Origin of the sequence: Gulosibacter massiliensis (assembly GCF_900626105.1) — a bacterium.
Taxonomy (GTDB): Bacteria; Actinomycetota; Actinomycetes; order Actinomycetales; family Microbacteriaceae; genus Gulosibacter; species Gulosibacter sediminis.
On the sequence record NZ_UYZX01000001.1, the window covers coordinates 228,799 to 284,793 of the forward strand.

The window sequence follows — 55,995 nt, forward strand, 5'->3', positions numbered from 1 at the left end:
GACGGCATGCCGGTGACCACGCCGCGCGAGGAGCGCATCAGCGACGACTAACGTCGACCCAGCTCGGTTCGAGCTCGGTCGGTGAAGCCTCGCCCGAGGTGATCGAGGCGAGGCGGGTGAGGAACTGCTCGCGGGCATCCTGCTGGTCGGGTACCGCGAGCCGAAGAGTCGCGCTGGCGGGTCCGTAGTCGGTGCCGAGCACTTCGACTCCCGCGGCCCGCAGCTCGTTTTCCCAGCGGCCTACCTGCGCGATGGGCGCGTCGACGGCGTAGCGGGCGAGCCGTTCGCGCGTCAGAAACTTGGCCGACGCGAGCGTTTGCGAGACGGTGTCGGAGTAGGCACGAACGAGGCCACCGGCTCCGAGCAATACGCCGCCGAAGTAGCGCACCACGACGATGATGATGTCGGAGAGATCGGGGCTCGGCGCGCCCGGCCGCACAAACTTCGTCAGGGCATCGAGCATGGGCACGCCCGCCGTGCCGCTCGGCTCGCCGTCATCGTTCGAACGCTGGATGCGGCGCTCCGGACCGAGCGTGAACGCGGTGCAGTGGTGGCGGGCGAGCCGGTGTTCGGCGCGAACGAGCTCGATGTAGTCGCGGGCCTCGGACTCGGTCGAGACGCGCTCGGCATAGCCGAGAAAGCGGGATCGTTTGATCTCGAGTTCGTGCTCGGCGCTTGCCGCCAGCACACCGTATCGAGAGTCATCCGCCACGTTGCGTAGCTTAATCGCTCGGATCAGGCCTTCAGCGGTGCCCGCGCGTGCCTGGATGCGCTCCGCGGCTCGTGTCGGTGGCCCGACGTAGGGTTGAAGGCATGGAACCCACACGCAGCGTGCGCCCGTTCGAAGTGGTGAGCGAGTATCAGCCGGCCGGCGATCAGCCGCAGGCAATTTCCGAACTCACGAGTCGCATTAACGCCGGCGAGACCGACGTCGTGCTGCTCGGCGCCACTGGTACCGGTAAATCCGCCACTACGGCCTGGCTCATCGAACAGGTGCAGCGGCCGACGCTCGTGATGGCGCACAACAAGACGCTGGCGGCACAACTTGCGAACGAGTTTCGCCAGCTGCTGCCCAACAATGCGGTCGAGTATTTCGTCTCGTACTACGACTACTACCAGCCCGAGGCCTACGTACCGCAGACTGACACCTTCATCGAGAAGGACAGCTCGATCAACGATGAGGTTGAGCGCCTGCGCCACTCGGCGACGAACTCGCTGCTGTCGCGGCGCGACGTGGTCGTGGTGTCGACCGTGTCGTGCATCTACGGTCTCGGCAAGCCCGAGGAGTACTACAGCCAGATGGCGGCGCTGCACGTCGGCGATGTGATCGCGCGCGACGACCTCATTCGCCGCTTCATTTCGATGCAGTACACGCGCAATGACGTGGCCTTTCAGCGCGGCACGTTCCGTGTGCGCGGCGACACGATCGAGATCATCCCGGTTTACGAAGAGCTCGCGGTGCGCATTGAGATGTTTGGTGACGAGGTCGACGCGATCTCGATGCTCAACCCGCTCACCGGCAACGTGGTGCGACAGACCGACTCGGTGAGCATTTTCCCTGGCTCGCACTATGCGGCGAGCGAGAACGTGATGCACCGGGCGATGGATGGCATTCGTGACGAGCTGAAGTGGCGACTCGACGAACTCAACTCGCAGAACAAGCTGCTCGAGGCCCAGCGCCTCGAGATGCGCACGTCGTTCGACCTTGAGATGATGGAGCAGATCGGCTTCACCTCGGGCATCGAGAACTATTCGTTGCACATCGACGGTCGGCAGCCTGGCGAGCCACCGCACTGCCTGCTTGACTACTTCCCCGACGACTTCCTGCTCGTCATCGACGAGTCGCACGTCACGGTGCCGCAGATCGGCGCGATGTATGAGGGCGATGCCTCGCGCAAGCGCACCCTCGTCGACTACGGTTTTCGCCTGCCCTCCGCGCTCGACAACCGGCCGCTGCGCTGGGACGAATTTAAGGAGCGCGTCGGCCAGACGGTTTACCTCTCGGCCACGCCGGGCAAATACGAGCTCGCGCAGGCCGACGGCGTCGTCGAGCAGATCATTCGCCCCACCGGCCTCATCGACCCGAAGATCGTCGTCAAGCCGAGCGAGGGGCAGATCGACGACCTGCTCGAGACGATCCGCGAGCGCATCGAGCGCAACGAGCGCGTGCTCGTCACGACGCTGACGAAGCGGATGGCCGAGGAACTCACCGACTTCCTCGGTGAGCACGGGGTGCGGGTGCGGTACCTCCACTCCGACGTCGACACCCTGAAGCGCGTCGAGCTGCTCAGCGAGCTGCGCGCGGGCGTCTACGACGTGCTCGTCGGCATCAACCTGCTGCGCGAGGGCCTCGACCTGCCCGAGGTCTCGCTCGTCGCGATCCTCGACGCAGACAAGGAGGGCTTCCTGCGCTCGGCGACCTCGCTCATCCAGACAATCGGCCGCGCGGCCCGAAACGTGTCGGGCGAGGTGCACATGTACGCCGACAAGGAGACCGAGGCGATGCGCTTCGCGATCGAAGAGACCGAGCGGCGGCGCGAGCGACAGATCGCCTACAACACTGAGCACGGCATCGACCCGCAACCGCTGCGGAAGAAGATCAACGACATCACCGCGGTGCTCATGCGCGAGGGACAAGACACGCAGGAGCTCCTCGGCGATCGCGCGACCGACCCGCGCCGCAAGGCGCCGCCGAACCTGCGCCACGAGGGCATCGCCGCCGAGGGGGCCGACCAACTTGAACAGATGATCGCCGACCTCAACGAGCAGATGCTCGCGGCCGCCGGCGAACTCAAGTTCGAGCTCGCGGCGCGGCTGCGCGACGAGCTCGCGGAGCTCAAGAAAGACCTGCGCAACATGGAACGGGCCGGGCACGCATAGTGGCGCAGATGCACGCTCCTTTCAGTCAGCTTGATACCTCCGCGCTTGCCGGCCGCGCGGGATCAGTGCGGGAGGCGTTTCGATCTGCGCGGGCAACGGCCATCTTCGTGCTGGTGTTCGGCGCCATCATCGGCGCGATTACCCTCTTTGCGGTCATCAGCGGTCTCACGCAGCTCATCACCGGCATCGACCGAACGGATGCGGCGACGCCGACGTCGGCCCGGCTCACCGCCGTGCCGGGTCTGATCTTCGCGCTCGTGATGTTTGGGGTCGCGGTGTTCTTCATCGTCCGCTTCTTTCGCGACGCCTTCCGCAAGCAGCGCGTGGCGGCGCTGGCACGGGCGAACGGGCTCGAATTCGTAGGCTACCGTTCCGGCGCGCACCTGCGCGGCGTGGGCTTCCAGGCACCCGGTGACGCTCGCTGGCACTCGCACGTGGTTCGCGGCGTCGCCCAGGGGCACCCGTTCGAGCTCGGCGACTTCGAGGTTACCGAAGAACAGCGTTCCGCCAAGGGCCGCAAGCGCACCGTCACGGTCACGCGCTTCGCCTACCTCGCAGCCGGCATGCCGCTAAGAATCCCACACACGTTCTTCGACGCGACACAGAACGGCAAGTGGCGAAGGTGGACCGGCACCCTCGTGCGCTGGGATCTCGAGGGGCACTTCCCGACGCAGTTTCGCACGTTCACTGAGCGCGGTCGTGAGCGCGAGATGCTCGAGGTGATCTCGCCCGACATCATGCAGGTGTTCTCCGTCCACGGGCTCGGCCACGACATTGAGCTCAACGGCGCTCAGCTCATTCTCATGCACCCCGGCGCGAGTGTCGCGAAGCGGGCCCAGCTCGATGAGCTGCTGCTGCGGGGTAGTGCGATCACCGCAGAACTCGATTCGCGCATTCCTGCGTGGCATAGGGGATAATTGGGCAGATGAGCGAGCAGACGAGCAAACGACTTCGCGAGCGGCGAGCCGCACGCCCGCAGGTTCGCCCCACCGCCGAGGGCTGGATTCAGCCGATGGGCGCCGATGGCCGACCCCAGCTGCAGTTCGCCGCCAAGCAGCGGCGCACGCAACCCCCGGTGCACCTCGCCGACCTGTCGATGGCCGAGCGCCAGGAGCGCCTCAAGGAGTTCGGGCACCCGGCGTTCCGCGCGAAGCAGCTGTCGACGCACTACTTTCAGCACCACACGGCGAGCGCCGACGAGATGACCGACCTGCCCGCCGCATCCCGCGAGCAGCTCGTCGCCGACACGATGCCGCCGCTGCTCGCCGAGGTGCGGCGCCTGCGCACCGACAACGGCGACACCATCAAGTTCCTGTGGAAGTGCTTCGACGGCGTGCTCGTCGAGTCGGTGCTCATGCGCTACCCAGGCCGCATCACGCTCTGTGTCTCGTCGCAGGCCGGCTGCGGCATGAACTGTCCCTTCTGCGCGACCGGCCAGAACGGGCTGACGCGCAACCTGTCAACGGCCGAGATTGTCGACCAGATTGTGCAGGCGAACCGCGCGATTGCAGCGGGCGAACTCGGAGGCACCCGCTCCGACGGCGTGCCGGAGCGCGTGCACAACATCGTGTTCATGGGCATGGGCGAGCCGCTCGCGAACTACAAGCGCATCATGAACGCCGTGCACCGCATGGTCGACCCGACACCCGAGGGCCTCGGCATGTCGGCGCGCGGCATCACTGTCTCAACGGTCGGCCTCGTGCCGGCGATCCGCAAGCTCAGCGATGAGGAGCTGCCGCTGACGTTTGCCCTGTCGCTGCACGCCCCTGACGACGAACTGCGCGACGACCTCATTCCGGTGAACAGCCGTTGGAAGGTCGATGAGGCGCTCGACGCCGCTCGCGAGTACTTCGACAAGACCGGCCGCCGGGTGTCGATCGAGTACGCGCTCATCAAGGACATGAACGACCACGGCTGGCGCGCCGACCTGCTTGCCGACAAACTCAACGAACGCGGGCGCGGCTGGGTGCACGTCAACCCGATTCCCCTTAACCCGACACCTGGTTCGATCTGGACGTCGTCCGAGCCCGAGGTCGCTGCCGAATTCGTCGAGCGACTGCGAGCAAAGGGAATTCCCACCACCATGCGCGACACCCGCGGCAAGGAGATCGACGGAGCCTGCGGTCAGCTCGCGGCGGCGAACGACTAGGCACTGCGCCGCCAGCGAATCCAGCGAACCATGTCGCTGGCGCGACGTACTCTTGTCGGGTGCCGAAATTATCTGCGAAGACTAGCCAGCTCACCTCGCTGCGCGTGCAGCACGCACGCGTGCACAACCTCAAAAACGTCGATGTTGAGGTGCCGAGAGACAGCCTGGTCGTGTTTACCGGGCTCTCGGGCTCGGGCAAGTCGTCGCTCGCCTTCGACACGATCTTTGCCGAGGGGCAGCGCCGCTACGTCGAGTCGCTCTCGTCGTACGCGCGCATGTTTCTCGGGCAGGTCGATCGCCCCGACGTCGATTTCATTGAGGGCCTGAGCCCGGCCGTCTCGATCGACCAGAAGTCGACGAACCGCAACCCGCGCTCGACGGTCGGCACGATCACCGAGATCTACGACTACATGCGCCTGCTGTGGGCGCGCATCGGCATCGCCCACTGCCCCGAGTGCGGCGAGCGCATCCAAGCCTCGACCGTGCAGCAGATCGCCGACACCCTCATGGAGGTGCCGGCCGGCACCCGCTATCAAGTCCTTGCGCCCGTCGTACAGCAGAAGAAGGGCGAGTTCGTCGACCTGCTGCAGTCGCTCTCGCAGCAGGGCTTTGTGCGCGCGATGGTCGATGGCGAGCGGGTGCAGCTCGCGAGCCCGCCGACGCTGAAGAAGTCGTACAAGCACGATATTTCGGTGATCGTCGACCGCCTCGTCGCGAGTGATGATTTGCTCGGTCGGCTCACCGACTCGCTCGAAACCGCGCTACGGCTGGCGCAGGGTCGAGTGACGATCCAGTACGTCGATGCCGAGGGCGACGACGCTGAAGAGTCGTTCTCTGAGAACCTCGCGTGCCCGAACGGCCACGCCCTCGCGCTGTCCGAGATCGAGCCGCGCACGTTCTCGTTTAACGCGCCGTTCGGCGCATGCCCCGCCTGCGATGGCCTCGGTATTCGCATGGCCGTCGACGAAGACCTGATGATTGGTGACCCCGACGCCTCGATCGTCGAGGGTGCGATTTTGCCGTGGTCGTCGCAGGGTAAGTCGCTTTACCAGTACTACGAGCGACTGCTGTTCGGCGTTGCCGAAGAGCTCGGTTTCGACCTCAACACGCCGTGGCGCAAGCTTCCGAAGGACGTGCAGCAGACGCTGCTGCACGGCAAGGATTTCAAGGTACGGGTGAAGTACCGCAACCGCTTCGGTCGTCAGGTCACGTACTCTTCGGGCTTCGAGGGCGTCATCCCCTACATCGAACGGCAGTTCGCCGAGGCCGAGTCCGACGCGAAGCGGGACCGCTGGTCGCAGTACCTGCGTGAGGTGCCCTGCCCAGCGTGCGACGGCGCGCGCCTGCGCCCCGAGGTGCTCGCGGTCACGATCGCCGGCAAGTCCATCGCCGACGCGACGTTCATGTCGCTCGACAATGCGCTCGACTTCTTCACCAACCTCGACCTCTCGGAGCGCGAGGCGAAGGTCGGCGCCCAGGTGCTGCGCGAACTTCGCTCTCGCCTCGAGTTCCTCACCGAAGTGGGGCTCACCTACCTCAACCTCGCGCGCTCGGCCGGCAGCCTCTCGGGGGGCGAGGCCCAGCGCATCCGCCTCGCCACGCAGATCGGTGCCGGCCTCACGGGCGTGCTCTACGTGCTCGACGAGCCGTCGATCGGCCTGCACCAGCGCGACAACCGCCGCCTGATCGAGACGCTCGAAAAGCTGCGCGACCTCGGAAACACGCTCATCGTCGTCGAACACGACGAAGACACGATTCGTACGGCCGACTGGATCGTCGATATCGGGCCCGGCGCGGGGGAGTACGGCGGCGAGGTCGTGCACTCGGGCAGCTACGAGGGGCTCATTTCGAACCGCCAGTCGATCACCGGCGACTACCTTGCCGGCCGCCGCGAGATCACGACGCCGTCGAAGCGCCGCAAGCTCGACAAGAAGCGGAAGCTCACGGTTGTGGGCGCGCGGGCCAACAACCTGCAGAACGTCACGGTCGATTTCCCGCTCGGTGTGCTCACGGCAGTGACCGGCATCTCGGGCTCGGGCAAGTCGTCGCTCGTCAACGACGTGCTCGAGAAAGTCCTCGCGAACAAGCTCAACGGCGCCCGCCAGGTGCCGGGCAAGCACACGCGAGTCAACGGCGTCGACCAACTCGACAAGGTCGTGCACGTCGACCAGGCACCGATCGGTCGCACGCCGCGCTCGAACCCGGCCACCTACACGGGGGTGTTCGACCGCATCCGCAATCTCTTCGCCGAGACGCCGGAGGCGAAGGTGCGCGGCTACCAGGCCGGTCGGTTCTCGTTCAACGTCAAGGGCGGCCGCTGCGAGGCCTGCCACGGCGACGGCACGCTGAAGATCGAGATGAACTTCCTCCCCGACGTCTACGTGCAGTGCGAGACCTGCCACGGCAAGCGGTACAACCGCGAGACGCTGCAGGTGCTCTACAAGGGCAAGAACATCGCCGAAGTCCTCGAGATGCCCATCTCGGAGGCGGCGGAGTTCTTCGCGCCGATCAGCGCGATCCACCGCTACCTGCAGACCCTCGTCAATGTGGGGCTCGGCTACGTTCGCCTCGGCCAGGCGGCGACGACGCTCTCGGGCGGAGAGGCGCAGCGCGTGAAGCTCGCGACGGAACTGCAGAAGCGCTCGAACGGCCGCACCGTGTATGTGCTCGACGAGCCCACGACGGGTCTGCACTTCGAGGACGTCCGCAAGCTGCTCATGGTGCTCCAGAGCCTCGTCGACAAGGGCAACACGGTCATCGTGATCGAGCACAACCTCGACGTCATCAAGAGCGCCGATTGGGTCATCGACATGGGACCCGAGGGCGGAGCCGGCGGCGGCACAGTCGTGGCCGAAGGCACGCCAGAGAAGGTGGCAACGGTCGGGGCGAGCGCGACAGGCGAGTTCCTCGCCGACATCCTCGGTATCGCCCGACGCTCGTGAGCACCTACCTCGAGTGGCGGCCGAAGCCGGCGGACATTCCCGACAAACCGGGCGTGTACCGCTGGCTCGACGCCTCGGGCCGCATCCTCTACGTCGGCAAAGCAAAGCGGCTGAGGCAGCGACTCGCGAATTATTTCGCGGCGCTCGAGACGCTGCCCGAGCGAACGCGGCGCATGGTCACGACGGCCTCGACGGTGCGGTGGACCGTCGTCCAGAACGAGATCGAAGCGCTGCAGCTCGAGTACAGCCTCATTCAGGAGTACTCGCCGCCATTCAATGTGCGGTTGAAGGACGACAAATCGTACCCGTTCATGGCGATCACGCTCGCCGACGAGGCCCCGCGCGTCATGGTGACCCGCAACACCCACATCAAGGGCGCCCGGTACTTCGGGCCGTACCCGAAGGTCTGGGCGGTGAACGAGGCCATCGACCTCATGATTCGGGTGCTGCCGATTCGCACGTGCAACGACACGAACTACCGCCGGGCGATGCAAACCGGCAAGCCATGCTTTGCAGGCCAGATCGGCCGCTGCGGCGGGCCCTGTTCGCAGCAAGTGTCGATCGAGGAGCATCGTGCGCGCGTCGACGAGTTCGTGCGCATCATGGAGACGTATGACCGCTCGATCCTCGACGACCTGACAGCGCAGATGCAACTCGCCGCCATCGAGATGCGGTACGAGGATGCGGCCACGATTCGCGACCGCATCAGCGCGTTCGAGGCGGTGCTCGCGAAGTCCGCCGTGGTGCTGCCAGACAAGGCCGACGCCGATGTCTACGGCCTCGCGGAAGACGAGCTGGCAGCGTCGGTGCAGCTGTTCTCGGTGCGCCGCGGCCGCATCCGCGGCGTGCGCGGCTGGGTGCTCGACAAAGAACTCGACGTCGACACCGCAACGCTCATGCAGCAGGTGCTGCAGGATGTGTACGGGGCACAGGAGCAGCATCCCGCCCGCGAGGTGATCGTGCCGTCGCTGCCCGATGACCATGTCGCGCTCGAGGAGGTGCTCACGAAGGTGCGCGGTTCACGGGTGCAACTCCGCACCGCCCAGCGCGGCGTGAAGGGCGAGTTGCTCAAGACCGCCCAGTTCAACGCGACCGAAGCGCTGAAGCAGTACAAGCTCAAGCGTACCGCCGACTTCGTCTCTCGCACCGATGCCCTGAACGACCTGCGCGAGGCGCTCGGCATGGCCGAAGCGCCGCTGCGCATCGAGTGCTATGACGTTTCGCACCTGCAGGGAACGGGCGTTGTCGCGTCGATGGTGGTGTTCGAAGATGGCCTCCCGAAGAAGCATGACTACCGTCGATTCAATATCGCGAACACCACTGACGACACAGACTCGATCTACCAAGTGCTCACGCGGCGCCTCGCGTACCTCAATGCCGAGGAGGCGCCGAAGGAGGGCGACAAGTTCGAGTACCGACCGCAGCTGCTGCTGATTGATGGCGGCCAGCCCCAGGTCGCGGCGGCCAAGCGGGCGCTCGACGACGCCGGGGTAGGGGAGATCACCATTACTGGCATCGCGAAGCGGCTCGAGGAGCTCTGGCTGCCCGACGACGACTTCCCAGTGATCCTGCCGCGCTCCTCTGAGGCGCTGTTCCTCGTGCAGCGACTGCGCGACGAAGCCCACCGCTTCGCGATCACGGCGCAGCGTAAGTCGCGAAGCCGCGACATCCGTTCGCAGCTGGCCGATGTGCCGGGTCTTGGCCCCGCGCGGATCCGCGAGCTGCTGAAACACTTCGGCTCGGTGAAGCGCTTGCGGGCGGCGGGCGAGGATGAATTGCTCGAGGTTTCGGGCATTGGCACGGCGACCGCGGCGGCGATCCGAACTGCGCTGTCCGCCGGAAGCTCAGGCGATGGTCGCTAGGCTAGTCGTCGACGGGGCGCCGTGAGATCCGTCTTGCGAGCAAGGAGCACAGCGTGACTTTTGGTGGAGCTAATGGAACTGGGTTGACCGTGCCTGGCGCGCAGGAGCGCCAGGAGATCACCATCGTCACCGGCATGTCCGGTGCGGGGCGCTCGACCGCGCTCAAGGGCTTTGAAGACCTCGGCTGGTTCGCGGTCGACAACCTACCGCCGCAAATGATTCGCCCCCTCATCGAGGTCGCGGCCAAGGCGCGAGACTCGCTGCCCAAGCTGACGGTCGCGGTCGACATTCGTGGTGGCCGCCTCATCGACGAGTTTGAGGACTTCGCAGCCGAGTTGCGCAAGACGCACGAGGTGCACGTGCTGTTCCTTGACGCGACCGACGACACGCTCGTCCGCCGCTATGAGTCATCGCGCCGCCCGCATCCGCTGCAGGAAGACGGTGACACGATCCTCGACGCGATTCACCGCGAACGCACCCGACTGCGCGAGATCCGCAGCATGTCAGACATCGTCATCGACACCTCCGAACTCAACGTGCACGAGCTTGCCCGACGCATCAGCGAGCGCTTCGGCGCTCCAGACCAAGACAAGATCCGGTTGACGGTGATGAGTTTCGGGTTCAAATATGGGCTGCCCGTCGACGCCGACCTCGTGCTCGACATGCGCTTTCTGCCGAACCCGTTCTGGGTGGCCGAGTTGCGCGCCTACAACGGCCGCGACAAGCGCGTCTCGGAGTACGTGGTCCACCAGCCCGGCGCGAAGGAATTTGCCGAAAGCTTTCTCGCCATGATTGACCCGGTGTTGTCGGGCTACGCTCGCGAGAACAAGCGCCACGCAATGATCGCGGTCGGCTGCACCGGCGGCAAGCACCGCTCAGTCGCGATGACCGAATACCTCGCCTCGAAGCTGCGCGAGCGCCGTGACGTCGCGGTCTCGGTGAAGCACCGTGACCTCGGTCGCGAGTGAGCCGAGGGGTAAGATTGGTTTTTTCGCAATGAAAGGATGTCTACGTGACGTTGACCGAGAAAGTGAAGCGGGAACTCAACGGAGTTAACCCAGGATCGAACCTGGCGCGTGCTGCCCAGATTTCGAGCATCCTTCGCTTTGCCGGTGCGCTGCAGATGATCTCTGGGCGTTATGTCATCGAAGCTGAACTCGACACCGAGACCCTCGCGAAGCGACTCGCCCACGAGCTCGCGGCCATCTACGGGGTTCGCCCCCGCATCGCGCGCAGTGCGGGCGGCGCCGCGAGCGACCCGCACACCTACCTCGTGCGGGTGCTCGACCAGGGCGAGACGCTTGCCCGGCAGACGGGGATGATGGATGCTCGCGGACGCATTGTCCGCGGGCTACCGAACCGGCTCACGCTCGGCACCGCCGATGTGCTCGCGGCCATTTGGCGGGGTGCGTTTATCGCTGCCGGATCGTTGACCGACCCGGGCCGCTCGGCATCGCTCGAGATCGTTTGCGCTAACCGCGAGACGGCCATGGCGCTCGTTGGTGCGGCCGGCCGGCTCGGCATCGCTGCGAAGCAGCGCGAGGTTCGCGGCGTGAACCGCGTCGTGATTCGCGACGCCGAGGCGATCAACCAGACGCTCTCAGTCATGGGCGCAAAGCATGTGCTGCAGGAGTGGGAGGCGCTCCGCCAGCGTCGCGAGACCCGCGCCACGGCGAATCGCCTCGTTAATTTTGACGACGCGAACCTGCGTCGTTCGGCGCAGGCGGCCGTCGCGGCGTGCGCCCGCGTGGAGCGCGCCTTCGAGATCCTCGGCGATCAGGTGCCCGACCATCTGCGCCAGGCCGGAGAACTGCGCCTTGCGTTCCGCGAGGCCTCGCTTGACGAGCTTGGGCAGCGGGCCGACCCGCCAATGACGAAGGATGCCGTGGCCGGCCGGGTGCGCCGTCTGCTCGCGCTCGCCGACCGCGAGGCGTCGCAGCAGGGCATTCCCGACACCGCGTCGAGCGTGCCCGAGGGCGAACTCCTCGACTAACGCGTCACGGCGCCGATTCTGGGAGGCGCGCTCACCCAAACTGGGTACCGTTGACCTGATGGAATTCCGCAGATTTCCGTCTCCATCGCGCACCTATTGAAGGAGCAACCGTGACAAAGATCGCCATTAATGGTTTCGGCCGCATCGGACGCAGCTACGCTCGCGCCCTGCTGGACAACAGTCACCCGAATCTTGAGCTCGTCGCGATTAACGACCTCACCGACAACGCGACTCTCGCACACCTGCTGAAGTACGACTCGACCTCGGGCGTACTGAAGAACGAGGTGACGCACGACGAGGGCAGCATCTCCGTCGACGGTCACCATATCCACGCCCTCGCCGAGGCCGACCCCTCGAAGCTGCCCTGGGCCGAGCTGGGCGTCGAGCTCGTGCTCGAGTGCACCGGCCGTTTCAACGACCCGGCCAAGGCGCACGCGCACATTGACGCAGGCGCCAAGAAGGTGCTGCTCTCGGCACCCGCCAAGGGCGACGCCCCGACGTACGTGTTCGGGGTGAACCACACCGACTACAACCCCGAGACCGAGCACGTCATCTCGAACGCGTCGTGCACGACCAACTGCCTCGCCCCCCTGGCGAAGGTGCTCAACGACAAGTTCGGCATCGTGTCGGGCCTCATGACGACGGTGCACGCCTACACGGCCGACCAGCGTCTGCAGGACTCGCCGCACTCCGACCTCCGCCGAGCCCGCGCCGCTGCGCTGAGCATCATCCCGACCTCCACCGGTGCTGCGAAGGCGATCGGTCTCGTCATGCCCGAGCTCAAGGGCAAGCTCGACGGCTTCGCACTGCGCGTGCCCGTTGAGACCGGCTCGATCACCGACCTGACGGTGAAGCTCGACCGCGAGGTCACGGTTGACGAGGTCAACGCGGCATTCAAGGAAGCCGCCGAGGGCGACTTCAAGGGCATCCTCAAGTACAACGAGGAGCCGATCGTGTCGCGCGACATCATCGGCGAGAACCACTCGTCGATCTACGACGCACCGCTCACCAAGGTGATCGGCGACCTCGTCAAGGTGTCGAGCTGGTACGACAACGAGTGGGGCTACACCGAGCGCCTCGTCGACTTCTCGTCGTACGTCGCTGAGAACCTGTAACCACACACCCACCACGCACACTGAGGGAGACCACTATGCCTCTGCGCACACTCGAATCGCTCGGCGATCTCGCGGGCAAGCGCGTCCTCGTCCGCTGTGATCTCAACGTCCCGCTGCGAGACGGCGAGATCACTGACGACGGTCGCGTCCGGGCGTCACTGCCCACGATCCAACGACTCACTGAGCAGGGCGCGAAGGTCATCGTGATCTCGCATCTCGGCCGCCCGAAGGGCGAGCCCGACCCGCAGTTCTCCCTTGCGCCGGCGGCGGCGCGCCTCGCGAAGCTGCTCGACCAGGATGTTCCGCTCGCCGGTGACACCGTGGGCGAGAGCGCAGCTGGGCTCGTCGCCGCCCTGGAAGACGGTGGGGTTGTCGTACTCGAGAACCTCCGCTTCAACGAGGGCGAGACGAGCAAGGACGACGCCGTGCGTCGAGCCTTCGCCGAGCAGCTCGCCGCGCTCGGCGACGCCTTCGTCTCTGACGGCTTCGGCGTGGTGCACCGCAAGCAGGCCTCGGTGTACGAGCTCGCGGAGCTGCTGCCCTCGGCGGCCGGCCTCCTCGTCGAGAACGAGGTTGAGAAGCTCGGCCGGGTGATCAACGACCCCGAGCGGCCGTTCACCGTGGTGCTCGGCGGGTCGAAGGTCTCCGACAAGCTCGGCGTCATCGAGAACCTACTGCCGAGGGTCGATCGCCTCGTCATTGGTGGCGGCATGCTGTTCACCTTTCTCGCAGCACAGGGCCATTCGATCGGCAAGTCGCTGCTCGAGTCCGAGCAGATCGACACCGTGCGTGGCTACATCGAACAGGCCGAGGAGCGCGGCGTCGAACTCCTGCTGCCAAGCGACATCGTCGTGGCGGCGGGATTTGCCGCTGACGCCGAGCATGAGGTGGTTGACGCTTCGGCGATCGAGTCTTCGAAGTTCGGTGCCGAGGGCATCGGCCTCGACATTGGTCCCGACTCGGCGCGCGCCTACGCCGAGACGATTCGCACGTCGAAGACCGTGTTCTGGAACGGCCCGATGGGTGTGTTCGAGTTCCCGGCGTTCGCTGATGGCACCCAGCAGGTAGCCCAGGCCCTGACCGAGGTCCACGGCCTTTCTGTGGTCGGCGGCGGCGACTCGGCCGCGGCGATCCGTACCCTCGGCTTCGCCGACGACGAATTCGGTCACGTCTCGACGGGTGGCGGCGCCAGCCTCGAGCTCATCGAAGGCAAGCGCCTGCCCGGCCTGGAGGTACTCGGATGGTAGCCACCCGCACGCCGCTCATGGCGGGCAACTGGAAGATGAACATGACGCATCTTCAGGCGATCGCCTTCGTGCAGAAACTCGCTTGGACGCTGAAGGATGCCGATCACGACTACGAGCAGGTTGAGGTCGCGGTTTTCCCGCCGTTCACCGATCTTCGTAGTGTGCAGACCCTCGTCGACACCGACAAGCTCAAGCTCGTCTACGGCGGCCAGGATCTCTCGAAGCACGACTCGGGTGCCTACACCGGCGACATCTCGGGAGAGTTCCTCGCGGCCCTCGGCGCGAAGTATGCGCTCGTCGGTCACTCGGAGCGTCGCACGATCCACTGCGAGGACGACGCCGAATGCCAGGCGAAGGTGCAGGCCGCGCTGAAGCACGGCCTCATTCCAGTGCTCTGCGTCGGCGAGACGCTTGAGCAGCGCGAGGCGACCGACACTCCGTGGGATGTCCCCGTTGCGCAGCTTCGAGCTGGCCTGGCCGAGCTGCCGGCTGACGCCGAGATCGTCCTGGCCTATGAGCCAGTTTGGGCGATCGGCACCGGTAAGGTGGCGAGCGCGGAGCAGGCCCAGGAGGTCTGCGCCGCCCTGCGTACGGCCCTCATCGAGGAGCTTGGTGAGGAGCGCGCGGCGTCGACGCGCATCCTCTACGGCGGCTCGGTGAAGCCTGACAACGTCGCGAGCATCATGCGCGAGCCCGACATCGACGGCGCCCTTGTCGGCGGCGCGAGCCTGAAGATCGACGACTTCGCGTCGATCGTGCGCTATCGCAGCCACGTCGGCATCTAATCAGACGTCGTCGCCTATACTCGGACGGGGCCTTTATCGGCTCCGTCCGAGTTTTTATTGTTGTCGAGAGGACACCGTGGACATTCTGCTGGTCATTTTGCAGGTGGTGCTCGCGATCACGAGCGTGCTGCTCATCCTGTTTATCCTGCTGCACCGAGGCAAGGGTGGCGGACTCAGCGATATGTTTGGCGGAGGCGTGACCACGAGCGCTCAGTCCTCTGGCGTGGCCGAGAAGAACCTGAACCGACTCACCGTCTGGACCATGGTGATCTGGGCCCTCGCGATCGTCGTGATCGGCATTCTGACGAAGTTCGTCACGCCTGTCGCGTAGCGGCGGCGTCGGCGTAGACGCGCACCTCGAGGCGTGCGCGGACGCGCGACACCGGTGACTCCTCGGCGCTTGCACTGCCCGTTCGGGCAAGTGTGAGCGCCGATTGCTTTTCCGCACCCGTGGCGAAAACCCAACAGCGGGCGGCGGCATCGAGCATGCGGAAAGTGAGCGTCACGCGCATGGGCGGCGGCTTGGGAGCGTCATCGACGGCAACCGCGAGGGCAGAAGTCTCGGCCGGTAGACGGCCGGGGAAGAGGGATGCGGTGTGCCCGTCGGGCCCCATGCCGAGCAGCGCAAGATCGAGGCTTGGCACGCCGTTCGACTCGCGGATGGGGACGTGCCGAATGAGTCGCTGCTCGTACTCCGCGGCCGCCTCGGCGAGCGACATACCCAGGTCCCGCGCGGCAGCGATGTGGAGTTGGCTGGCGGGAAAGTCCGTCGCCTGACGCATGGCCGCGACGACCGGCGTCGCGTTGCGTTCGTCGGTGCCGCGATTGACGAACCGCTCGTCAACGAACCAGACATGCACGCGCGACCAGTCGAGGTCGCGGGCATTGCCGAGCTCGACCATCGCCGGCACGACGACGGTGGCGAGGGAACCACCCGACACTGCGAGGTTCGCGGCTCCGTGTTCGGTGATCGCCCTCGCCAGCACGTCGACGACGTCGCTGGCGAGGATCTTCGCCAACTCAGCGGCGTCGGACCCAACGATGAGGTCGGCATCGGCGAACGTCGAGGTCATCGTTCCTGCTCCGTGAGCTCACGATTCGACGCGGCGATCTCGGGCACACCCTCGAGCAGAACTGCCGCGTAGATCGGGTCGGCGGCGAAGGAACGCAGCTCCTCGCTGAGCACCGAGAACCGATTACGGATCGCCAGCGGCACGATCTGGTCGGGCTGGTCGGGCTGGCTCAGGATCGCGGTGTCCTTCGCCGTGCGGCGGAGTTCGATCACGCCGTCGTGGCGGAATAGCTTGACGGCGCGAAGGTTGCCCGCGAGGTCGTCGTCGGAGAACTGCAGGGTGACCGGCACCTTGAGGTAGTGCGCCAGCCAGCCCGCCATGAGCAGCGTGCTCGTGGTGAGCTTGCGGTAGCTGACCTCGGCGCCCGTGATCGGGTCGTAGGGTGGCTGATCGAGCACCGAGGCGAGCTGGGCACGCCAGCGGGTGATGCGGGCCCACGCGAGGTTGGTGTCGCCGCTTTCGTAGCCCTCGGCGAGCTGCGCGAGGGTGGCGAAGGGTTCGGCGACTTTGAAGCTGTCGACGATGCGCAACTGCGCGAGCTCGCCGAGCGGGTTCTGGGCCGGATGTGTCTCGGAGCAGTCGGGCCACCACGTCACAACCGGCGTGTCCGGCAGCAGCAACGGTTGGATGAGCGACGCCGGCTCTTCCGAGGCGGGGCCGGAGGCGTGGAGCACTACGACCTCGCTCGCGCCGGCGTCGGAGCCCACGCGGATCTCCGCATCGAGCTTCGCGCCGTCGCCGTCGGGGTAGGTGTGCACCACGATGACGCGCATCGGATGCTCGCCAGAGGCCTCGTTCGCCGCCTCAATCGCATCTTCGTTGACGTCCGAGGTGGCGACGACGATGAGCGTGAGCACGCGACCGAGGGCGATCGCGCCGCCCTCTTCGCGCATGCGGATGAGTTCGCGAGCGATCGCCGAAGAATTCGTGTCGTCGAGCGTGACAATCATGGGCGCCTCCAGGTTCGGTTGTCGCGCGCGAGTAGTTCGGCGGCGGATGCGGGGCCCCACGAGCCGGGCGCGTAGAGTTCTGGCGCACCGAGCGACGACCAGTACTCCTCGACCGGGTCGAGAATCTGCCAGGAGAGCTCGACCTCCTCGTGACGGGGAAAGAGGGGCGGGTCGCCGAGCAGCACGTCGAGGATGAGGCGCTCGTAGGCCTCGGGGCTCGACTCGGTGAACGCGTGGCCGTAGCCCATGTCCATCGTCACGTCGCGCACGCGCAGTCCCGAACCGGGCACCTTCGAGCCGAAGCGCATCGTGACGCCCTCATCGGGCTGCACGCGGATCACGAGCGCGTTCGGGCCGAGCGACACGCGGTCGGTGGGGGAGAACAAATAGCCGGGAGCATCCTTGAAGGTCACGGCGATCTCGGTCACGCGGCGGCCGAGGCGCTTGCCGGTGCGCAGGTAGAACGGCACGCCGAGCCAGCGGCGAGTGTCGATCTCGAGGCGCAGGGCTGCGAACGTTTCCGTGGTCGACTCGGCGTTCATGCCGTCCTCGTCGCGGAACGCCGGCACGTAGAGGCCGCCCTGCCAGCCGGCCGAGTACTGGCCCCGTGCGGTGCTCTTTGCGAGGTCGTGGCCGAGATGCACGGCCGACAGCACCTTCTCTTTCTCGTTGCGCAGGTGGTTCGCCGCGAAACTCAGCGGCTCCTCCATAGCGGTGAGCGCGAGCAACTGCAGCAGGTGGTTCTGAATTACGTCGCGCGCTGCACCAACGCCGTCGTAGTACCCGGCGCGGCCGGACACGCCGATGTCCTCGGCCATCGTGATCTGCACGTGGTCGACCCAGTTCGAATTCCACAGCGGCTCGAACATCGTGTTCGCGAAGCGCAGCGCGAGGATGTTCTGCACTGTCTCTTTGCCGAGATAGTGGTCGATGCGGAAGATCGAGTCGCTCGGGAACACGCCCTCGACAATGCCGTTGAGCTCACGCGCCGATTCGAGGTCGTGGCCGAACGGCTTCTCGATGATGACCCGGCGCCACGAACCGTGCGGCGCCTCGGTCAGTTCGGAGGCGCGCAGCTGCCCGGTCACCTCGGCGAAGGAGCGCGGCGGAATCGAGAGATAGAACGCGTAGTTGCCGCGGGTGCCCCGCTCGAGGTCGAGGCGGGCGAGCGTGTCGCGGAGGCGCGTGAACGCCTCCGCGTCATTGAACTCACCGCTGACAAACCGCAGACCCTTTGCGAGTTGCAGCCAGACATCCTCGTTCCACTCGGTGCGCGCGTGGTCAACGACGCTCTCTCGCATGAACTCGCGGAACTGGTCGTCGCTCCATTCGCGGCGGCCGAAACCGACGATGCCGAACGAGGGCGAGAGCAGACCGCGGTTCGCGAGGTCGTACACTGCGGGCAGCAGCTTCTTGCGGCTCAGGTCACCCGTGACGCCGAAGAACACGAGGTTGCTCGGGCCGGAGATGCGGTCGAGCCGCCGTTCGCCGACCGGACGCAGCGGATTCGCTGGAGTGGAAAAAGAGGTTGGCACGATCTAGATGTCTCCGAGGAGTCCGAGGAGCTGCTGCACGCCGCCTCGAGCGTCGGTCAGGTTGAGGCGCAGCACCGGCATACCGTGGTCCTCGAGCACCGACGCGTCGCCCGCGGCCTGCGCGTGAATGAGTTCGCCGAAGCTGAACGGGCGGTCGGGGATCGCGAACTGCGTCGCCGAGTCGGTCGTGATCTGCAGGAACACGCCGACGCGTGGGCCGCCCTTGTGGAACTGGCCGGTCGAGTGGAGGAATCGCGGGCCCCAGCCGAAGGTCACAGGACGACGGGCCCGGTGCGCCACGGCATCGCGGATCTGCGCGAGATCGGCGAGGCCGAGCCGGTCGGCGTAGGCCTGGATTGCGACGTAACCGCCCTCGGGCAGCTGCGCGAGCAGTGCCTCGATCGCGCCGAGCACGGTGCTCTGGCCGTCGGTGAGCTCGGCGGAGCCGCGCACCTCGATGTCGCCCTCCGAGAATGCGGGATCGACGGGGGCCGGCGTGGCGTCGAGCAGTGCTCGGGCCGCAGCCTTCGCCGACTCGACGTCGGGTTGGTCGAACGGGTTGATTCCGAGGAGCTTACCGGCGACCGCGACCGCGACCTCCCAAAGCAGCATCTGTTCGGCGAGCGAGCCCGAGACGTTGATCTCGTCGCCGAGCGCGGGCTCGGCAGCAGCATCCGCGACGAGGCGAACCACCTGCAGGTCGGGGATTGGCAGGCCGACCTCGGGAGCATCCTGGTGGAGGACGACGGGCAGCAGGCCCTTGCCCTCCTTGCCGGTCGACTCCGCGATGAGCTGCTCGGCCCAGTCGCCGAAGCCGACGATGTCGGTGCCTTGCTCAACGATGCCGATGTAGGTCTTCACCGGCTCGCCGCCAGCAAGCGCCGCGCCGAGCACGAGGCCCGGGTTCTGGGGCGAGTCGGCCTCAAGGTCGTCCTTCACGGCCGCCACCGGGGCGAGAAAGGCGTCCAAGTCGAGCCCCGCCAGGCCTGCGGGCACGAGCCCGAACGCGGTCATGGCCGAGAAGCGGCCACCGACGGTGGGGTCGGCGAGAAAGACGCGGTAGCCGGCCTCCTTCGACGCCGCCTCGAGCGGCGAGCCCGGGTCGGTGACGATGAAGATGCGCTCGGTCGGGTCGATGCCCGCGGCGGTGAACGCTGCCACGAACGCCCGGCGCTGCGAGTCGGTCTCGAGCGTCGAGCCGGACTTCGACGAGACAACGACGGCGGTGCGCTCGAGGTCGGTGTTGACCGACGCGGCCAGCTGCTCAGGGTCGGTCGAGTCGAGCACGACGAGCGGAATGCCCGCGGTGCGAGTCATGACTTCCGGCGCGAGGGAGGAGCCGCCCATGCCGCAGAGCACGATTCGGTCGACGCCCTTGCCGTTCAGCTCGTCGCGGAGCTGCACGATCTCGGGCACGAGCGGTGCCGAGACCTCGGCCGCGTCGACCCAGCCGAGGCGCTTCGACGACTCGTCTTCTGCCGCGGCACCCCACAGGGCGTGATCCTTGGCGAACAGACGACTCGCGAACTTCGAGTCGATGAGCGACTCGAGGTGGCGCTGCACCGCTTCGGTTGCGGCGCCGGACGTAGATACCTTGATGCTCATGGGGTGCTCCTTCGCGGCGGGCTACTTGCTCTGTTCGAGCTGCTCGGTGACGGTGTCCTGGAGCTGTGACCAGGAGACCTTGAACTTGTCGACGCCCTCGACCTCGAGCAAGTCAACGACCTCGGTATACGAGATTCCGAGGTCATCGATCGCATCGAGCAGGATGTTCGCGTCGTGGTAGGTGCCGGTGACCGAGTCGCCGCGGATCTCGCCGTGGTCGGCGACCGCGTCGAGGGTGGCCTCGGGCATGGTGTTGACGGTTTGGTCGGCGACGAGCTCGGTCACGTAGAGCGTGTCGGGGAGGGATGGGTCCTTGACACCGGTCGATGCCCACAGGGGACGCTGCGCGTGTGCGCCCTCGTCGAGCAGCAGCTTGGCGCGCTCGGAGGCGAACGACTCCTTAAAGACCTGGTAGGCGAGGCGTGCGTTCGCGATGCCGGCCTTGCCCTTGAGGGCGCTTGCCTCGTCGGTGCCAAGGGCGTCGAGCCGCTTGTCGATCTCGACGTCAACGCGGCTGACGAAGAACGAGGCGACCGAGCGGATGGTCGAGAGGTCGATGCCGTTCGCGCGCGCCTGCTCGAGGCCGGTGAGGTAGGCGTTGATGACCTCGCGGTAGCGGGGCAGCGAGAAGATGAGCGTGACGTTCACCGAGATACCGTTCGCGATCGCCTCGGTGATGGCCGGGAGGCCCTCCTTCGTGGCGGGAATCTTGATCATCACGTTCTTGCGGTCGACGAGCTCCCAGAGCTGCTTCGCCTCGGCGATGGTGGCATCCGTGTCGTTCGCGAGCAGCGGCGAAACCTCGATCGAGACGCGGCCGTCCTGCCCATCCGTTGCTTCGGCCAGCGGCGCGAACAGGTCGCAGGCGTTGCGGACGTCGGTCGTCGTAATCACGGTGATCGCCTCGTCGGTGGTGGCATCGCGCTCGGCGAGCTCCTTCACCTGCGGGGCGTAGGACTCACCGTTCTTCAGCGCTGCGGCAAAGATCGACGGGTTCGTGGTGACGCCGACAATGTTGCGCTCGTCGATCAGGGTCTGGAGTGAGCCCGATTCGAGGCGGTCACGCGAGAGGTCATCGAGCCAGATGCTGACGCCCTGGTCGGAAAGCTGCTGGGTGTTGGGGTTCTGCATGAGGTCCCTTTCAGAAAACGCGGTGCTTAGTTGGCCGCGAGCGAGTCGTGGGCGGCTTCGATGACGGCCTCGGTGGTAATGCCGTAACGGCGGAGCATTTCGCCGCCGTCGGCCGAGGCACCGAAGGTCTCGACCGAGACCGAGCGGCCGCGCGTGCCGAGGAACGGCGCCCAGGTCAACGCGAGGCCGGCCTCGACGCTGACGCGGGCGGTGACGCTCGCCGGCAGCACCGCGCTGCGGTACTCCTCAGGCTGGGCGAGGAACCACTCCTGCGACGGCATCGCGACCACGCGGGTGGGAGTGCCTTCGTCCTCGAGCACAGCACGAGCGTCGAGTGCGAGCGAGACCTCCGAGCCGGTGGCGATGAGGATGACCTCGGGGGCGCCGCTGCGGGCCTCGGCGAGGATGTAGCCGCCCTTCGCAAGGTTGCTCGCCGCGGCGAGCGTGTCGCCGCTCGCGTCGCCGTCGCCGCGCTCGAGCACGGGGAGGTCCTGGCGCGAGAGCACGAGACCAATCGGGCCCTCGTGCTGCTGCAGCGTGGCGAGCCACGCCTGCGCGGTCTCCGCACCGTCGCTCGGGCGGATGATCGTGAGGTTCGGGATGGCTCGCAGCGCGGTGAGCGACTCGACCGGCTGGTGGGTCGGGCCGTCGCCACCGAGGGCGATCGAGTCGTGCGTCCAGACATAGATCGCGGGGATGTTCATGAGCGCGGCGAGGCGCACTGCCGGGCGCATGTAGTCGCTGAACATGAGGAACGTGCCGCCGAAGGCGCGCGTCTTCCCGTGCAACACGATGCCGTTGAGGATCGCCGCCATTGCGTGCTCGCGGATGCCGAAGTGGAGCACCCGGCCGTACGGCTCGGCGGTCCAGGTCGACGTCGAGTGCTCGACGGGGGCGAAGGACTTGGCGCCGTCGATGGTCGTGTTGTTCGAGCCGGCGAGGTCGGCCGAGCCACCCCAGAGTTCCGGAAGCAGCGGCGCGAGGGCGTTAATGGTCTTGCCCGAGGCCTTGCGGGTCGAGACCTTGGCGGTGCCGGCGAAGTCGGGCAGCGCATCCTCGATGCCCTCGGGCAGCTCGCCGGCCTCGAGCCGGTCAAGCAGCTCCTTGCGCTCGGGCTCACGCTCGGCCCACGCAGCGAAGTCGGCCTCCCACGCGGCGCGAACCTCGCGCATCCGCTCGCCGAGCTGGCGCGTGTGAGCGAGCACCTCGTCCTCGACCTGGAATGTGGCCTCCGGGTCAAAACCGAGGAGTTCTTTGATCGCGCGGATCTCGTCGGAGCCGAGCGCCGAGCCGTGGGCTGCGCCGGTGTTCTGTGCGTGCGGGGCGGGGAAGGCGATGTGGTTCTTGAGGATGATCAGGGTCGGGCGGGCAAGCTCGCCCTGCGCCGTCTCGATCGCCTCTGCGAGGTCGTCGATGTCTTCGGTGACCTTGCCGTCTTCGCCGAGCCAGTTCACCTCAAGTACCTGCCAGCCATACGCCTCGTAGCGCTCGGCGACGTCTTCGGTGAAGGCGATGTTGGTGTCGTCTTCGATCGAGATCTGGTTCGCGTCGTAGATGACGATGAGGCGGCCGAGCTGCTGGTGGCCCGCGAGGGACGAGGCTTCTGAGGTGATGCCCTCCTGCAGGTCACCGTCGCCGGCGATCACATAGGTGTAGTGGTCGAACGGGCTCGCACCCTCTTCAGCCTCGGGGTCGAACAAGCCGCGTTCGTAGCGCTGGGCGTACGCGAAGCCGACCGCGGTAGCGAGGCCTTGGCCGAGCGGGCCCGTGGTCATCTCGACGTGTGCGAGGTGGCGGTACTCGGGGTGGCCGGCAAGCGGCGATCCCCACTGGCGAAGGTGCTTGAAGTCGTCGAGCTCGACGCCGAAGCCGCCGAGGAAGAGCTGCGTGTACTGCGTGAGGCCCGCGTGGCCGTTCGACAGGATGAAGCGGTCGCGGCCGAGCCAGTCCTGGTCTGCGGGGTCGTGCCGCATGATGTGTTGATAGAGGAGGGTTGCCACCGGAGCCAGGCTCATCGGGGTGCCGGGGTGGCCGCCACCCGCGTTCTCGACAGCGTCAGCCGCCAAGAGTCGGGCGGTGTCCGCAGCACGCTGGTCGAGGTCGGTCCAAATGACGTTGGGCACAGGTGTCCTCCAGATAGCAATAACGAGGTCAAGGCACGCCGATCGGCGATGTCTCCACACTAGCGCCGCGGGATCGCGCGAAACCTTAGTCGTGTCCTCGAAGTCTGGCGCCAAACGGGTAGACTTGCAGCTATTGAGCAAGTAAAGGGCAGGTATCTGTGACAACCGATCGATTGACAGGCATGTCAAGCGCAGTTTCAGCAGCCGGTGACGGCGCGTCGAAGGCGACATCGATTGGGTTGAAGCGCAAACTGGCCGCCTACGTGGCGCTCACGAAGCCCCGCATCATCGAGCTGTTGCTCATCACGACGCTGCCGACCATGCTGCTCGCAGCCCGGGGCATCCCGTCGGTCTGGCTCATGCTCGGCGTACTCGTGGGGGGCGCGTTGTCCGCCGGTAGCGCAAACGCGTTCAACTGCTACTTCGACCGTGACATCGACCGTGTCATGAAGCGCACCGCGAAGCGGCCGCTCGTCACTGGCGAACTCGCCGACCGCGAGGCGCTCGTGTTCGCGTGGGTGCTCGGCGTCGTGTCGACTGCGGTGCTGTGGCTCGTCGCCAACCTGCTCACCGCAGCGCTTTCCGTCGGGGCCATCCTGCTTTACGTCGTGCTCTACACGCTCATTCTCAAGCGCCGCACCGACCAGAACATCGTCTGGGGTGGCGTCGCCGGCTGCATGCCCGTGCTCATCGGCTGGGCGTCGGTCACCAACTCGCTGAGCTGGGAGCCGCTGCTGCTGTTCCTGCTCATCTTCCTCTGGACTCCCGCGCACTACTGGCCTCTCTCGGTCAAGTACGCAGCCGACTACGACCGCGCCGACGTGCCAATGCTCTCGGTCACCGAGGGCGAGGGGTCGGTCGCCCTGCAGTCGGTCATCTACGCGTGGGCCACGGTCGTCGGCAGCCTGCTGCTCGTGCCGGTCGCGCCGATGGGCTGGATCTACACGATCGCCGCCCTAGCCGCTGGGGCCTGGTTCGTCATTGAGGCGCACCGCGTTTACAGCCACGTCGTGCGCCAGACCGGCCTCGCGCAGCCGATGCGTGTGTTCCACCTGTCGATCCTCTACCTGACCGTCGTGTTCCTCGCGGTCGGCGTCGACGCGCTCGTCTACCTGCCGCTGGTTCCATAGCCGCGCATCCGCCTGGCCCTCGGGCCGGTTGCCGGTCGTCGCGGTTCTCTCGTGACGATGCGGTTGTGGCTGCATCGATGATGGAAAATCGCATCGACGCCAGGAAACTGCGGCGGGGCTGGGCGGACGCGCGGCCCGCTACTTCGCGCGGCGGGCGTTGACCAGGTTCACAGTGAGCACCGCGATAACGGTGACCGCGAGGATCATGTGGGTGCCGACCGACCAGACCGGCAGGCCGGCTCGCGATTGGTAGACGCCGAAGGCGATCTGTATGACCACCAGGATGAGCAGGGTCACGCTTGACGCCTTCGTGCGCGCGAGCTTGCTGCGCAGGACGAACACCATCATTACGACGAGCGCCGCGGCGAGGGCGTAGGCCGGCCACGAGTGCACGTGCTGCATCACGACCGGGTCGAACCCGTTCCGCGCGGCAATTGTGTCGCCAGCATGGGGGCCGGCGCCGGTGGTGAGCACGCCGACGACCTCGGTGATCCACGTCAGCACCGTGACGACGATGAGGCTCACCCACAGGCCGCGCGGGGCACGGGGCGCATCCGCCGCCGGTAGCGGCTCGGCGTAGCGGACGCGCTGGAGCAGCAGCGCAGCAATGGCGACGATGGCAGCTGAAAAGAGGAAGTGCACGCCGACGATGCGCGGGTCGAGGTGGAAGATCACGGTGATGCCGCCGATGATTGCCTGCACGATGATGAGCACACCGATGAGGAACGCCGGGATGCGCAGGCCGAGCTGCTTCGGGGCGTTGCGCACGGCGAGGTAGGTCAGCAGGGCGACAATCACGAGCAGACCGGTCAGCGTGCGGTTGCCGAACTCGATCAGGCCGTGGATGCCCATCTCCTGCGTCGGCACGAGCGACTCGGTCGTGCAAAGCGGCCACGTCGGACACCCGAGGCCCGAGCCAGTGAGTCGCACGAGGCCGCCGGTGCCGACGATGAGGATGTTCACGACGAGGTTGGCCCAAGCCAGCCCCCGAGTCCAAGCGGTAACCGAGTCCGGCAGCAGGAACGATTGAACCGATTCCGGCAGCATGAATTTGGACCGTGGCACAGGGGCACCTCTCAGTTTGTGGCGAACACGCCCGAGAACCATGGGTGGTGGCTTAGACTCGAGGATGGTGTTCAGTTCGCGCGATCTTGGCCTCCCGGAGAACCCACGGGAAGGAATCGGCGCTGGAATTTGTTTCATTGTATGCGGGTCCCCACGATCCAGCCGCGAATCTGAACCGATGACGACAAGAAAGAGGTAGGGATGTCTGATCTGCTCATCGACCGCCCCGAGCTTAATGACCTTGGTCAGTATGAGTTTGGCTGGCACGACCCTGACGTAGCCGGGGCCTCAGCGAAACGCGGGCTCAGCGAAGACGTGGTGCGTGACATCTCGCGCATCAAGAATGAGCCCGAATGGATGCTCGAGCGTCGTCTCAAGGGACTGCAAATGTTCGGCCGCAAGCCGATGCCGACGTGGGGCGCCGACCTCAGCGGTATCGACTTCGACAACATCAAGTACTTCGTGCGTGCGTCGGAGGCTCAGGCCCAAACGTGGGAAGACCTCCCCGACGACATTCGCAACACGTACGAGCGTCTCGGCATCCCCGAGGCCGAGCGGCAGCGCCTTGTCGCGGGCGTCGCGGCCCAGTACGAGTCCGAGGTCGTGTACCACCAGATCAACGAGGAGCTCGAGCGCCAGGGTGTCATCTTCATGGACACCGACACCGCGCTGCGCGAGCACCCGGAGTACTTCGAGGAGTACTTCGGCACCGTGATCCCTGCCGGCGACAACAAGTTCGGTGCGCTCAATACCGCGGTGTGGTCGGGTGGCTCGTTTGTGTACGTGCCCAAGGGCGTCCATGTCGAGATTCCGCTCCAGGCCTACTTCCGCATCAACACTGAGAACATGGGCCAGTTCGAGCGCACGCTGATCATCGCCGACGAGGGCAGCTACGTGCACTACATCGAGGGCTGCACCGCCCCGATCTACAAGAGCGACTCGCTGCACTCGGCCGTCGTAGAGATCATCGCGAAGAAGAACGCGCGCGTTCGCTACACGACGATCCAGAACTGGTCGAACAACGTGTACAACCTCGTGACCAAGCGCGCCATCGCAGAAGAGGGCGCGACCATGGAATGGGTCGATGGCAACATCGGCTCGAAGGTGACCATGAAGTACCCGTCGATCTACCTCACCGGTGAGCACGCCAAGGGCGAGACGCTCTCGGTCGCGTTCGCGGGCCCTGGCCAGCACCAGGATGCTGGCGCCAAGATGATCCACATGGCACCGCACACGCAGTCGTCGATCGTCTCGAAGTCGATCGCCCGCGGCGGTGGCCGTGCCGGTTACCGCGGCGAGGTTCGCATCGCTGAGAACGCACACAACTCGGCCAACTCGGTCGTGTGTGACGCGCTGCTGGTCGACAACATCTCGCGCTCCGACACCTATCCCGCAATCGACATCCGTGTTGACGACGTGCAGCTCGGGCACGAGGCCACGGTCACGAAGGTGTCGGCGGAGCAGCTCTTCTACCTCATGAGCCGAGGCCTCGAAGAGACCGAAGCCATGGCCATGATCGTGCGCGGCTTCATTGAGCCGATCGCGCGCGAGCTGCCGATGGAGTACGCGCTCGAGCTGAACAAGCTCATCGAAATGAACATGGAAGGATCGGTCGGCTAAGCAATATGACGATCACTGAGACTCCGCGCCTGCCCGAGAGCGCCGGAAAGTTCGTCCCTGTCCAGACGCGTTCGGAGCGACCAGCTTCGTTTGCGCCCGAGGATTTCCCTCAGCCCACCGGTCGCGAGGTTGACTGGAAGTACGCGCCGATCAAGAAGCTCGCGCCGCTCTTCGAGGACGCCGCCGGCGACGGCAGCGTCACGGTCGAGGTCGCCGGGCCGAGCGAGGTGCGCACCGGCACCCTCGCCCCCGGCGAGGCGCCCCGCGGCACCGGATTCACCCCCGAGGGCCGCGCCGAGGCCATCGCCTCGAAGTACGCGACCGCGACGCACATCGTGATCCCGGCCGACGCATCCCTCGACGCGCCCGTGTACGTGCGTGTGACGGGCGCGGGCGCGCAAACCCGCGATCTCGTCCACCTCGTGCTCCAGGCCGAGTCGAACTCGACCGCCACGATCGTGGTGGAGCACTCGGGCTCGGCGCTCGTGAGCGAGAACGTTGAGATCCTCGTCGAAGACGGTGCGAACCTCGACGTCATTGCGATCCACGAGTGGGACGACGACGCGGTGCACACCGGCGCCCACCAGGCGGCCATCGGCAAGGATGCGACGCTCAAGCACACGCTCGTCACGTTCGGCGGCAACGTCGTGCGCGTCAATCCGTCGCTGCACCTCAACGGTGCTGGCGCCGAGGGCATCGCGAAGGGCCTCTACTTCTCGGATGCGGGCCAGCACTTCGAGCACCAGGTCTACATCGACCACGCCGGCGAGCGCACCACGAGTGACGTGAACTACAAGGGCGCCCTGCAGGGCGACGGTGCTCGCGCCGTCTGGATCGGCGACGTGCTGATCCGCCCGACCGCGGTCGGCACCCAGAGCTACGAGCAGAACCGCAACCTGGTGCTGTCGAACGGCGCGCGCGCCGACTCGATCCCGAACCTTGAGATCGAGACCGGCGACATCGCAGGTGCCGGCCACGCTTCGGCGACCGGCCGGTTCGAGCAGGAGCAGCTGTTCTACCTCATGGCCCGCGGCATCGACGAGCTCACCGCCCGTCGGCTCGTCGTGCACGGCTTCCTGAACGAGATCGTGCAGTCGATCAGCGTGCCCGAGGTGCAGGAGCGCATGCGCGAAACCCTCGAGCGTGAACTGGAGGCGAGCACCGAAGCGATGATGGCGGCGAGCGCCGTATGAGCTTCGAACGAGTCTGCGGCGTCGACGACGTCCAGGTTGACTCGCCGATGCGCGTCGAACTCGCCGACCAGGTGATCGCGCTCGTGCGCGACTCGGCTGGCGACGTCTTCGCAATCGGCGACCGCTGCACCCACGGCGACATCTCGCTCTCGGAGGGCTTCGTCGAAGACGGCACCCTCGAGTGCTGGGCACACGGCTCGCAATTCTCGCTCTGCACCGGGTGGCCCAAGTCGCTGCCCGCGTTTGAACCAGTTCCAGTCTTCGCCGTCAAGGTCGAAGACGACGCAATCTTCATTGACCCGACTCCGATCTACAAGGAGAACAACTAGCAATGTCCGTTCTTGAAATCAGCAACCTTCACGTCCAGGTCGAGACCGACCAGGGCCCCAAGGAGATCCTCAAGGGTGTCGACCTCACCCTGAACTCCGACGAGATCCACGCCATCATGGGCCCCAACGGCTCGGGCAAGTCGACGCTCGCGTCGTCGATCGCCGGCCACCCCGCCTACGAGGTGACCGAGGGCTCGGTCAAGCTCGACGGCGAAGAGGTCCTCGAGATGTCGGTCGACGAGCGCGCGAAGGCCGGCCTGTTCCTCGCGATGCAGTACCCGGTCGAGATCCCGGGCGTGACCCTCTCGAACTTCCTCCGCACCGCGAAGACCGCGATCGACGGCGAAGCGCCCGCGATCCGTGGCTGGCTCAAGCAGGTCCGCGGTTCGATGGACAACCTCCGCATGGGCAACGAGTTCCTCGAGCGCAACGTGAACGAGGGCTTCTCGGGTGGCGAGAAGAAGCGCGCCGAGATCCTCCAGCTTGAGCTGCTCAAGCCGAAGTTCGCCGTGCTCGACGAGACCGACTCGGGCCTCGACGTGGACGCGCTGCGCATCGTGTCGGAGGGCGTCAACCGCGTCAAGGGCGACACCGGCATGGGTGTCCTGCTCATCACGCACTACACGCGTATCCTTCGTTACATCAAGCCCGACTTCGTGCACGTGTTCGTCGACGGCCGTGTGGCCGACGAGGGCGGCGCCGAGCTCGCTGAGAAGCTCGAGAACGAGGGCTACGACAGCTACCTGCAGGCCGCGCAGGCCTAACTAACTGGAGGAGGGCCAACATGGCACTCGTTTCACTCGAACCCGCGCGCTACGACGAAATCGAAGAGGCGCTCAAAGAGGTCGTTGACCCCGAACTCGGCGTCAACATCGTCGACCTCGGCCTGATCTACGGTCTTGACTGGGAAGACGAGCTCGACGCCCTCGTGATCTCGATGACGCTCACCTCGGCCGGCTGCCCGCTGACCGACGTGATCGAAGACGAGACCGCGAAGGCGCTCGACGGGCACACTGAGCGATTCAAGATCAACTGGGTCTGGATGCCGCCTTGGGGTCCGGAGAAGATCACCGACGACGGTCGCGAAATGATGCGCGCCCTCGGGTTCAACATCTAGCGAAACGCGATCGAGCGGGGCTCGGCACTTCGGTGCCGGGCCCCGCTCGCGTTAGTCGAGCCCGCGCGCCCGAAGCGCGTCGGTGAGCTCATCCGCGTGCTGCAGCGTCAACACGAGCAGCGGGAACAGGATGCGCGGCGACGTGCCGCGGCGGCCGCGTGCGATGAGCGCCTCCCGCAGCTGCGCGGCGAGCGTGGCAATGAGTGGCACCGTTGAAATGGTGAGCGAGAGCAGAAGCGCAATGCGATCCGGTCGCACGCCGAGAGGGCGCAGGGGACGGAGCCCAGTCTCGAGCGCGTCGAGCAGCTCGGTCATGCGCGTCGTGCTCGTGACGAGCGCGGCGAGCGACACCACGATGGCGACCCTTGCGGTGTTCGTGATCGCGAGCTGCCACGGCAGGAAGATGAACTGCGGCACGAGCATGATGATGAGGAGCCAGCGCAGGCCCCACAGCTGGCGCCACAGTGCGGCGGGACCGACGCTGAGCAAGAAGGCCGTGATCGTCACGAATGCCGCTGAGGTCAGGACCCTCCAGTCACCGCCCCACACCGACAGCAAGAGCGTCGCGAGCACGAGTCCGAGCAGCTTGCTCCACGCCGGCGCGCGATGCAGCAGGCTCGTGCCGGGCACGAAGAGCGAGATCACGCGACGCTCGCCCGGTAGCGCGCGATGATGTCGGCGGGCCGGCCGACCGACGCGACCCGCGCATCCTGCACCCACACGAGCACATCGCAGCGCTCGGCGACCTCGAGGTCGTGGGTGACGAGCACGAGCTGATGGGGGAGAGCAGGGTCGAGCAGCAGCTCCGCGATGCGCGATCGATTGCGCAGGTCGAGCAGTGCCGTCGGTTCGTCGGCAATCACGAGGGCCGGCTCGGACGCGAGCACCGCGGCCACGGCGAGCAACTGCTGCTGGCCGCTCGAGAGCGAGTGGGCGGGTGCATCCGCGAGCTCGCTCAGCCCGACCGAGTCGAGCGTCGCGTCGACCTTCGCGGCGATCTCGGCGCGCGAGAGCTTGCGACCGCGAAACGAGAACGCGAGGTCCTCCCGCACCGTTGGCATAATCACCTGGGCCGCCGGGTTGGGGAAGACGAACCCGGTCTGCGCGCGCACCTTGGCGCCCTCACGCGCCGGATTCCGGCCGTGCACGCGCACCTCGCCGCTCGTCGCCGTGACGAGGCCGTTGAGCAGGCGCGCGAGGGTGGACTTGCCTGAACCGTTCTCGCCGACGACGGCGATGCGATGCTCCTCGAGCGTCAACGTGACGTCGTCGAGGGCAACGCGGCCCTCGCGCACGACGCGCACGCGGTCGAAGCGAAGCTCACGATCGGTCACGCGGCGTCTCGCTGGGGCCACGCGAACGCGCGGGGGTAGGCGCGCCACAGAGCCAGTGTGATGACGGTGGCGATCGCGACCTTGATGAGGTCGCCGGGCACAAAGACGAGGCTCGAGAGCAGGGTCTCCCACAGGCCGAGGCCGGTGATGAGCGACTGCAGCGGAATGCCGACGGCGTAGACGGCGAGCATGCCGCCGACGAGGCAGCCGAGCGCGACGCGCCACCATTGCGGTTTCGAGGCACCGGCGCGAACGATGACGCCCACGAGGAACGCGCCGACGAGCCAACCGAGTAGGTAGCCGACCGAGGGAGCCACGAAGACGCCGAGGCCGCCACGTCCTCCCGCGAGCAGCGGCAGGCCGAGCGCGACGAGCGCGAGCACGGTGAGCACGCTCGCGGCACCTCGCCACGAGCCGAGCACTGCGCCGGCGAGCATGACGCCAAGGGTCTGTGCCGTAATCGGTACCGCGCCGCCGAGCATGATCGTGCCCGGCAAGCCAAGCACCGCGATGAGGGCCGCCATCACGGCAATCCTGGCGAGGTCGGTAGTGGTGGTGGCGGGCTGCCGGACTGCAACGTCGGTCATGTTTGTCCTTGTCGATCGCTTCCTGAACGGTGTTCAGGCTATACGATAGTGCGGATGAGCCCGAACGCAACTTCTGAATCGTCGCGCACTCGCAACACGCGCGACGATGTCGTATCGACGGCGATGCGGATGCTCGCGAGAGGCGGCTTGCCCGCATTCAGCATGCGGGCGCTGGCGCGCGAGCTCGAGGTGCAGCCGAGCGCGCTGTACTGGCACTTCGCGGACAAACAGTCGTTGCTTGCGGCGATCGCCGACGAAATCGTTGCCTCGATGCCGGAACGACAGGCGGGGGAGACGCTGACGGAAGCGGCCGCGGCCCTGCGCAGTGCGCTGCTTGCGCACATGGACGGCGCGGAAATCCTGCTTTCGTCGATCTCGCTCGGCCTCGCCGACGACGTGGCGCTCGTGCGCCTGCAACTCGCCGGGGAGGATTGCGGTCTCTCGCGGGCGGCGGCCGAGGAACTCGCGAGCACCGCGCTTCACTTCGTACTCGGCTACGTGTCGCACGAACAGCAGCGCGCGCAGGCCGCGGCCGCTGGCGTGGCGGTGCGACCGCATCCGCTTGCTGCGGGCGACGCGAGCTTCGCGGCCGGCCTTGCGCGCCTTGACCCCGAAATGGAGGCGTAGGCCGTGCGGACAGGGCTGCTCATGCTGCTCATCTCGACGTTCTCGGTGCAGTTCGGCTCGGCATTCGCCAGCCTGCTCGTCGCCTCGTCTGATCCGGCGACCGCGAACCTGTTCCGGGCGCTCATCGCGGCTGTCGCCATGGGGCTCATTGTGCGACCGAAGCCGTGGAAGTGGACTTGGTCGCAGCTTCGTCCGGCACTGCTGCTCGGTGTCGTGCTGTTCGGGATGACCTCGACGTTCTATCTCTCGATCGAACGGCTGCCGATCGGCGTCGCGGTGTCGATCGAGTTCCTTGGCCCACTTCTGCTGTCTGCCTTGCTCTCGCGCCGTGTGTGGGACTTCGTGTGGATCGGCGTGGCCCTCTGCGGCATCGCGATCATGGGCATCGAATCGGCGTTGGCCGCCGACCACCTCGACCTCTGGGGCATCGTGCTCGCCGCGACGGCGGGCGTCTTTTGGGCCCTCTACATTCTTGCGGCCGCTAGAGTGGGTGAGGTGACCGAGGGCCAGGGCGGCCTGGCCGTGGCCTTTGCCGTGACGGCGTTGCTCGCGCTGCCGTTTGGGTTCGGGAGCGTGGCCACCGTAATCAGCGACGTGCACCTGCTCGGGCTCGCGTTATTGGTGGGCGTCCTCGCGGCGATCATTCCCTACACCTTCGAGTTCCTCGCGCTGAAACGGGTGCCGAAACGAGTATTCGGCGTGCTCATGAGCGTCGAACCCGCCATTGCCACGTTCACCGGGTGGCTCATCCTCGACCAGACCGCGAGCGTCTGGCGACTCGGCGCAATTGCGCTCGTGGTGATCGCGAGCGTGGGAATCACGATGGGGGCGCGTAAGATCGTGGAGGTTGACCTGCCGGCACGCGATCTTCACACGGGAACGATCGAGCTTCCCATCGCCCCGGCCCAGGTCGACGAACAACACTTGCCGAAGCGAAATGAGGATGCCGAGTAGTGCTTGCCGTTCAGGATCTCGAGATCACCGTCGGGGCGCGGACGCTCATGAGCGACGTGAATTTCCGCGTGCAGCCAGGCGACAAGATCGGCCTCGTCGGGCGCAACGGTGCCGGCAAGACCACCCTGACCAAGGTGCTCGCCGGCTGGTCGCTACCGAGTGACGGCAAGGTCGACCGCTCGGGTGAGCTCGGCTACCTGCCGCAGGATCCCCGCACCGGCGACCCGAAGCAGACCGCCCGCAACCGCATCCTGGATGCGCGCGGGCTCGGCTCGGTGCGGCAGCGACTCGCCGAGGCGGCCACCGCGATGGCCGAGGCGATGACCGACGCGGAGCAGGACAAGGCGATGCGCCGCTACTCGCGGCTTGACGACGAGTTTGTGACGCTCGGCGGTTATGCGGCGGAGAGCGAGGCCGCGGCAATCGCGTCGAACCTGAACCTGCCCGACCGCATCCTCGACCAAGAACTCGAGACGCTCTCGGGTGGCCAGCGACGGCGCATCGAGCTCGCGCGCATCCTGTTCTCGGATGCCGAGACGATGATTCTCGACGAGCCAACGAACCACCTCGACCTCGACTCGGTCGTGTGGCTGCGCGAGTTTCTCAAGACCTACCGCGGCGGGCTCATCGTGATTTCGCACGACGTGGAGCTCGTGGGCGAGACGGTGAACCGCGTGTTCTACCTCGACGCGAATCGGCAGATGATCGACGTTTACAACATGGGCTGGAAGCAGTACCTGCGCCAGCGCGAGGCCGACGAGGAACGCCGCAAGAAGGAGCGCGCGAACATCGAAAAGAAGGCGTCCGTGCTGCAGCAGCAGGCCGCCCGCTTCGGCGCCAAGGCCACGAAGGCCGCGGCGGCGCACCAGATGCAGCGCCGCGCCGAACGGATGCTCGGCTCGCTCGAAGACGTGCGCCAAGCCGACCGCGTGGCGAAGCTGCGGTTCCCGACACCGGCCCCTGTCGGCAAGACGCCGATCAAGGCCGAAGGCCTGTCGAAGTCGTACGGCTCGCTCGAGATCTTCACGAGCGTCGACCTTGCGATCGATCGCGGCTCACGCGTCGTCGTGCTCGGCCTCAACGGCGCCGGCAAGACGACGCTCCTGCGCATCCTCGCCGGCGTCGATGCGCCCGACACCGGCGACATCATCGCAGGCCACGGCTTGCGTGTCGGCTACTATGCGCAGGAGCACGAGACCCTTGACGTCGCGCGCTCCGTACTGCAGAACATGGTGTCGGTGTCGCAGCACCTCACCGAGACCGAGGCGCGCAAGGTGCTCGGCTCGTTCCTGTTCTCGGGCGACGACGTGCACAAGCCCGCGGGCGTGCTCTCGGGAGGCGAGAAGACCCGCCTCGCGCTCGCCATGCTCGTCGTTTCGAGCGCGAACGTGCTGCTGCTCGATGAGCCGACGAACAACCTCGACCCCGCCTCGCGCGAGGAGATTCTCGACGCGCTCGCCCACTACGAGGGCTCAGTCGTGCTTGTGTCGCACGACGAGGGTGCCGTCGAGGCCCTCAACCCCGAGCGTGTGCTGATCATGCCCGAGGCGATCGAAGATCACTGGAACCCGGAGTACTTCGAGCTCATCGAGATGGACTAGGCCCCGCCTACTCGTCGAGCAGTTCGTCTTCGATTTCGGCGTCGGTCTTGCGGCCGCGGCTGCGGCGCCGTTCCTCGGCGCGGGCGCTGGCGGCGAGCACGCGGGGATCGTCCTCGTTGCGCTCCTTAAACTCCTCGCGCAGCCCGTAGACGAGGCCGACCGCGGCAATCACGGCGAAGATGATCCACTGGAACGCGTAGCTGAGGTGGTTGCCCTCGGTGAGCTCGGGCTTCGGCGTGAGCTGGCCCGTTTCTGCGTCGACCGACTCGCTGCGAAGCAGCCCGTAGGCGCCGGTGTAGGTGCGATCGGTGCCGAGCTCCTCGGCGAAGGTCGGCAGGTAGATCGTCGCGATCTGCCCCTCGGGCGCGGTGCGGCCGGGAATCTCGCGCTCGCCGGGCTTCAGTCGGGCCGTCACGGTGAGTTCGCCCGACGGCGCCTCGGGCACGGAATCGGGGGAGTCCTGCTCGTTGCCGGTGGGGATCCAACCGCGGTTGACGATGAAGACCTCGCCCGAGGTCGTCTCGAACGGCGTGAGGATCTCGAAGCCGGGCTGCCCGTCGAACGGGCGTGCGCGAGCGAGTAGCTGGTCTTCGGCCAGGTAGTGCCCGGTCATTTCAACCACCGTCCACTCCTGATTCGGGTCGTAGGCGTCGAGCGTCAACAGCACCTCGTCGAGGGGCTGCGGGTCGGCGTCGAAGTGTGCGGTGACGAGGTCGTTCTCGGCGACCTTCTCGTCGCGGCGTTCGAATTGCCAGTGTGAGAGGAATCCGCAGGCGATCGCAAAGACGATGAGCAGAATGAAATAGCTGAGCCAGCGTCGGCTCAGCAAGAACTTCCATCCCTGTCGCGTGTTGGATTTTGAGGGTCGAGTGCCAGTTTGGGTCACTCGATGGGCTCCTCGTTGACGGGGTCATCAATGCGGGCAAGGCGTACCGGGAAGCGGCGCGACTCGAGGAAGCCGAGGAGGAAATCGAGGTGCTCGTCGCAGGCGAGCCAGATCTTCACGCGGTCGGCGTCGTGGATGCGCGGGTTGCGCCACTCGATGCGGTGCACGGCCGGTGCGTCGCACTGGGCGCGGGAGCACTGGGGCCGTTCGTCCCTCGACCCGAGGAAGCCACGGAGGCGGCTGCGCAGGTCAAACTCACCGCTGCTCATTCCGTCTCCTTTGCCGAGCGGAGGATAATCGCCCCCGCATCAGGAGATTCTACCCCTCGCTGTCGCCGGGCGCGAACGTGGTTCGCGAGCGCGACGGCGATCATGGGCAGGAAGATCGCGCCGAGAGCGAGCACCCAGAGCAGTGGGCCTCGCACCACGATCATGAGCAGGAAGCAGGCCGTGCGAATCGCCATAGTGAACATGTACTGGCGCAGGCGCGCCCTGCGCTCTTCTTCTTCACTCATCGTCATCGAGGTGACGTTGGTGACTTTGGCGTTCATGGTTCCCAAGATTCGTCTCGCGGTGGCTGCTTCAAGCGTACCCCCGAGGCGACCGTAGGATAGGGGAACGGGGCGTGTCTGCGACGCCGATATTCCGAACCCTTCCTGAGGAGCAACATGACGACCCAGCGCACCGTTCTCGTGACCGGCGGAAACCGCGGCATCGGTCGAGCGATCGCCGAGGAGTTTCTCGCCGCGGGGCACCGGGTGGCCGTGACGTCGCGCTCCGGCGAGGGCGGGCCCGAGGGTGCACTCACCGTTGCTGCCGACGTGACCGACGGCGCGTCGATCGACGCCGCCTTCACCCAGATTGAGGCCGAGTACGGGCCTGTCGAGGTGCTCGTCGCGAACGCGGGCATCACCAAGGACACCCTGCTGCTGCGCATGAGCGAGGACGACTTCGCGGACGTCATCGACACGAACCTCACCGGTGCGTTCCGCGTCATCAAGCGCGCGACGAAGGGCCTTTTGCGGGCGAAGTGGGGCCGCGTCGTGCTGATCTCGTCGGTCGTCGGCCTCTACGGCTCGCCTGGCCAGATCAACTACGCCGCTTCGAAGGCGGGCCTCGTCGGCATTGCGCGCTCGCTCACTCGTGAGCTCGGCAGCCGCGGCATCACCGCGAACGTCGTCGCGCCCGGCTTCATCGAGACTGAGATGACCGCAGTACTGCCGGAGGCCACGCAGAAGCAGTACCTCTCGACGATTCCTGCGGGGCGCTTCGGTGAGGTCAGCGAAATCGCAAAGACCGTGCGATGGCTCGCGGGTGACGATGCCGGCTATATTTCGGGGGCCGTGATCCCGGTCGACGGTGGCCTCGGCATGGGCCACTAGGCCCGCGCGGCGCTCAGCCGCGCAGACCCAGCATCGCGAGTAACTGGGTCATGTCGCGGCCGGGCAGCGACACAGCTGCCTCCTGGCGCACGATGGGCTTCGCGTCAAAGGCGACCGAGAGCCCAGCGATTTCCATCATCCCGAGGTCGTTCGCACCATCGCCGACGGTGATCACGCGTTCCATGGGCACGTCGAGCGACTGCGACCAGCTGCGCACGGTGTGCTGCTTGGCCTGGCGGCCGATGATCGCGCCCGACACCTCGCCGGTGAGGTCACCGTCCTCGGTGACCTCGAAGCGGTTTGCCCGCCAAAGGTCAAGGCCGAGCTCCTCCGCGAGTGGGTCGAGTACCTCGTGGAAGCCGCCCGAGACGGCGCCGACGCGACCACCAGCCGCGTGGATGGCGGAAATGGTCTCGGGCACCCCGCGGGTGACGCGGATGCGCTCCCGCACTCGTGAAATTTGGTCGAGCGAGATGCCTCGCAACAGGGCAACCCGCTCGCGCAGGCTGCCGTCGAAGTCGAGCTCGCCGCGCATGGCGCGCTCGGTGACCTCGGCCACCTGGTCGCGCACCTCGGCGTAGTCGGCGATGAGCTCGATGACCTCATCCTCAATCAGCGTCGAATCCACGTCGAAGACGACGAGGAAGCGGGCTCCCGCGGTGACGCGGCCAGTGCCGTGGACGGGGGTGAGGGTGAGGTCGGAGATGCTCATCGTTCGACGACACCGTTCTTCGGCACGACGGTCAGGCCGGACTCGGTGACGGTGAAGCCGCGGGCGCGATCGTGCTCTCGGTCGATGCCGATCGTCGCGCCGGCACGCACGACCACGTTCTTGTCGAGGATCGCGGAGCGCACCTGCGCGCCGGGCTCGATGGTGACGCGGTCGAAGGTGATCGAGTCGACGACGAGGGCGCCCGACTGCACCTTCGTCCAGGCGCCGAGCACCGAACGCTCGACGTGCGCGCCCGAGATGACCGAGCCGAGCGAGATGATCGAGTCGATCATCGTGCCGGTCGAGCCCCGCGCATCCCGCACGAACTTCGCCGGCGGCGAGTTGAGCGTCTGCGAGATGATCGGCCATTCCTCGTTGTAGAGGTTGAAGACCGGCAGCGTCTGGATGAGGTCCATGTGCGCGTCGTAGAAGGAGTCGATCGTACCGACGTCGCGCCAGTAGTCGCGGTCGCGCGGAGTCGAGCCCGGCACGTCGTTCTGAATGAAGTCGTAGACGCCGCAGTCGTTCTGTGCGACGAAGGCGGGGATGATGTCGCCGCCCATGTCGTGCTTCGAGTCATCGAGGTTCGCGTCAGACATGACCGCCTCGACGAGCTTGTCAGCGTCGAAGACGTAGTTACCCATCGACGCGAGGATCTCGCCGGGGCTGTCGGGCAGACCGTTCGTCGATTCGGGCTTCTCGAGGAACTCGCGAATGTGGGCCGGGTTGTCGGGGTCGACATCGATGACGCCGAAGGCGGAGGACATCTCGATGGGCTGGCGGATGGCGGCCACCGTGGCACCGAGGCCCGACTCGATGTGCTGGTCGATCATCTGCGAGAAGTCCATGCGATACACGTGGTCGGCGCCGACCACGACGACGATATCGGGCTTCTCATCCTGAATCAGGTTGAGCGACTGATAGATGGCATCGGCCGAACCTGAGAACCAGTGCTTTCCTCGGCGCTGCTGCGCCGGAACACTCGAGACGTACGAGCCGAGGATCGCGGGCAGGCGCCAGGTCTGCGACATGTGGCGGTCAAGCGAGTGCGACTTGTACTGCGTCAACACCACGATCTGCTGCAGCCCGGAATTCACCAGGTTGGAGATGGCGAAGTCGATGAGTCGATACTGTCCGGCGAACGGCACCGCCGGCTTGGCGCGGTCGGCGGTGAGCGGCATCAACCGCTTGCCCTCGCCACCAGCGAGCACAATTCCGAGTATTTTTTTCTGCCCCTTTGCCATGGTTCACACTCTAGGGCGAACAGATTAATGAAGTTGTACCTTTCGCTATCTAATGTGTAACCATGCGCGTCGATGTCATCACTCGTGAATACCCACCGCACGTCTACGGCGGAGCGGGGGTGCACGTCACCGAGCTCGTTCGAGCCATGCGGGCGGACGCCGATGTCCGCGTCCGCTGCTTCGGCGAGCCGGTCGAGGAGCCCGGCACGACCGGGTACGAGGTGCCCGGCGACCTCGCGAAGGCGAACGCCGCGCTCGGCTTCCTCGCGGGCGACCTGCGCATCGCGAACGACACCGAGGGCGCCGATGTCGTGCACTCGCACACCTGGTACGCGAACCAGGCGGGCAATATCGCGAAGCTGCTCCACGGCATCCCGCACGTCATCTCGGCGCACTCGCTCGAGCCCCTGCGGCCGTGGAAGGCCGAGCAGCTCGGCGGCGGCTACCGTCTGTCGAGCTGGATGGAGCGCGACGCGTATGCGAACGCCGACCGCATCATCGCGGTGTCGAACGGGATGCGCGCGGACATCCTCCGCAGCTATCCGCAGCTTGACCCCGAGAAGGTCGTCACCATCTACAACGGCATCGACACCGAGCAGTGGCAGCCGGTGCACGACGAGGCGGTCGTGCGCGAGCTCGGCGTCGACCCCGACGCGCCGACGCTGATCTTTGTAGGCCGCATCACGCGGCAGAAGGGCCTGCCGTACCTGCTGCGGGCCATTCGTGAGCTGCCCGCCGAGGTGCAGGTCGTGCTCTGCGCAGGCGCGCCCGACACGCCGGAAATCGAGCGCGAGGTTCGCGACTTGGTCGGCGAGCTGCAGACCGAGCGCACGGGCGTGCACTGGATCGAAGAGCACCTGCCGCGGCCGAAGCTGCAGGCCCTGCTGACCTCGGCCGACGTGTTCGTGTGCCCCTCGATCTACGAGCCACTCGGCATCGTGAATCTCGAGGCGATGGCCTGCGGCACCGCGGTCGTCGGCTCGGGCACCGGCGGCATCCCCGAGGTCGTGCAGCACGGCGTGACCGGCACGATCGTCCCGATCGACCAGGAGCAGGACGGCACCGGCACGCCGAAGGACGCCGACAAGTACGTCGCCGACCTCGCCGCGGCCCTCACCGAGCTCCTCGGCAACACCGAACTCGCGAAGCAGTATGGCGAAGCCGGGCGCGAGCGCGTCGAGCGCGAATTCACCTGGACACAGATTGGTGCGCAGACACTCGAGCTGTACCGCAGCATCCTGGCCGACTGAGCCGATACCCTGAATGTCATGACCGACGTCGTGAAGTTCGAGAACGTCCGCGTGCGCCGCGGTGGCCGCAACATTCTAGATATCGCCGAATGGCGCGTCGGTGAAACCGACCGGTGGGTGGTGCTCGGCCCGAACGGCGCCGGCAAGTCGACGCTGCTCGGCCTCGCCTCGTCGAACCTGCACCCGACCACCGGCACCGTCGAGGTGCTGGGGGAGCGGCTCGGTCGCACCGACGTCTTTGAGCTGCGCCCGCGCATCGGCATCGCCGGCTCGGAGATGGCCAAGCGCATTCCCGACAACGAGACGGTGCGCAATGCGGTCATGACCGCCATCTACGCCGTCACCGGCCGCTGGAATGAGCAGTACGACGAGATCGACGACGCGCAGGCGAACGACGTGCTCGCGCAGTGGCAGCTCGAGGGGCTCGCCGACCGCGAGTTCGGCACGCTGTCGGACGGGGAGCGCAAGCGCACGCTCATCGCGCGGGCCGTCATGAGTGACCCTGAGCTGCTGTTGCTCGACGAGCCGAGTGCCGCCCTCGATCTCGGGGCACGCGAGCGCCTGCTTGCATCGCTGTCGGAGTATGCCCAGAGCGAGTTCGCGCCGGCAATCATCATGGTCACGCACCACGTCGAGGAGATCCCGACCGGGGTGACGCACGCGCTGCTGCTGCGCGACGGTCAGATCGTGGCCGCTGGTCCCATCGGTGAGACGCTCACGTCGGCGAGCCTCGAGGCTACATTCGGCCTTCCGCTCGAACTGGTTCAGCAACACGGTCGATTCAACGCGCGTGCTATCGCGTAACCGGCGAACCACATGCTAGGCTTGCTGCTTGGCTTGCCCGCCCCGTCGGTCGCGGGCACTTAATCTTGCATATCCACTTGTCGAAGAAGGAACCGCGATGAAGACAGACATCCACCCGGACTACCACTACGTGGTGTTCAACGACCTCGCTTCGGGTGAGAAGTTCATTACCCGTTCGACGGTGACCAGCGAAAAGACCATCGAGTGGGAAGACGGCAACACCTACCCGGTCGTTGACGTCGAAATCTCGAGCGCCTCGCACCCGTTCTACACCGGTAAGCAGCGCATCATGGACTCGGCCGGTCGCGTCGAGAAGTTCAAGAACCGCTACGCGAAGTTCGGCAAGAAGGCCTAAGGCCCGACGCCAACTGGCAACGAGGCGGATGCTCCTTCCGGAGCATCCGCCTCGTTCGCCTTTCCGAGTGCGTTAGACGCGAACGGGCCACCCGCGGTCGGCGGTGAAGTTCGGGTCGCGCTGGCGGCGCATGTACGACTCGAAGTCGGCGGCCTGCTCGTCGTGCCAGCGCACCTGCGCGTCGAAGAGCTCGGCGAGGGGCACATCCACCTCGTTCGGGAACTTGCGGGCGATCGCGATGGCGACGAGGCCGGCCGCCACCGCATCCGCCGAGGCGTCGTGCGCGTCGAAGAGCTCGACGCCGTATGCCTCAGCCGTGGTGCCGAGCTTGCGGCCACCCTTGCGGTAGCGATCGACCTGCTTGTCGATGATGAGCGGGTCGACCACGACCTTGCCGAGCTCGGGCATCGCGAGCTGGTGTCGGGCGCACTCTGCCGCGAGCAGCGAGAGGTCGTAGGGCGCGTTGTAGACGACGAGCGCGATGTTGTTGCGCACGATCCACTCGAGCGACGCGATGATTTTCTGCAGCACCTGCGGCGCGGGCTCGCCCTCGGCCTGCGCCATCTCGGTGGTGATGCCGTGCACGGCCACAGCGGGCTCCGGAATCTCGACGCCGGGGTTCGCGAGCCAGTCGGTACCCCGCTCGAGCTCGCCTTCGGCGTTGAGCATGCCGATGAAGGCGGTCACGATCCGCGCCTCGAGTGGGTTCGTTCCGGTGGTCTCGGTGTCGAACACGGCGACGCGATTCGTCCAGCTCATGGTGCCTCGGCTTCAGATCGGAGGGATGTGGGTCGCCTACACTCTTCCACGATGCGGCCGAATAACCCCCTGGAACACAAGCTCGAGCAGATCCGGACTCGCCGGATCGATGTCGACGTCGCGGGCACGCGCACTGCGGTGTGGTTGTACGGCCCGCCCGACGCCGACGATACCGTCGTGCTCGTGCACGGCTTTCGTGGCACCCACCACGGGCTACTCAACCTCGTCGCGCTTCTGCCTGACGTACGCTTCATTGCGCCCGACCTGCCGGGTTTCGGTGAGTCGGGGGAGTTCGCGGGCGAGCACACGCTCGACGCGTACGCGGCGTGGCTCGCGGAACTGCTCGAGGTCGTCGACGCCGAGGCGCGCGCCGTGGTGCTCGGTCACTCGTTCGGCTCGCTGGTTGTCGCCCGCAACGTGGCGGCGCTCGACGACCGCCGCATCGTGCTCGTCAATCCCATCTCCGAGAACGCGCTCTCGGGCCCCGAGCGCATCCCCACCGCCGTCGCGGTCGGCTACTACCGGCTCGGCGCGGCCCTGCCTGAGGCCGCGGGCAGCGTGCTGCTCAAGTCGCCGCTCATCACGCGGGTGATGAGCGAGGTGATGGCCGTGACTCGATCGCGAGCCCTTCGCGCCTGGATTCATGACGAGCACGAGCAGCACTTCTCTGACTTCACCAGCCGGCGTGCCCTGCTCGAATCCTTCCGCGCCTCGGTCAGCGACGACGTCATCAGCCACGCGGCCGAGTTCCCCGAGGGCGTGCACCTCGTCGCCGGCGAGCGTGACCGCATCGCGCCGCCCTCTGGTAGCGAGCGGCTCCACGAGGCGATGGCGGGTTCGACACTGCACGTTATCGAAGGCGTCGGCCACCTGGTTCACTACGAAACCCCGACCGCGCTCGCGCGGATCCTCGCCGGCTTTCTTGCCGAGAAAGGTGCCCAGCATGACTGAGTCCACCCTGTCGTTGCCCGAACGCGTCGCCATCGTCGGCGGTCACGGCAAGATCGCGCTCGCCCTCACCAAGCTGCTCGTCGCCGACGGCGTCGAGGTGCGATCGCTCGTGCGCAATGCCGACCACGCGGCCGAACTCGAGGCGCTCGGCGCGATTCCCGTCGTCTGCGACATCGAGTCGGCGTCGGCGAACGAGCTCGCCGACGCGTTCGACCACTCGGATGCGGTGGTGTTTGCCGCGGGTGCTGGCCCCGGTTCGGGCGCCGAGCGCAAGAGGACGGTTGACCGCGACGGCTCGATCAAGTCGGCCGAGGCGGCGATTCTCTCGGGTGCCATGCGCTTCGTGCAGATCAGCTTCATGGGCGCTGAGCAGCCGAGCCAGAGCGACGATGAAGTATTCGCCGCGTACTGGGACGCGAAGCGGGAGGCCGACGAGGCACTTCGCCGGGTCGCGCTCGACTGGACCATCGTGAAGCCCGGCGGCCTCACGGACGAACCGGCGACGGGGCGCGGGCTCGTCTCGTTCGGGCCGATCGATCGCGGTGGGAAGACTCGGCGGGCCGACGTTGCGGCGTTGATCCGACTCGCCCTCGCCGATAGCCGCACGGTGTGGAAGGACATCTGTCTCGTCGAGGGCGACGCCCCGCTCGCTGACGCGATCGACGCGGCCGTCGCGGCGGCTACGCCGCAGGCGTAGCGACGCCGAGCAGCTCCGCGACGCGCTCGAGCACCGCCGAGGTGCTGCCGTCGACGCGGAACTGGGCCAGTGCATCCACCGGGGTTGCGCCGCGATTCACGAGCATCATGGGTTTGCCCTGGCGGCGCGCGCGGTGCACCATCTTCACGCCCGTGTTGACCACGAGCGAGGTGCCGACCACGAGCAGCGCGTCGGCCCGGTTCATGAGCTGCGTCGCCGCGCGGTTGTTCTCGGCGCTAACGAAGTTGCCAAACATGACGACGTCGGGCGCCATCGCACCGCCGCACTCAAGGCAGCGGGGCAGTACGAAGGTGTCGACGAGTTCTTCGGCGATCGCGGCGTCGCCGTCAGGCCCCTCTGTGACGCGCTCGTCGGCGAGCCACGGGTTGTCGGCGCGGATGCGCGCGAGCAGCGAGTCGGCGGTTTCGACATGGCCGTGGGGCAGGCAGTGCACCGTGCGCAGGTGCCCGTGCAGCTCGATCACGTGCTTCGAACCGGCTCGACGGTGCAGGCTATCGACGTTCTGGGTTGCGACGCCGACAACGTAGCCGCCGGCCTCGAGCGCGGCGAGCGCGAGGTGACCGGCATTCGGCTCGAAGCGGCCCATCCGCCGCCAGCCCTTGGCCGCGCCCGACCAGTAGCGCCGCTGCGCCGCCTCCGACTCGAGGAATTGCTGCCACGTCATCGGGTTGCGCTTCGGCGCGCCGGGGGAGCGATAGTCGGGGATGCCCGAGTCGGTTGAGATACCGGCACCCGTCAGCACGGCGGCGGGCTGTGTCGCGAGGATCTCCGCGATCTCTTCGGCCCCCGCGGCCTCGTAGGGAGCGATCACCGGATACCTCCGCGGTCGGTCGACGCCTCTGGCCGCGGAAAGTGGCAAACTTGCTCGGTGCGCATTCTCCCCATCACTTCTCTCGAACATCCGGACCTGCAAGATTATTCGCGTCTCACTGATGTTGCCCTGCGCCGCAAGCTCGAGCCGGCCGGTGGGCTCTACATGGCCGAGTCAGAAAAGGTCGTGGCGCGCGCGGTCGCTGCGGGGCACGTGCCGCGGTCGATGCTGCTGCAAGAGAAGTTTCTGCCGCAGGCCGAGCGGCTGCTCGTCGACCACCCCGACACTCCAGTGTTCGTCGGCAGCGAAGAGCTGCTCGAGCAGCTGACGGGATATCGGATGCACCGGGGCGTGCTGGCGGCCATGCACCGGCCCGAGCTGCCGTCGGCCGCGTCGGTGCTCGAGAACGCGAAGACGGTGCTCGTGCTCGAGGACATCGTCGACCACACGAACGTCGGTGCGGCGTTTCGCAATGCGGCGGGCCTCGGCGCCGACGCCGTCCTCGTGACCGAGCGCTGCGCCGACCCGCTCTACCGGCGCAGTGTGCGCGTGTCGATGGGCACCGTGCTGCAGGTGCCGTGGACCCGGCTGCCGAGCTGGCAGGAGAGTCGGGAACTGTTCCACGAGCACGGCTTCGAGATCGCCGGGCTCGCCCTCGATGAGCACGCCGCGCCGCTGCAGGATTACGCGCGTGAGCGGCCCGAGCGGGTCGCGTTGCTGCTCGGCACCGAGGGCGACGGACTCACCCGACGCGCGCTGGAGGCGGCCGACCGCACCGTCATCATCCCGATGCTGCACGGCGTCGACTCGCTCAACGTCGCCGCGACCAGTGCCGTTGCGCTCTACGCGTTACTGAACAACTAAGCCATGTCGGAGGTGAGTCGTATGGTGGATCAGATGTCTGAATCACAGCGTGCTGGAGCACAGGTGGGCCTGTATGCGGCTGAGCACCTGTCGCCGTCGTATCCGCAGCGCGCGCCCTGGGGTACGGCGGGTAACTTGCGTGCCTGGCAGCAGGAAGCGCTGCAGACCTACTTCGAGAAGGAGCCGAAGGACTTCCTCGCATCGGCCACCCCGGGCGCCGGTAAGACGACCTTCGCGCTTCGCCTCGCGGCCGAGCTGCTGCACGCGGGCACCGTCAACCGCATCATCGTCGTCGCTCCGACCGACCACCTGAAGACCCAGTGGGCGGCGTCGGCGGCGCGGGCGGGCATCCGACTCGACCCGAAGTTCTCGAACAACCAGCGCACCTATTCGCGCGAGTATCACGGCATCGCGGTCACCTACGCGCAGGTGTCGATGAAGCCGTACGTGCACGAGTACCTCTGTTCGTCGGCGCGCACGCTCGTGATCCTCGACGAGGTGCACCACGGTGGCGACAACCTCTCGTGGGGTGACGGCCTGCGTGACGCCTTCGAGCACGCCGAGCGGCGGCTCTCGCTGACGGGTACGCCGTTCCGTTCCGACACCGCGCCCATCCCGTTCGTGCGCTACGTGCCCGACGACGACGGCATCCGCGTGTCGAAGGCCGATTACACCTACGGCTACGGGCGAGCACTCCGCGACGGCGTCGTGCGCCCCGTGCTCTTCATGACGTACGCGGGCAGCATGCGCTGGCGCGACACCTCGGGCGAGGAAATGTCGGCTGGTCTCGCCGACGACAACACGAAGGACATCGTCTCGCAGGCCTGGCGCACGGCGCTCGACCCCGAGGGCGACTGGATGCAGCAAGTGCTCAAAGCCGCCGACCAGCGGCTGAGTGAGGTGCGGCTCGAGGTGCCCGATGCCGGCGGGCTAGTGATCGCGACCGACCACCAGTCCGCCCGCGGCTACGCGGCCCTGCTCGAGCACATCACCGGCCAGAAGCCCGCCGTGATCCTCAGCGATGACCCCGGCGCATCTGCCCGGATCGAGTCGTTCTCTGACTCAGACGAGCGGTGGATGGTCGCCGTGCGCATGGTGTCGGAGGGTGTCGACGTTCCCCGACTGTCGGTCGGTGTGTACGCCACGAGCTCGTCCACGCCGCTGTTCTTCGCTCAGGCCATCGGGCGCTTCGTGCGCGCCCGTCGCCGGGGCGAAACCGCGAGCGTGTTCATCCCCTCGGTCCCAAAGCTCGCGTCGCTCGCCGAGGCGCTCGAACTCGAGCGTGACCACGCGCTCGACCGACGCGAGGGCAACGGCGACGCCGAGGTCGACGGCATGACCGAGGAGGAGCGCGAGCTCGCTGCGGCCGAGGTCGAAGATCGTGCGAGCGAGGAACTCACGAAGTTCAAGTTCACGGCGATCTCGTCGGAGGCGCAGTTCGAGCGGGTTGTCTACGACGGGGGCGACTATGGCTACAGCGCCGAGGTCGGGTCGCTCGAGGAACTCGAGTACCTTGGGCTGCCGGGCATCCTCAACCACGACGAGGTTGCACAGGTGCTCGAGTCGCGGGCGCAGAAGCAGACGCGCATTCAGGATGCGCGGGCCCGCAATGAGGTGCACGACGGCCACCAGACGGTGCAGCCGCTGCATCGCAGCCTCAAGGAGCAGCGCACGCTCCTCAACTCGCTCGTCGGGCTCTACGCCCGGCAATCACACATGCCGCACGGCAAGGTGCACGGCGAGCTGCGGCGCATCTGCGGTGGCCCGGCCGTGGGCCAGGCCACCTCGCACCAGATTCAGCAGCGCATCAACGAGCTTCGTCGCCGTCTGCACTAGCGCGCCGCTGGCGTGCCTGCTTGCGCAGCTTGTAGAACACATAGAGTGCGATGAGGATGAGCACGATGGCGATGACGACGTACTGGAACCAGCCGGCCGCCTCCTCGAGCACGTGCCAGTTGTTGCCGAGCAGGTAGCCGCCGTAGACGAAGATCGTGTTCCAAATGCCCGAGCCGAGCAGCGTGAAGATGCCGAAGCGCCACCATGACATGCGCTCGACGCCGGCCGGCAGCGAGATGAGCGATCGGAAGATCGGGATCATCCGACCGAAGAAGACGGTCCAGTAGCCGTACTTGTTGAACCACTTGATGGTTGCGTCGATCTCGTCGCGGTCGACTAGCGGGAGGTACGAGAGCAGCCTGACGGTGCGGTCGTGGCCGAGCCACGCGCCGAGCCCGTAGAGGCAGTAGGCGCCGGCGACCGAGCCGATCGTGGCCCAGATGAGGGCCTCGACCCAGGTGAAGGTGCCGTCGGCCGAGGCTGCACTGAAGCCGGCCAACGGCAAGATCACCTCGGAAGGGATGGGCGGAAAGAGATTCTCGGCGAGCACGAGCAGTCCGACGCCAAAGGCGCCGAGGAAGTTCATGACGGCGACGGCCCAGTCGCCAATGACGCCGAAGGCGCTGCCGGACTCTGCGGCGGCCTGTTGCAAAGGGAAAAATAGATCGGGTCGCACTCGTCCACCCTACGTGAGGCGGGAGGTGCGACCCGAAGAGTCTGGCGCTAGGCGCTCTCGCCCGGGCCGATATTGAACATCCAGGAGATGCCGAACTTGTCGATCAGCGCGCCGTAGAGGTCGCCCCAGACCTGTCGTTCGAGCGGCATGATCACGTTACCGCCCGCGGCCAGGCCGTCGAAGTAGCCGCGGATTCGGTCCTCGTCGTCGCCCATGAGCGAGAGGTTGATGTTGTTGCCGGGCTGGTAGTCGTACGGGGCCATGCCCTCGAGGTGGTCGGCGGCGAAGAGCTGGATGAGGTCGGTCACCTCGAGGCTCGAGTGCATCACCTTGTCGGCGTGCTCGCTGTCGGCGGGTACTGCGTTGAACTCGCCGAAAGTCGAGAGGCGGGGTTCGACGCCGAACACCTGCCCGTAGAACTCCATAACCTCGCGCGTGTTGCCGGGGAAGTTGAGGTAGGGGTGAAGACCAGTAGCCATGATTTGCTCCTTGGTGATTCGGCCTGCGCTGGTCGGCGGGCACTGAGACGAGCGTAAAAAGCAGCGCTGGACTGGGCCTGTGACTCAGCCCCTGGCTTGAACGTTTAGGCCTGTCGCACCGTCTCGCCAGGCTTGAGTGGTCGAGCTCGGATGGCCGACAGGGTCTCGTCGAACGACACGTTCGAGTTCGCGCGCCAGCCGTCGCGCAGCAGCCGGTTCCAGAGCGTGTCGCGATTGAAGTCGGCCGCGTTGCCCTTGGGGTAGATGAACCACACGGCGCGCAGCGGCGCGAGTGCCTGGATGTGCTGGTCGAGCGCGGCGTCGACGTCAGCGAGGGAGTTGGTGAAGAGCACCGCCACGTCGGCGTCGGCGAGGTCGGTGGCCTCGATCGTGTCGGCGGTGAGCTCCGGCGGGTGCGTGTGCGTCTCGGGCCAGACCCAGAGGCGAGTGCCGGGCTTGAGTTGCAGTTTCTTTTGGAGGGCGGCGTGGTCGGCTGTGGTGCTCATTTCGCTCCATCGCGTTGTGAGTGTGATTGCCTGGTTCAACCGTAGGCTGTTGGTGTTTTGTCCTGCCAATGCCGAGACCGGGGGAGCGGAGCACATGGCGAGCGAAGTTCAAGAGCAACTCAAGACGCTGAGGGAAGGCACCCTGCCTGAGGTCCTCGCCTGGCTTGGTCCGGACGACGCGAAGTCGTGGCGAAGCCATGACCGCACGGCGCTTGCGTGCGCGCTGACGAATCGATCGACGGCAGATCGGCTCGAAATCGCGAACGCACTGCTCGACCGCGGCGCGGACGCGGGCTTTGTGTTGCAAGAGGACAACGTCGGGGCACTGCACCTGCTCTTCAGCCATTGGCGACGTTTAAGTATCCAGACGGGACGTTCCAGCCGTTCTATTCGGCGCTGATCGACTCGAGCAAGCTCGACCTTGCTACGGTCGACAAGGGCGGCCGCTCGATGCTCGAGAACATCGAGAAGAAGACCCGTCTTCGTCAATCGCTGTATGACCAGTTGCTCGACTACCGGGCCAGGACTAGCTACTGAGGAGGCCACATCATGTCCGAAGCGATGAGCAGCGTCGACCTGAACGAGTTGATCAATGAGCTGTTGGCGGCCGCGGGCGCGACGGGCAGCGGCAGGGCGACCCGCGTGTTTCGGGCCGTGCCGGGCGGCCAGCTCTCGCAGGTGCTGCTCGTGCTGCGCGACGGCCGCGAACTTTCTGAGCACGAGAATCCGGGCGAAGCACTGCTCCACGTCCTGCGTGGGCGGGTGCGGCTGACGGCTGGCGATGAGCGCTGTGATCTGAGCGCGAACGAACACATCGTGATCCCGCAGCAGCGTCACGGCCTGTTGGCGCTGGAGGATGCCGCCGTCCTGCTCACTGTCGTGGGGTCGCGCTCCTAGAGCTCTCTGCGGCGGATTGTTTCGAAGTCGCTGCCGGAGCGGCCGGCGAGTCGTCGCTGCATCGAGCCTGCGATCCGGGTGGCCTGGAGCTTTGCGCGGTCGGCGATCGGCCCACTGAACTGGGCGTCGAGGTTATTCGTCCAGAGGTCGAGCCACCGTTCGAAGTGTTCCTCACCGAGCGGGTGCTTGGTGTGTAGCGCAAAGTGGAGTTGGAGCGCGTTGCGGCGGTACTTGCCGGCGTTCCACAGCACCGTCTCCCAGAAGTCGCACATGATCGGCAAGTGGTGGTCGAGGTCGAGTTTGGCCACGTCAGTGAAGATCGGGCCGATCAAAGGATCCTCGAAAGCGGACAAGTAGAAGGTAGATACCAGCCGTTCGACGTCAGCGCGGTCTGAGAGATCGTGCATGCGGCAGCCTCCTCACCGAAATCGGAAGAATTGATTGTCGTTCAATTATAGGCTGTGCACCAACGCGAAAGGCCCCTGACCGGATTGAATTCCAGGTCAGGGGCCTTTTCGTTACTGTGCGCGAGGGGGGACTTGAACCCCCACGACCCCCTCGCGCCGCGAATCTGGGCCGAGTGTTCTGCCGCATAAAATCAACGATCTACGACATGTGACCTGTGGATAACTCCGCCGCGATACCCCGACATACAGGTTACTTAGCACTTTCGTTAGCACTTTTCGCAGTGTACGCGGCTCAGCTAGAGATAAGCGGTCAAGTAGCTGCGCCAAGGGGCGATGAACAACTCAGCGGTCATGCTGCCTCACCGAGCTTTTGCAAATCCAACTGACAACGCCAGACCGTCATGCCGGGTTCTGGCGCTGCCCCGGAGCAGGTCTGAACCATTCGTCGCGGCGTTCGTGTTGGTAGATGTCGGGAATGCCGTCTGCATCGGCGTCGATCTCATCCCGCTCTCGAATGCGACGGTACTGTCGGTTCCGCAGGCCGAGCACGAGCGTCGCGAGCAGCGCGGCAAGCACCGAGGCGGAGAGGATCGCGACCTTCGCGTAGTCGTGGGCGGGTGAGCCGGGCTCGAAGCTGAGCTCGGCCACGAGCAGGGATACGGTGAAGCCGATGCCCGCGAGCAGTCCGACCCCGGCGAGGTCGATCCAGCGCAGTTCGGGATCGAGGCGGCTGCGCATGAGCCGGGTCGTGACCCATGTCGTGGCGACGATGCCGATCGGTTTACCGAGCACGAGCGCGGCGATGATTGCGAGGGTCACCGGACTGGATGCTGCCGCTTGTACACCGTCCCAGCCGCCGAGCGAGACGCCGGCGGCGAAGAACGCGAAGATCGGCACTGCGAACCCGGCCGAGAGTGGACGGAAGCGGTGCTCGAACTGCTCGGCGAGCCCGGTCGACATATCGGGAAGATGGCGATGGCGTTTGCGATGGATCACCGGGATGGTGAAGCCGAGCAGCACCCCCGCGATGGTGGCGTGGATGCCTGACGCGTGCATGAGCGCCCATGCGACGACACCGATCGGGAGCAGGATGAGCCACGCCGCGAGCGGGTGAAGGCCGAAGAATCGGCGGTACAGCTGCGCGATGACCCCATAGACGACGATCGTTCCGAGAGAGAGCAGCAGGGGCACGATCTCGATCTGGTCGGTGTAGAAGATCGCGATGATGCTGATCGCGATGAGATCGTCCACCACGGCGAGGGTAAGTAGGAAGATGCGCAGCGCCGAGGGCAGATGGGAACCGATGATCGCGAGCACGGCGACCGCGAAAGCGATGTCGGTGGCGGTGGGAATCGCCCACCCGTGGGCGAACTCCGGCTGCCCCCGCACGATGCCGGCGTAGATGAGCGCAGGGACGAGCACCCCACCAGCTGCGGCGGCGATCGGAACGATTGCCGTGCTGAATCTGCGCAGATCACCGGCGACGAACTCGCGCTTGAGTTCGAGGCCGACCAGGAAGAAGAATATCGCGAGCAGCCCGTCGGCCGCCCAGGCGCCGAGGCTGAGCCGGAGGTGCCAGGCTTCGTAGCCGATCTCGAAGTCGCGGAGCGCGAAGTAGGAGTCGGCGAGCGGGGTGTTGGCCCAGATGATCGCGATCGCCGCGGCGATGACGAGGAGGATGCCGCCGACGGTCTCCTTGCGGAGGATCTCGCCGATGCGTCGCGCTTCGGCGAATGAGCCGTAGCGCGGGAACAGGGTGGAGGTTCGGGTGGTGGGGTCTGTCATGGGAGCTTTCTGAAGGCGGAGTGAGGCCGTGTCGGCCGGTGAATGGGTGACGAAGTGTCGGGGATCGGTCAGAGCGACTCGCGGGCCCACGCTTCGTGGAGCGTCGATTCGGCAACGTCGTCCCAGGTGAGGGTGAGATCGCCCCATTTGGGCGGTTCGGTGAGCGCCTCCCCGAGTCTGGCCCGGAGCAGGGCGGGGTCGTCGCAGTCGGTGACATCGAGCACGAGGATGTTCACATAGCGGGCACGGTCCCGCTCGAGGTCATTGTGGAGCTGGGTGGCGAGGCCGGCGGGAACGCGGACGAGTACCTGCTGCGGAAACCTTCTCGGTCGCAGACAGGCGACGCACACGCGCCGGATGCCCAGCACCGTGTCGAATTCGGCCTTCAGATTGGCGATTGCGTCGTGCCAGACGGTGCGTGCCTGCTTCCGGGTCGCGCACTCGGTGAGGTCGACGCCCCAGAGCATGCCGTGCGGGCGATCCTCGCGCGGAGCCTCCGGGATGTTCGCGAGCGCCGGGAGCGCATCTCCGCGTATCAGAAATGGTGCATTCATGGTGAGTGGTCTTTCGGGTTCTGATTCGTTCGTCTCTCGCCGACCAGACTTCCCGGCACACCATGCGTCATCGGGGCAGGCCCCGCAACGAGTCCCCATACTATGCCGTTAGAGGGTGTTCTCGCAGCCGTCGCCCGGAAATCCGCACGATTGCCGGCACTGGCGCTGGGCCTCGGGTATCGGATGGGGTCGCATCGGTGCGGTGCGTCGGGAAGTCTGGTCGACACGCCACCTCGAGTCCGAGGCGGCGTCGAAGCAACCGAAGGCAACCCAGATGAACACCGGTTCCCAGAGCAATGCCCTGCACCGGGCCCGCGACCTCGCTCTGCGGTTGCGCGGACGTGCCCGCTATGCGGCCGGGCATGCGCCGGCTAGGGTCGCGCTCCTGGTCTTCTCCGCCGCCACGCTCCTGTTCACGGGTCTGCTCATGCTCCCGGTAGCCTCTGCGGATGGCACGCGCACCGCACTTTCGGACGCGTTATTCACGGCGGTGTCGGCGGTGACCGTGACCGGGCTCACCACCGTGGACACCGCGGAGCACTGGTCGATGTTCGGGCAGGTTGTGATCCTCGTCGCAATCCAGACCGGCGCGCTCGGCGTGGTGACCATCGCGCTGCTGCTGGCGATGATGGTCACCCGCAAACTCGGCGTGTCGAGCCGCGTGTTCGCGAAAGAGAGCATCGGCGCCAACGGCATCGGTAGCGTCGGGCGACTCCTGCGCGTTGTCGTCACGACCACCTTCATCATCGAGAGCGTTCTCGCGCTCTTCTTGGTACCGGCGTTCATCGCTTCTGGCGAGTCGTTTGGCCCGGGGCTGTGGCACGGCATCTTCTACGCGATCTCAGCATTCGGGAACGCCGGGTTCACCCCGCACGCCGGCGGGCTCGCGGTTTTCGCCGACAACCAGGCCGAGGCCACCGAGCACACGGCAGGCGAGCAGGTGCGGGCGTCGTCGTGGTTCGGGAAGCGCCGCGCCCGCGACGAGCACGAGAACGCCCAAGCGCGAACCGCCGAAGCGCGCCAGCAGGTGACGAGCGAGTGGGGCGAGCCGCCGAGGTGGGACGAACGTGCCGATGCGTGGGTGGAACGAGTCACCCGGCCCAGAATCGACAGCGACCCGCGCGTGATCGATGCCGAGCAGGAGCACCGGGCGGCACGCGACGCGCTGCTGCACCGGCCAGAGCGGGCACAGACCGAACGACTCGTGGCGTTCGCGCGAGTGTTCGGCGCGGAGACCGTGATCCGCAATCAGCAGGCGTACCTCACCACGAACCCCATGCAACAAGCCACACGAGCAGCGAAAACTGCGAAGCAAGCGCGAGAGGAAGCCGAGCTGCTACGGTCGCTCACCCCGGCCGAGGCCACCGAGAGGATCGAGCAGACCCGCGCAGCGCAGGCCGAGCGGGAAGCTCAGCGTGCCGAGCGGGAGCGGGCCATGTCGCACGACTATGAGGAGCAGCACCGGAGCGCACCCCGGCGTGACGGCCCGACGCTAGGCCTGTAAGCAGCCGATATGTGGGCGCTGAGTATGCTTGACCTATGCCTACGCTCGAAGCCCTCGCCGCCTTTGCTCTGGCGTCGGTGATTCTCATCGTCATTCCTGGGCCGAGCGTGCTCTTCGTGATCGGCCGTTCGCTCTCCTACGGTCGGCGCGGCGGCCTGATGAGCGTGCTCGGCAACGGCCTCGGCGCGCTGCCGCTCGTCGCAGCGGTCGCGTTCGGAGTAGGTGCCATCGTCGCACAGTCGATCATGTTGTTCACGATCATCAAACTGCTCGGTGCCGCATACCTTGTCTATCTCGGAGTGCAGGCGATCCGCCACCGCAAAGACAGCGTGACAGACGGCACCGATTCAGCGCGGCGGTCGTTGACGCCCGCAGTGATGCTTCGGCAGGGCTTCATCGTGGGAGTGACCAACCCGAAGACCATCGTGTTCTTCGTCGCCGTGCTCCCGCAGTTCGTGAGCTTCGAGGCCGGGGCGATCCCGTTGCAGATGATGGTACTCGGGCTCGTGTTCGTCACCATCGGGTTCATCTGCGATGCGGTCTGGGCGATTCTCGCTGGAACAGCGCAAGCCTGGTTCGCGAAGTCTCCCCGCCGACTCAGCGGGATTCGCGCGACCGGCGGCGGGCTGATGATCGGACTCGGCGGTGGTCTCGCGCTGACCGGCAACAAGGCGTAGACGCAACTCTTCGCTTGCCGCTGAGCTTCTACAGGCCGAGGCTCGGGCCGCTGCGCCCGCTGTCAGGTGGGGCGTCGTATCCGAACGCATCCAGCGGAGGCAGGGCACGGCGGCGTTCGCGTGCGGCGTCCAACTCCCGGTCAAGCATGGCCGGGTCGCGGACGGCCTTGCGTGTCGTGAAGCCCTGAGTGTGTTCGTTCAACAGTTCCATCAGCCGGTCGTGCCGTGCGGCGTCCTCGACGGTGACGAGGTTTGGGCGAATCAGGGCATCGAGCCCGGAGTGGTCTTCCACGATGGCGAGGGTGCGGGCGTGGGCGAACACGTCGCCGGGAATCTGCGACCAGTCGATGCCCCATCCGGCGTCGCGGGCGAGCTGGTTGAACATGACGTGCTGACTGCGCGTGTTCACGTCGCGGAACGGATGAATCGCGGTCGTCTCGCCCCACACCCAGGCGAGCCCATCGGAGAACGCATCCGCTTCCAGCCCGTGCAGGTATTCACGCTCTGCGAGAGCGCCGAAGACGCGCTCGGCCTCGGGCGCGATGAACGGCGGGCGGCAGTGCGCGATGCCGGTGCCGCCCGGATGGGTGTCGGTGTCGCCGAGGTCACCACCCCACACATACAGGTCTTGCGTCAGGTGCCGATGGATCGCCTGCAGGTGGGCGAGGTCGAAGCAGCCGGGGATCGGGTGCTCGGCGAGTTCGACCATGCGCTGATGGATCGCCGCCGTCTCGACGGCTTTCCAACGGTCGTAGTCGGTGATGCCGAGCTTGTTGATAAGAACCCGACTGTTCGGGTAGCTGTAGCGGTCGGGCATTAGTGCTCCTGCCCGAGCGGGTTACTTCTCGGGGAAGCGGTCGAGGGCTGCTGCGATTGCCTCGCGCACCGCCTCATCCCCGGACAGTTCGCCGAGCACCTGTCGGCGGGCAATCTCCCGATCCGCGTCCGAGACGACCGCACCGGCCGTCTCCTGACCGGCCTCAACCTCCGCA

Annotated in this window: 59 protein-coding genes (2 of these 59 cut by a window edge); 33 read left to right on the top strand and 26 right to left on the bottom strand. The window is 66.4% G+C overall.

What is annotated here, in order from left to right:
* On the top strand, positions 1–51 hold the final stretch of the coding sequence (gene coaE, locus EJL01_RS01095; RefSeq protein ID WP_125105885.1) for a dephospho-CoA kinase. Its footprint begins 627 nt before the window's first position; the window shows 51 of its 678 coding nt (coding positions 628–678); its start codon lies beyond the left edge, outside the window; it ends in the stop codon at positions 49–51.
* Here the strand turns inward: coaE and EJL01_RS01100 are convergent.
* Positions 38–712 (bottom strand): IMPACT family protein, encoded by a 675-nt coding sequence (locus tag EJL01_RS01100; RefSeq protein ID WP_125105886.1) that lies wholly within the window; start codon positions 710–712, stop codon positions 38–40. The genes coaE and EJL01_RS01100 overlap by 14 nt on opposite strands.
* 101 nt (positions 713–813) lie before the next feature.
* On the opposite strand from EJL01_RS01100, the gene uvrB reads away from it, so the two are divergent.
* The 11 genes from uvrB (at position 814) to secG (ending at position 15,304) form a co-directional block, all read left to right on the top strand.
* Positions 814–2,880, top strand: coding sequence for an excinuclease ABC subunit UvrB (uvrB, locus tag EJL01_RS01105; protein ID WP_125105887.1), 2,067 nt, complete (start codon positions 814–816; stop codon positions 2,878–2,880).
* A 107-nt stretch (positions 2,881–2,987) separates the two neighbouring features.
* Positions 2,988–3,797, top strand: a complete 810-nt coding sequence (locus tag EJL01_RS01110; RefSeq protein ID WP_164509675.1) for a hypothetical protein — start codon at positions 2,988–2,990, stop codon at positions 3,795–3,797.
* A gap of 8 nt (positions 3,798–3,805) precedes the next feature.
* Positions 3,806–5,029 (top strand): dual-specificity RNA methyltransferase RlmN, encoded by a 1,224-nt coding sequence (gene rlmN, locus EJL01_RS01115; RefSeq protein ID WP_125105889.1) that lies wholly within the window; start codon positions 3,806–3,808, stop codon positions 5,027–5,029.
* 59 nt (positions 5,030–5,088) lie between these two features.
* On the top strand, positions 5,089–7,971 hold the full coding sequence (gene uvrA / locus EJL01_RS01120; protein WP_125105890.1) for an excinuclease ABC subunit UvrA: 2,883 nt from the start codon (positions 5,089–5,091) through the stop codon (positions 7,969–7,971).
* A complete protein-coding gene (gene uvrC / locus EJL01_RS01125) occupies positions 7,968–9,833 on the top strand; it encodes an excinuclease ABC subunit UvrC (protein WP_125105891.1) in 1,866 nt (621 codons plus the stop codon). Before uvrA ends, uvrC begins: the two co-directional genes overlap by 4 nt.
* A gap of 89 nt (positions 9,834–9,922) precedes the next feature.
* On the top strand, positions 9,923–10,801 hold the full coding sequence (gene rapZ, locus EJL01_RS01130; protein WP_125107343.1) for an RNase adapter RapZ: 879 nt from the start codon (positions 9,923–9,925) through the stop codon (positions 10,799–10,801).
* A gap of 44 nt (positions 10,802–10,845) precedes the next feature.
* On the top strand, positions 10,846–11,826 hold the full coding sequence (gene whiA / locus EJL01_RS01135) for a DNA-binding protein WhiA (protein WP_125105892.1): 981 nt from the start codon (positions 10,846–10,848) through the stop codon (positions 11,824–11,826).
* Between the two features lie 110 nt (positions 11,827–11,936).
* Positions 11,937–12,941 (top strand): type I glyceraldehyde-3-phosphate dehydrogenase, encoded by a 1,005-nt coding sequence (gap, locus tag EJL01_RS01140; protein WP_125105893.1) that lies wholly within the window; start codon positions 11,937–11,939, stop codon positions 12,939–12,941.
* A 35-nt stretch (positions 12,942–12,976) separates the two neighbouring features.
* Positions 12,977–14,188 carry a phosphoglycerate kinase gene (locus EJL01_RS01145; protein ID WP_125105894.1) on the top strand — a complete coding sequence of 404 codons (1,212 nt, stop codon included), beginning with the start codon at positions 12,977–12,979 and terminating at the stop codon, positions 14,186–14,188.
* Complete coding sequence (gene tpiA / locus EJL01_RS01150) at positions 14,182–14,973, top strand: triose-phosphate isomerase (RefSeq protein ID WP_125105895.1); 792 nt, start codon at positions 14,182–14,184, stop codon at positions 14,971–14,973. The genes EJL01_RS01145 and tpiA overlap by 7 nt, the downstream gene beginning before the upstream one ends.
* A gap of 76 nt (positions 14,974–15,049) precedes the next feature.
* A complete protein-coding gene (gene secG / locus EJL01_RS01155; protein WP_125105896.1) occupies positions 15,050–15,304 on the top strand; it encodes a preprotein translocase subunit SecG in 255 nt (84 codons plus the stop codon).
* Here secG and pgl read toward each other — a convergent pair.
* The 6 genes from pgl to tkt are packed head-to-tail and all read right to left on the bottom strand — an operon-like array spanning position 15,288 to position 23,390.
* On the bottom strand, positions 15,288–16,046 hold the full coding sequence (pgl, locus tag EJL01_RS01160; protein WP_125105897.1) for a 6-phosphogluconolactonase: 759 nt from the start codon (positions 16,044–16,046) through the stop codon (positions 15,288–15,290). The two genes, secG and pgl, sit on opposite strands and share 17 nt — an antisense overlap.
* Positions 16,043–16,996: a glucose-6-phosphate dehydrogenase assembly protein OpcA gene (locus EJL01_RS01165; protein ID WP_125105898.1), complete on the bottom strand. Its 954-nt coding sequence runs from the start codon at positions 16,994–16,996 to the stop codon at positions 16,043–16,045. The genes pgl and EJL01_RS01165 overlap by 4 nt, the downstream gene beginning before the upstream one ends.
* Positions 16,993–18,534, bottom strand: coding sequence for a glucose-6-phosphate dehydrogenase (gene zwf, locus EJL01_RS01170; protein WP_413229346.1), 1,542 nt, complete (start codon positions 18,532–18,534; stop codon positions 16,993–16,995). Before zwf ends, EJL01_RS01165 begins: the two co-directional genes overlap by 4 nt.
* A complete protein-coding gene (locus EJL01_RS01175) occupies positions 18,535–20,136 on the bottom strand; it encodes a glucose-6-phosphate isomerase (RefSeq protein ID WP_125105900.1) in 1,602 nt (533 codons plus the stop codon).
* Positions 20,137–20,157: 21 nt separating this feature from the next.
* Positions 20,158–21,267 (bottom strand): transaldolase, encoded by a 1,110-nt coding sequence (gene tal, locus EJL01_RS01180; RefSeq protein ID WP_125105901.1) that lies wholly within the window; start codon positions 21,265–21,267, stop codon positions 20,158–20,160.
* Between the two features lie 26 nt (positions 21,268–21,293).
* Positions 21,294–23,390 (bottom strand): transketolase, encoded by a 2,097-nt coding sequence (gene tkt / locus EJL01_RS01185; protein WP_125105902.1) that lies wholly within the window; start codon positions 23,388–23,390, stop codon positions 21,294–21,296.
* 182 nt (positions 23,391–23,572) lie between these two features.
* Between tkt and EJL01_RS01190 the strand changes: the two genes are divergently transcribed.
* Positions 23,573–24,520, top strand: coding sequence for a heme o synthase (locus EJL01_RS01190; RefSeq protein WP_125105903.1), 948 nt, complete (start codon positions 23,573–23,575; stop codon positions 24,518–24,520).
* A gap of 138 nt (positions 24,521–24,658) precedes the next feature.
* Here the strand turns inward: EJL01_RS01190 and EJL01_RS01195 are convergent, their stop codons facing one another.
* Entirely contained in the window at positions 24,659–25,585 is a 927-nt protein-coding gene (locus tag EJL01_RS01195) for a COX15/CtaA family protein (protein WP_164509676.1), read from the bottom strand.
* Positions 25,586–25,786: 201 nt separating this feature from the next.
* Here EJL01_RS01195 and sufB point away from each other — a divergent pair, with 201 nt between their 5' ends.
* From sufB to EJL01_RS01220, 5 genes are read left to right on the top strand one after another with little or no spacing between them, the layout of a single operon-like run.
* Positions 25,787–27,205, top strand: a complete 1,419-nt coding sequence (gene sufB, locus EJL01_RS01200) for a Fe-S cluster assembly protein SufB (protein ID WP_125105905.1) — start codon at positions 25,787–25,789, stop codon at positions 27,203–27,205.
* Positions 27,206–27,210: 5 nt separating this feature from the next.
* On the top strand, positions 27,211–28,398 hold the full coding sequence (gene sufD, locus EJL01_RS01205; protein ID WP_125105906.1) for a Fe-S cluster assembly protein SufD: 1,188 nt from the start codon (positions 27,211–27,213) through the stop codon (positions 28,396–28,398).
* Entirely contained in the window at positions 28,395–28,727 is a 333-nt protein-coding gene (locus EJL01_RS01210) for a non-heme iron oxygenase ferredoxin subunit (protein WP_125105907.1), read from the top strand. Before sufD ends, EJL01_RS01210 begins: the two co-directional genes overlap by 4 nt.
* 2 nt (positions 28,728–28,729) lie before the next feature.
* Positions 28,730–29,491, top strand: coding sequence for a Fe-S cluster assembly ATPase SufC (gene sufC / locus EJL01_RS01215; RefSeq protein WP_125105908.1), 762 nt, complete (start codon positions 28,730–28,732; stop codon positions 29,489–29,491).
* Between the two features lie 20 nt (positions 29,492–29,511).
* Positions 29,512–29,844 (top strand): metal-sulfur cluster assembly factor, encoded by a 333-nt coding sequence (locus EJL01_RS01220; protein WP_125105909.1) that lies wholly within the window; start codon positions 29,512–29,514, stop codon positions 29,842–29,844.
* A gap of 51 nt (positions 29,845–29,895) precedes the next feature.
* Here the strand turns inward: EJL01_RS01220 and EJL01_RS01225 are convergent, their stop codons facing one another.
* The 3 genes from EJL01_RS01225 to EJL01_RS01235 are packed head-to-tail and all read right to left on the bottom strand — an operon-like array spanning position 29,896 to position 31,765.
* Positions 29,896–30,489 (bottom strand): energy-coupling factor transporter transmembrane component T family protein, encoded by a 594-nt coding sequence (locus tag EJL01_RS01225; protein ID WP_164509677.1) that lies wholly within the window; start codon positions 30,487–30,489, stop codon positions 29,896–29,898.
* On the bottom strand, positions 30,486–31,178 hold the full coding sequence (locus EJL01_RS01230) for an energy-coupling factor ABC transporter ATP-binding protein (protein ID WP_125105911.1): 693 nt from the start codon (positions 31,176–31,178) through the stop codon (positions 30,486–30,488). The genes EJL01_RS01225 and EJL01_RS01230 overlap by 4 nt, the downstream gene beginning before the upstream one ends.
* Positions 31,175–31,765, bottom strand: coding sequence for a biotin transporter BioY (locus tag EJL01_RS01235; RefSeq protein ID WP_125105912.1), 591 nt, complete (start codon positions 31,763–31,765; stop codon positions 31,175–31,177). Before EJL01_RS01235 ends, EJL01_RS01230 begins: the two co-directional genes overlap by 4 nt.
* Before the next feature lie 54 nt (positions 31,766–31,819).
* Between EJL01_RS01235 and EJL01_RS01240 the strand changes: the two genes are divergently transcribed.
* The 3 genes from EJL01_RS01240 to EJL01_RS01250 are packed head-to-tail and all read left to right on the top strand — an operon-like array spanning position 31,820 to position 34,947.
* Positions 31,820–32,392, top strand: a complete 573-nt coding sequence (locus EJL01_RS01240; RefSeq protein WP_125105913.1) for a TetR/AcrR family transcriptional regulator — start codon at positions 31,820–31,822, stop codon at positions 32,390–32,392.
* A 3-nt stretch (positions 32,393–32,395) separates the two neighbouring features.
* Complete coding sequence (locus tag EJL01_RS01245) at positions 32,396–33,346, top strand: EamA family transporter (RefSeq protein ID WP_125105914.1); 951 nt, start codon at positions 32,396–32,398, stop codon at positions 33,344–33,346.
* Positions 33,346–34,947 (top strand): ABC-F family ATP-binding cassette domain-containing protein, encoded by a 1,602-nt coding sequence (locus EJL01_RS01250; RefSeq protein WP_125105915.1) that lies wholly within the window; start codon positions 33,346–33,348, stop codon positions 34,945–34,947. The genes EJL01_RS01245 and EJL01_RS01250 overlap by 1 nt, the downstream gene beginning before the upstream one ends.
* A gap of 7 nt (positions 34,948–34,954) precedes the next feature.
* Here the strand turns inward: EJL01_RS01250 and EJL01_RS01255 are convergent, their stop codons facing one another.
* Genes EJL01_RS01255 through EJL01_RS01265 form a run of 3 tightly spaced genes read right to left on the bottom strand, consistent with a single transcriptional unit; the run spans position 34,955 to position 36,383 of the window.
* Entirely contained in the window at positions 34,955–35,776 is an 822-nt protein-coding gene (locus EJL01_RS01255) for an SURF1 family cytochrome oxidase biogenesis protein (RefSeq protein WP_211198209.1), read from the bottom strand.
* 53 nt (positions 35,777–35,829) lie between these two features.
* A complete protein-coding gene (locus tag EJL01_RS01260; protein WP_235988243.1) occupies positions 35,830–36,102 on the bottom strand; it encodes a hypothetical protein in 273 nt (90 codons plus the stop codon).
* Positions 36,099–36,383, bottom strand: a complete 285-nt coding sequence (locus EJL01_RS01265) for a DUF3099 domain-containing protein (RefSeq protein WP_125105917.1) — start codon at positions 36,381–36,383, stop codon at positions 36,099–36,101. Before EJL01_RS01265 ends, EJL01_RS01260 begins: the two co-directional genes overlap by 4 nt.
* Before the next feature lie 117 nt (positions 36,384–36,500).
* Between EJL01_RS01265 and EJL01_RS01270 the strand changes: the two genes are divergently transcribed.
* Complete coding sequence (locus EJL01_RS01270) at positions 36,501–37,214, top strand: beta-ketoacyl-ACP reductase (protein WP_125105918.1); 714 nt, start codon at positions 36,501–36,503, stop codon at positions 37,212–37,214.
* 13 nt (positions 37,215–37,227) lie between these two features.
* Here the strand turns inward: EJL01_RS01270 and serB are convergent, their stop codons facing one another.
* Entirely contained in the window at positions 37,228–37,926 is a 699-nt protein-coding gene (gene serB, locus EJL01_RS01275) for a phosphoserine phosphatase SerB (protein ID WP_125105919.1), read from the bottom strand.
* Positions 37,923–39,170 carry a glucose-1-phosphate adenylyltransferase gene (glgC, locus tag EJL01_RS01280; RefSeq protein ID WP_125105920.1) on the bottom strand — a complete coding sequence of 416 codons (1,248 nt, stop codon included), beginning with the start codon at positions 39,168–39,170 and terminating at the stop codon, positions 37,923–37,925. Before glgC ends, serB begins: the two co-directional genes overlap by 4 nt.
* A gap of 62 nt (positions 39,171–39,232) precedes the next feature.
* Between glgC and glgA the strand changes: the two genes are divergently transcribed.
* The 3 genes from glgA to EJL01_RS01295 all read left to right on the top strand — a co-directional run bounded on the left by glgA (position 39,233) and on the right by EJL01_RS01295 (position 41,579).
* On the top strand, positions 39,233–40,420 hold the full coding sequence (gene glgA, locus EJL01_RS01285) for a glycogen synthase (protein ID WP_125105921.1): 1,188 nt from the start codon (positions 39,233–39,235) through the stop codon (positions 40,418–40,420).
* Positions 40,421–40,438: 18 nt separating this feature from the next.
* Positions 40,439–41,224 carry an ABC transporter ATP-binding protein gene (locus EJL01_RS01290; RefSeq protein ID WP_125105922.1) on the top strand — a complete coding sequence of 262 codons (786 nt, stop codon included), beginning with the start codon at positions 40,439–40,441 and terminating at the stop codon, positions 41,222–41,224.
* A gap of 97 nt (positions 41,225–41,321) precedes the next feature.
* The gene (locus EJL01_RS01295; protein ID WP_125105923.1) at positions 41,322–41,579 is read left to right on the top strand and encodes a type B 50S ribosomal protein L31; all 258 of its coding nucleotides are present in this window, start codon (positions 41,322–41,324) and stop codon (positions 41,577–41,579) included.
* Positions 41,580–41,651: 72 nt separating this feature from the next.
* Here EJL01_RS01295 and EJL01_RS01300 read toward each other — a convergent pair whose 3' ends face one another.
* Positions 41,652–42,338 carry an exonuclease domain-containing protein gene (locus EJL01_RS01300; protein WP_125105924.1) on the bottom strand — a complete coding sequence of 229 codons (687 nt, stop codon included), beginning with the start codon at positions 42,336–42,338 and terminating at the stop codon, positions 41,652–41,654.
* A 51-nt stretch (positions 42,339–42,389) separates the two neighbouring features.
* Between EJL01_RS01300 and EJL01_RS01305 the strand changes: the two genes are divergently transcribed.
* Together EJL01_RS01305 and EJL01_RS01310 are read left to right on the top strand one after the other, a co-directional pair.
* Positions 42,390–43,289 carry an alpha/beta fold hydrolase gene (locus tag EJL01_RS01305; RefSeq protein WP_125105925.1) on the top strand — a complete coding sequence of 300 codons (900 nt, stop codon included), beginning with the start codon at positions 42,390–42,392 and terminating at the stop codon, positions 43,287–43,289.
* Positions 43,282–43,986: an SDR family oxidoreductase gene (locus EJL01_RS01310; RefSeq protein WP_125105926.1), complete on the top strand. Its 705-nt coding sequence runs from the start codon at positions 43,282–43,284 to the stop codon at positions 43,984–43,986. The genes EJL01_RS01305 and EJL01_RS01310 overlap by 8 nt, the downstream gene beginning before the upstream one ends.
* On the opposite strand, the gene EJL01_RS01315 is transcribed toward EJL01_RS01310, so the two are convergent.
* Positions 43,970–44,818 carry a Sir2 family NAD-dependent protein deacetylase gene (locus EJL01_RS01315; RefSeq protein WP_241209068.1) on the bottom strand — a complete coding sequence of 283 codons (849 nt, stop codon included), beginning with the start codon at positions 44,816–44,818 and terminating at the stop codon, positions 43,970–43,972. The two genes, EJL01_RS01310 and EJL01_RS01315, sit on opposite strands and share 17 nt — an antisense overlap.
* Positions 44,819–44,875: 57 nt before the next feature.
* Between EJL01_RS01315 and EJL01_RS01320 the strand changes: the two genes are divergently transcribed.
* Together EJL01_RS01320 and EJL01_RS01325 are read left to right on the top strand one after the other, a co-directional pair.
* Positions 44,876–45,682 carry a TrmH family RNA methyltransferase gene (locus EJL01_RS01320; RefSeq protein WP_164509679.1) on the top strand — a complete coding sequence of 269 codons (807 nt, stop codon included), beginning with the start codon at positions 44,876–44,878 and terminating at the stop codon, positions 45,680–45,682.
* A gap of 33 nt (positions 45,683–45,715) precedes the next feature.
* On the top strand, positions 45,716–47,518 hold the full coding sequence (locus EJL01_RS01325) for a DEAD/DEAH box helicase (RefSeq protein WP_125105928.1): 1,803 nt from the start codon (positions 45,716–45,718) through the stop codon (positions 47,516–47,518).
* Here EJL01_RS01325 and EJL01_RS01330 read toward each other — a convergent pair.
* The 3 genes from EJL01_RS01330 to EJL01_RS01340 all read right to left on the bottom strand — a co-directional run bounded on the left by EJL01_RS01330 (position 47,490) and on the right by EJL01_RS01340 (position 49,179).
* Entirely contained in the window at positions 47,490–48,194 is a 705-nt protein-coding gene (locus EJL01_RS01330; protein WP_193127823.1) for a DedA family protein, read from the bottom strand. The two genes, EJL01_RS01325 and EJL01_RS01330, sit on opposite strands and share 29 nt — an antisense overlap.
* A 47-nt stretch (positions 48,195–48,241) precedes the next feature.
* Positions 48,242–48,673 (bottom strand): VOC family protein, encoded by a 432-nt coding sequence (locus EJL01_RS01335; RefSeq protein ID WP_125105929.1) that lies wholly within the window; start codon positions 48,671–48,673, stop codon positions 48,242–48,244.
* A 104-nt stretch (positions 48,674–48,777) separates the two neighbouring features.
* A complete protein-coding gene (locus EJL01_RS01340; RefSeq protein WP_125105930.1) occupies positions 48,778–49,179 on the bottom strand; it encodes a hypothetical protein in 402 nt (133 codons plus the stop codon).
* A 94-nt stretch (positions 49,180–49,273) separates the two neighbouring features.
* Here EJL01_RS01340 and EJL01_RS01345 point away from each other — a divergent pair, with 94 nt between their 5' ends.
* Positions 49,274–49,579 (top strand): hypothetical protein, encoded by a 306-nt coding sequence (locus EJL01_RS01345; RefSeq protein ID WP_125105931.1) that lies wholly within the window; start codon positions 49,274–49,276, stop codon positions 49,577–49,579.
* 149 nt (positions 49,580–49,728) lie between these two features.
* Positions 49,729–50,076 (top strand): cupin domain-containing protein, encoded by a 348-nt coding sequence (locus tag EJL01_RS01350; RefSeq protein ID WP_235988244.1) that lies wholly within the window; start codon positions 49,729–49,731, stop codon positions 50,074–50,076.
* Here the strand turns inward: EJL01_RS01350 and EJL01_RS01355 are convergent.
* From EJL01_RS01355 to EJL01_RS01365, 3 genes are all read right to left on the bottom strand, one after another.
* Positions 50,073–50,483: a group III truncated hemoglobin gene (locus EJL01_RS01355; protein ID WP_125105932.1), complete on the bottom strand. Its 411-nt coding sequence runs from the start codon at positions 50,481–50,483 to the stop codon at positions 50,073–50,075. The two genes, EJL01_RS01350 and EJL01_RS01355, sit on opposite strands and share 4 nt — an antisense overlap.
* 399 nt (positions 50,484–50,882) lie before the next feature.
* Positions 50,883–52,268 (bottom strand): Na+/H+ antiporter NhaA, encoded by a 1,386-nt coding sequence (gene nhaA / locus EJL01_RS01360; RefSeq protein WP_125105933.1) that lies wholly within the window; start codon positions 52,266–52,268, stop codon positions 50,883–50,885.
* Positions 52,269–52,336: 68 nt separating this feature from the next.
* Entirely contained in the window at positions 52,337–52,822 is a 486-nt protein-coding gene (locus EJL01_RS01365) for a hypothetical protein (protein WP_125105934.1), read from the bottom strand.
* Positions 52,823–53,096: 274 nt separating this feature from the next.
* Here EJL01_RS01365 and EJL01_RS01370 point away from each other — a divergent pair, with 274 nt between their 5' ends.
* Together EJL01_RS01370 and EJL01_RS01375 are read left to right on the top strand one after the other, a co-directional pair.
* Positions 53,097–54,326, top strand: a complete 1,230-nt coding sequence (locus EJL01_RS01370) for a potassium transporter TrkG (RefSeq protein WP_125105935.1) — start codon at positions 53,097–53,099, stop codon at positions 54,324–54,326.
* A gap of 35 nt (positions 54,327–54,361) precedes the next feature.
* Positions 54,362–55,003 (top strand): LysE family translocator, encoded by a 642-nt coding sequence (locus tag EJL01_RS01375; protein WP_125105936.1) that lies wholly within the window; start codon positions 54,362–54,364, stop codon positions 55,001–55,003.
* A 28-nt stretch (positions 55,004–55,031) separates the two neighbouring features.
* On the opposite strand, the gene EJL01_RS01380 is transcribed toward EJL01_RS01375, so the two are convergent.
* Positions 55,032–55,820, bottom strand: a complete 789-nt coding sequence (locus EJL01_RS01380) for a Fic/DOC family protein (protein ID WP_125105937.1) — start codon at positions 55,818–55,820, stop codon at positions 55,032–55,034.
* A gap of 21 nt (positions 55,821–55,841) precedes the next feature.
* Positions 55,842–55,995, bottom strand: the 3' portion of a protein-coding gene (locus EJL01_RS01385; RefSeq protein WP_125105938.1) for an antitoxin VbhA family protein. 47 nt of this gene lie beyond the right edge of the window; only the last 154 of its 201 coding nucleotides appear in the window; its start codon lies beyond the right edge, outside the window; it ends in the stop codon at positions 55,842–55,844.

Coding starts and splice junctions, on each gene's coding strand:
- uvrB (WP_125105887.1), top strand. CDS start 814: ATGGAACCCACACGCAGCGTGCGCCCGTTCGAAGTGGTGAGCGAGTAT.
- rlmN (WP_125105889.1), top strand. CDS start 3,806: ATGAGCGAGCAGACGAGCAAACGACTTCGCGAGCGGCGAGCCGCACGC.
- EJL01_RS01145 (WP_125105894.1), top strand. CDS start 12,977: ATGCCTCTGCGCACACTCGAATCGCTCGGCGATCTCGCGGGCAAGCGC.
- tpiA (WP_125105895.1), top strand. CDS start 14,182: ATGGTAGCCACCCGCACGCCGCTCATGGCGGGCAACTGGAAGATGAAC.
- pgl (WP_125105897.1), bottom strand. CDS start 16,046: ATGACCTCGACGTTCGCCGATGCCGACCTCATCGTTGGGTCCGACGCC.
- EJL01_RS01165 (WP_125105898.1), bottom strand. CDS start 16,996: ATGATTGTCACGCTCGACGACACGAATTCTTCGGCGATCGCTCGCGAA.
- EJL01_RS01175 (WP_125105900.1), bottom strand. CDS start 20,136: ATGAGCATCAAGGTATCTACGTCCGGCGCCGCAACCGAAGCGGTGCAG.
- tal (WP_125105901.1), bottom strand. CDS start 21,267: ATGCAGAACCCCAACACCCAGCAGCTTTCCGACCAGGGCGTCAGCATC.
- EJL01_RS01190 (WP_125105903.1), top strand. CDS start 23,573: ATGTCAAGCGCAGTTTCAGCAGCCGGTGACGGCGCGTCGAAGGCGACA.
- sufB (WP_125105905.1), top strand. CDS start 25,787: ATGTCTGATCTGCTCATCGACCGCCCCGAGCTTAATGACCTTGGTCAG.
- sufD (WP_125105906.1), top strand. CDS start 27,211: ATGACGATCACTGAGACTCCGCGCCTGCCCGAGAGCGCCGGAAAGTTC.
- EJL01_RS01210 (WP_125105907.1), top strand. CDS start 28,395: ATGAGCTTCGAACGAGTCTGCGGCGTCGACGACGTCCAGGTTGACTCG.
- sufC (WP_125105908.1), top strand. CDS start 28,730: ATGTCCGTTCTTGAAATCAGCAACCTTCACGTCCAGGTCGAGACCGAC.
- EJL01_RS01220 (WP_125105909.1), top strand. CDS start 29,512: ATGGCACTCGTTTCACTCGAACCCGCGCGCTACGACGAAATCGAAGAG.
- EJL01_RS01235 (WP_125105912.1), bottom strand. CDS start 31,765: ATGACCGACGTTGCAGTCCGGCAGCCCGCCACCACCACTACCGACCTC.
- EJL01_RS01240 (WP_125105913.1), top strand. CDS start 31,820: ATGAGCCCGAACGCAACTTCTGAATCGTCGCGCACTCGCAACACGCGC.
- EJL01_RS01260 (WP_235988243.1), bottom strand. CDS start 36,102: ATGAGCAGCGGTGAGTTTGACCTGCGCAGCCGCCTCCGTGGCTTCCTC.
- EJL01_RS01265 (WP_125105917.1), bottom strand. CDS start 36,383: ATGAACGCCAAAGTCACCAACGTCACCTCGATGACGATGAGTGAAGAA.
- EJL01_RS01270 (WP_125105918.1), top strand. CDS start 36,501: ATGACGACCCAGCGCACCGTTCTCGTGACCGGCGGAAACCGCGGCATC.
- serB (WP_125105919.1), bottom strand. CDS start 37,926: ATGAGCATCTCCGACCTCACCCTCACCCCCGTCCACGGCACTGGCCGC.
- glgC (WP_125105920.1), bottom strand. CDS start 39,170: ATGGCAAAGGGGCAGAAAAAAATACTCGGAATTGTGCTCGCTGGTGGC.
- glgA (WP_125105921.1), top strand. CDS start 39,233: ATGCGCGTCGATGTCATCACTCGTGAATACCCACCGCACGTCTACGGC.
- EJL01_RS01290 (WP_125105922.1), top strand. CDS start 40,439: ATGACCGACGTCGTGAAGTTCGAGAACGTCCGCGTGCGCCGCGGTGGC.
- EJL01_RS01295 (WP_125105923.1), top strand. CDS start 41,322: ATGAAGACAGACATCCACCCGGACTACCACTACGTGGTGTTCAACGAC.
- EJL01_RS01300 (WP_125105924.1), bottom strand. CDS start 42,338: ATGAGCTGGACGAATCGCGTCGCCGTGTTCGACACCGAGACCACCGGA.
- EJL01_RS01305 (WP_125105925.1), top strand. CDS start 42,390: ATGCGGCCGAATAACCCCCTGGAACACAAGCTCGAGCAGATCCGGACT.
- EJL01_RS01310 (WP_125105926.1), top strand. CDS start 43,282: ATGACTGAGTCCACCCTGTCGTTGCCCGAACGCGTCGCCATCGTCGGC.
- EJL01_RS01325 (WP_125105928.1), top strand. CDS start 45,716: ATGTCTGAATCACAGCGTGCTGGAGCACAGGTGGGCCTGTATGCGGCT.
- EJL01_RS01335 (WP_125105929.1), bottom strand. CDS start 48,673: ATGGCTACTGGTCTTCACCCCTACCTCAACTTCCCCGGCAACACGCGC.
- EJL01_RS01340 (WP_125105930.1), bottom strand. CDS start 49,179: ATGAGCACCACAGCCGACCACGCCGCCCTCCAAAAGAAACTGCAACTC.
- EJL01_RS01345 (WP_125105931.1), top strand. CDS start 49,274: ATGGCGAGCGAAGTTCAAGAGCAACTCAAGACGCTGAGGGAAGGCACC.
- EJL01_RS01350 (WP_235988244.1), top strand. CDS start 49,729: ATGTCCGAAGCGATGAGCAGCGTCGACCTGAACGAGTTGATCAATGAG.
- EJL01_RS01355 (WP_125105932.1), bottom strand. CDS start 50,483: ATGCACGATCTCTCAGACCGCGCTGACGTCGAACGGCTGGTATCTACC.
- nhaA (WP_125105933.1), bottom strand. CDS start 52,268: ATGACAGACCCCACCACCCGAACCTCCACCCTGTTCCCGCGCTACGGC.
- EJL01_RS01365 (WP_125105934.1), bottom strand. CDS start 52,822: ATGAATGCACCATTTCTGATACGCGGAGATGCGCTCCCGGCGCTCGCG.
- EJL01_RS01370 (WP_125105935.1), top strand. CDS start 53,097: ATGAACACCGGTTCCCAGAGCAATGCCCTGCACCGGGCCCGCGACCTC.
- EJL01_RS01375 (WP_125105936.1), top strand. CDS start 54,362: ATGCCTACGCTCGAAGCCCTCGCCGCCTTTGCTCTGGCGTCGGTGATT.
- EJL01_RS01380 (WP_125105937.1), bottom strand. CDS start 55,820: ATGCCCGACCGCTACAGCTACCCGAACAGTCGGGTTCTTATCAACAAG.